This window comes from uncultured Porphyromonas sp. (assembly GCF_938039215.1).
Classification (GTDB): Bacteria; Bacteroidota; Bacteroidia; order Bacteroidales; family Porphyromonadaceae; genus Porphyromonas.
This window is the reverse complement of record NZ_CALHVI010000041.1, coordinates 1-48077: the sequence shown is the minus strand read 5'-3', so window position 1 is coordinate 48077 and position 48077 is coordinate 1. Positions and strand designations below refer to the sequence as shown.

The following is a 48077-nucleotide window of genomic DNA, read 5'->3' as shown; positions in this document are numbered from 1 at the left end:
TAGGTCGCCGAAAAAACCTACTGTGGGTCGGTCGACCGACCTACCGTGGGTCGCAAGGACGACCCACAGTGGGTTTTATTTTGGGTGCTCCCATGCACTCTCTTAGATGCTCTCGCTGGAATAATATATCTTTGTGTGTAAGAAACCGTTTTGCCCACAAGCGACATGTCTAAGCAATATACTATCCCGGAGATCCTCGCCGCAGAGGTCGATGCTCTCCGTTCTATCCCCGCTACCAACGACTATGAAGCAGCTATCTCCTTGATTCTGGATCGCGTCCATCAGAAGGGGGGACGACTCATCACTTCTGGGATGGGCAAGGCTGGACAGATCGCCCACAACATCGCTACGACCTTCAGCTCCACAGGTACACCCGCCTACTTCCTGCATCCCAGCGAAGCGCAGCATGGTGATCTGGGGATGGTCTGTGCCGATGACCTGATGCTCTTGATCAGCAATTCGGGCAAGACTCGTGAGGTGCTGGAGCTCGTCGCTCTCACGCGCCGCATGTACCCTACGCTCCCCTTCATCCTCATCACGGGGAACACAGGGAGCCCGCTCTCAGAGCTTGTCGAGGTCACCCTCTCCACGGGCAATCCTCCCGAAGTCTGCCCGCTAGGGCTTACCCCGACGACCAGCACGACCGTGATGACGGTGCTGGGTGACCTCCTCGTGGTGAGTGTGATGCAGCGCATCGGCTTCACCTATCAGGACTATTCGCTCCGTCACCACGGAGGCTACCTCGGAGACAAGAGCCGTGAGCTCGTTAGCCCCGAGGGCAAGTAGTCCGTCCTGATAAGACTCTTATCAAGTACCCTCGGTGCGTCTCGGGAGAGGCTTCCGGCGAGGGACTCATCCTTTTCATTATTCATGGTATGCCCCCAGGAGGTCGGTCTGATGGACTTCAGCGGAGTATACATCCCTCGCTAGCTACCCTCATCAAGGGAGAAGCGAGGAGAGCAAAGTACATTAGATGACATTCGAAGAACTAGGGGTAAGTGCCCCTATCTGCCGTGCCGTATTAGAGCTCGGCTACCAGCAGCCCATGCCCGTGCAGGAGGCTGTGATCCCCTACCTCCTAGGAGAACCCATTGACCTCATTGCCCTAGCGCAGACGGGGACGGGGAAGACCGCTGCCTTTGGTCTGCCCCTCCTGCAGAACGTCGAGCGAAGCCTCGCCTCCTCCGACGGAGCTACTGGTGTGCCCCGTGCCCTCGTGCTCTGTCCTACTCGTGAGCTGTGTCTGCAGATCGCTGACGATCTCACGGCCTACAGCAAGTACCAGCCCACGGTACGTATCCTCCCCGTCTACGGGGGCTCCTCTATCGAAGCACAGATCCGCACCCTGCGCCGTGGGGTAGAGGTCATCGTGGCCACACCAGGCCGACTCATTGATCTGATGGAGCGAGGTGCTGCTAGCCTAGATGCCATCGAGACCGTAGTCCTCGACGAAGCGGATGAGATGCTCACCATGGGCTTCTCTGAGAGCCTGCAGACGATCCTAGCGCAAGTGCCTCAGGAGCGCCACCTCCTGCTCTTCTCCGCTACCATGCCCCGAGAGATCAGCTCCATCGCTGCCTCCTACATGCACGAGCCCAAGGAGATCATCGTCGGGACGAAGAACGAAGGCAACAAGAATATCCGCCACTATTACTACGTCGTCTCCGCTCGGCACAAGTATCTTGCCCTGAAGCGCATCGCCGACTACTACCCCGATATCTATGGGATCATCTTCTGCCGTACCCGTAAGGAGACACAGGAGATCGCCGACCAGCTCATCCGTGATGGCTACAATGCTGATGCCCTCCATGGCGAACTCTCTCAGGCACAGCGTGACTATGTGATGCAGAAGTTTCGCATCCGCAATCTACAGCTCCTCGTCGCTACCGACGTGGCTGCTCGTGGGCTGGATGTCGATGACCTGACGCACGTCATCCACTATGGTCTGCCCGACGATATCGAGAGCTACACCCACCGCAGTGGCCGTACCGCCCGTGCGGGTAAGATGGGGATCTCCATCGCCATCTGTCATAGCCGTGAGCGTGGTCGCCTTCGAGACATCGAGCGCATCTCTCATGCTACCATCGAGCGCAAGCATCTGCCCTCGGGGAGTGAGATCTGCCAGAAGCAGCTCTTCCATCTGGCTGACCGCATCGAGCGTGTCGAGCTGACGGATGACACGACACTCGATGCTGTCCTGCCCGATCTCGTGCGCAAGCTCGACTGGATCGACCGTGAGGAGCTGGTCCGTCGTCTGATGCTCCTCGAGCATCGCCGTCTGCTAGACTATTATGAGAGCGAGGAGGTGATCGAAGAAGCGGATGACAAGGGTCGTCTGGCTAGCGATGGCAAGGAAGGTAAGAAGCGTGACAAGCGTAATGCTGTCGCCGAAGAAGGGATGAAGCGTCTCTTCATCAACTTCGGTAAGCTCGACCGCATGTTCCCCAACAAGCTCATCGAACTCATCAATAAGTGTGTCCCAGGCCGAGTGAAGATCGGTAAGATCGACCTGCTACCTCGCTTCTCCTTCTTCGAGGTCGAGGAAGCCGATGCTCAGGAGGTCATTCGCTCGATGAGTAGCTACGAAGTCGATGGTCGTCGCATCGCAGTAGACTACGCTGATGCACTCGGCGCTGAAGGCTCGGGGCGCAAGGAGCATCGTCCGAAGCGCTCGGCAGGAGGCTTCTCATCCGAACGTAAGCCCCACCGCAAGGGTGGTGCTCGCTCTGGAGATGGCGCCTTCGATAAGTATAAAGACAAAGACCGCGCAAAGCGTAGCCGCTCCCGCCGCTAAAGGCTAGAGCTTCCCTCCCACTCCCGCTGACGAGGTGATACTAGCTGGGTCACCTCGCAGCGTTATCTCTTTAGGACGAAGGTCACCTGCTCTAACGTAAGTCCGTATCCCATATTAGTAATTCAAACACTACGCAATCATGAAGAAGTTCGTTTACGCCTTGTTTGCTTTCCTCTCTGTAGGGCTCGTCACACAAGTTCAGGCACAAGGTATTCATCCCCGTGTCGAAGTTGCTGGCAACTTCTCGACACACATCGTCAATAACTCCAAGGGTCTCTCCGTCAAGGACTACAAGATGCGCTCGGGCTTCCGTGTCGCAGGTGCTGTGGAGTTCAGCCTCTTGGGTCCTCTTTACTTCGCCCCAGGTCTGGCCTTCCAGCAGAATGGGAGCAAGGTGAATGGGCACACTGCGACGCTCAACTATCTGAGTGTCCCCGTCAATCTCGGTCTGCGTGCTGGGCTGGGGAATATCGTCGCCCTCTCCTTCGAAGCTGGTCCCTCCTTCTCCTATGGGGTCTCCTGCGAATCTTCATTCAAGGATGTGCTTCAGAATCTGGAGAACGAAGGCTTCCGCCGCTTTGAAGCTGGGGTGAATGCCTCGGTAGCACTCTCGCTGAGCAGCCTCTATGTTCGCCTCGGTTCGGATATCGGTCTGACCAATATCTATAAGAAGAAGGCCGATGCCGAGAGCCTGAAGAATGCCTCCTTCTACATCGGGGTAGGGCTCCGCTTCTAGAGATAAGCCGCCCACTACTTTTCACGGGTAGCAACAGCCCCTCATGAGTCGCTTGACAGACTCATGAGGGGCTTCTCTTTGTACCCCCCGTCGAAGAGACCTACGGTAGGTCGCCTCGACGACCTACCGTGGGTCGGTGGTGCGACCCACAGTAGGTTTTATTTGCGATCCACGGTAGGTCCCTTTTAGGGCTCTTCTATGTCCGTGGATGTACAGCCTAACGAGGGTGTGTTTGACTTCGGAGATATCCCCACGAGATCGGCTATATATTAGTGGAGTCTCAGCGCTGCTGGAGCTCATGCTATCGCTCTGTGGGGATGGGGCGCTTGTCTGGGTGTTGCGCCCTCACGCACCAGCCCTAGTGAGGGTGAAGGGTTTCTGCTCGTAGTTCCTTGGAAAATCGTATCTTTGCCCCACTGATTGAACAGACTAACCAACAAAAAACAAGATAAATCCGTATGGCACATCAAGAGCATCGTGAGCACGATACCCTAGACACGATCGACGAACAGGTACTCAAGGGTGAACTCTTCTTCGAGCGTCATGGCAAGAAGATCATCATCGCAGTGGCAGCCCTCCTTGTCATCGCACTAGGAGTCTTCGCCTACCATCGCTTTGTGCAAATCCCTAAGGGCGAGAAGGCCACGGCACAGATGTTTGTCGCCGAAGATAGCTTCATGCTCGGTCAGGATAGCCTAGCCCTCAAGGGGCAGGGTGCTGGCGCTCTGGGCTTCGAAGCCATCGCCAAGAACTTCTCTGGCACGGACGCTGCTAATCTGGCTCATGCTTATAGCGGTATCTGCCTCTATGATCAGGGTAAGTATCAGGAAGCGCTCGCTGAGCTGAAGAAGTTCTCCACTGATGAGACTGTCGTCGCTCCTTCGGTACAGCGTATGATCGGCGACTGCCTCGTCCAGCTCGGTAAGCTCGAGGAAGCTGTCAAGACCTACGAAGCTGCAGCTAAGACCGCTGCTAGCGAAGCGATCTCCCCCAGCTGCCTCATCAAGGCGGGTCACGTCTATGAGAAGCTCGGTAAGTACGACAAGGCGATCGCCCTGTACAATGAAGTCAAGACGAAGTACTACACGACTCCCGAAGCGGAGACGGTAGAGGCTGACCTCCTTCGTGCTCAGGCTGCTCAGGGTAAGTAGTCTTCCCCCTAAGCCTATGTCTACAATAGACCATATACAATCCCTGCATCACAGCCCCGTCCCCTCTGGGGAGGGCTTGCACATCGGCATCGCCGTAGCAGAGTGGAATAACAACATCACCGAGCCCCTCCTAGAGGGTGCTCTGGAGGTGCTTCGCACTCAGAAGGTGAGGGAGATCGCGGTCTTCCGTGTGCCTGGGGCTTTCGAGCTCGTGAATGCTTCGGCTCGCTTGCTGAATGATGGTGTGGATGCCGTCATCGCTATCGGCTGTGTCGTCCGTGGAGATACCCCCCACTTCGACTACATCTGCCAAGGGGTGACCTTCGGTATCTCACAGCTGAATATGGGTACCACGCTGGGATCTCAGATGAAGCCAGCCCCCGTCATCTTCGGGGTGCTTACTACCGAGACGATGGCGCAGGCTGAGGAGCGTGCAGGGGGGCGACTGGGCAATAAGGGCGCAGAGGCAGCAGAGACTGCACTCAAAATGTGCCGCCCTATTTGCACAGTTCACAAATAGTTTGTACCTTTGCACTGCAAACAAACGGAATGGGCAGTTACCAGAGTGGCCAAATGGGGCTGACTGTAACTCAGCTGGCTTACGCCTTCGGTGGTTCGAATCCATCACTGCCCACCACAATTGCTTCCAATATAAGGAATGCGGAAGTAGCTCAGTTGATAGAGCATTAGCCTTCCAAGCTAAGGGTCGCGGGTTTGAGCCCCGTCTTCCGCTCTGACAGCTGATGATGCTGACCACCATCGAGGAGTAGATCACGACAGATGATCTGCTCCTCGCTCTTTTGTATGGGTTCTCCTTGCTCCTCCCTCCCTGCTTCCATTGCCCCGCTTGCTCATGACTGAGGGGATAGATGTCTCTTTTTCTTGAGTCCCTGCTGAATGAGGGTAGCTACTTGGTGAGGACTACTTGGTGATATGATGCAGGGGTTCCCTTGGGGAGACCCTGTGTGCGTGTCTCCTTCTTGGGGGCGGATGGTGTTCGGTATTTTTTGTTCCTTTGTGCTCGAGAAGGTGGGAGGTTTAGAGGCTATCTTTGGGCGTGATTTTTCCCTTAGATCTAGAGGATGTTTAGTTGCGTACACGTTCGCTCTTGCTATCTCACTTCGCTGTGCAGGCCACTAACACGTAAATTAATAGCATGCTTATGAAGAATTTCTTGCTCCTTTTTTCTAGTGCCGTCTTGGCGCTGACCTCCTGCTCCAAGCAGGTGGATGAGCCATCGGTAAACATCCCAGAGCAGAACTCTACGATCCATCTCAATATCGAGGGCGAGCGTGAAGATATACCTATGGTCGACGCTTCGGGCCGTGCGATCAATCTCACGGGCAATGTGGCGAACAAGAAGATCACTTCTATTACGCTTGAGTTCTCTCAGCAGGTCGATGGGATCGTCTGCATCTACAACAAGGAGGGTAAGGGCTTCACTCGTCGAGTTAAGTTCGATGTCAATGGCCGGAAGTTCGTCTTCAAGGGAAGTATAAACCTCAATGGGGCATCGAAGGAGCTCCTTCGTGATGCCAAGATGGATATCTACGTCGGGGGTGACTATATTTATGAGGGTGATGACAAGCCCGTCATCTACAAGCCCTCGATTAATCCTATTCCTACCCGGGATAAGATGAACCTCACCCAGTTCAATCCTATCTTCTTCAGCCGTGGTGTGCCCGTTAGCCCTGGTGGCTCAAGCTCCGATGTGGACTTCGATAGTAAGGGGCATCGCTTCCGTCTCTTCGGGCACTTTGTCTCGCTGCGCTTCCGTAATCCACGCCCAGGCTTCAACCTTAAATTCAATGGGATCATCGTCGATGCTTTTGCTAACCAAGGCTTCCAGCTCAAGACTCCTAATCAGACATCTTCTAGCACAGCACCAACTTTGGGCTTCAAGGAAGAGGGCAACACCAGGGGATTGGCACGTCCAGGTATTGGTATCTTCTATCCCTTCTCTGATGGACGAACGATTACTCTCAATGGTCCTGCAAGCGAAGGGCAGACGAGTGTCCCCACGGGTGACCCTGCCTACACGGTCTACATCCATACGCCAGCGCAGTGGGCGGGAGGTTTCCGTTTCGGTAAGGATGCTGTGACGGGTGTCTCGCCCTTTACTTCTGAGCATGGATCCTCCTACAACTATACGAACCTTCAGAAGTCCTTCGATGAGAATGAGCGCACGGGGAAGTTCTACAACCTCTTCCTTACGCTCCAGAAGCGTCCCCAGCCTTAGATCTTAGGAGGGCCTTTGCTGTAGGCTTTCTCTCTTACAATAAATGTGGAGCGAGAGCTCTGAGATCATGCGATCTCAGAGCTCTCGCTCTCCTTTTATGATCCATTCTCTGAATATGGTAGCTCGGTAGTGTAGCTCTATTAGTTGGCGGAATGATAGGGTAGAGGTCGTTTGCTCTCAAGGCAAGGTGGTGTGGTTTGCTTTCCTGCATTTCTCTTCTCTTTCTTCTTCTCGTCTCAAGGCGGGTCTCTTGCCTCTGGAGTTGGTGCTTATTGGTGGAGGACTTTAGGATAGAGTTGTTGTAGAGGTAGTCTGTGTTTGTTGTTTAGGGATTTTTTTGTTCCTTTGTACCTCTAAATCGAAGAATAGGGAGTGAAAACTTGATCTTTTACCTCGGTTTATTGTTATTAATCCGAGGTGCTTCCATGAGCTTATGCTCCCTGCCTCGTATGTATATATGCCCTGGAGAGGTCGCTACTCATGAAGCACCCTCCTCGTCTATCTCTCCTCGAAAGGGTCGGTTGTTATTCGGCCTCTTTCTTTCACAGAGCCCAAGCCTCATCCATGCTCGGCTCATGTGACCTCTCTCAAAATAGTATCAAATAAGAAGAATAAGAAGTAAAGTATGAAGAAATTTCTACTCCTATGCTCGGTGGCTCTACTCACCTTCTCTGCCTGCTCTAAGGTTGTAGACGAACCTGTAGTCAAGGGCAATGACCAAGAGCAAACCTCAATCAACCTCCATATCGAAGGTGAGCGTGAAGATGTGCCTGTTGTTGATGTTGAAGGTCGAGGTCTCAGTCTTACAGCTGATGTGCGCGGGAATAAGATCACATCTGTCAAGATAGCCAAGACGGAGTCAGTCAAGGCTATCCTCTGTCTCTATACTTCTACTAAGGGGATATCTAGAGAAGTAACTCTCCCGATCGTGGATGGTAAGATCTCATGGAGAGGGTCTGTCGATGTGGGGAGTTTTACCAAAGAAGAGCTCCGTGATGCCAAGGTCAGTATCTTCATTGGTGGAGATTACACCTATCCTGGCGATGATAAGCCCATTACTTATGAGTCTTTCAATAAGGCTGTCCGCACGACTAATGGGATGAATCTCTCGCAGTTCAACCCGATCTTTGTTAGCGAAGGGGTTAGATTGACTCCTGGCGGCTCAGGGTCTGATGTTGACTTTGATAGCAAGGGGCATCGCTTCCGTCTCTTTGGCCAGTTTGTCTCTGTTAGGTTTCGTAATCCCCTTCATGGATACAATCTCCTCTTCAATGGTATGATCGTTGGTCCCTATGCAAGTATTGGTATGATTCTGCATACGACTCCTTCGAATGGGTTTGCGAAGCCGACTTTCAGAGTTAAGCCAAAGACCTCTGTGGCGAAGTTCTATCCCTTTACGGACGGGCAGCCGATTACACTCAACGGTCCTGCGACGGAAGGTGGTGCTGAGACTGCACCTAAGGATGATCCAGCCTACACGATCTATATCTTCACTGGAGTAGAAGGTATGGGTGGTATTCGATTTGGTAAGGATGCGGCTTCGGGATCTAGTCCGCTTACTACTCACCCGTCGCGTCATAATAGGACTAACCTTGAAAATAAGTCGCAGCAGGAGGCTACCAAGCAGGGTAAATTCTATAATGTCGTTATGCGTCTGAAGAAGATATAGGGTCTCTCCCTTAAGGCTACTAAGACGAACAGAAAAATAGCGTAAAGCTCTAGAGTCGGATGTGCTAACTCTGGAGTATGACTAGGATCTCCTCTTGACCCTCTCTGTTAGGGAGGCAATGGGATCATCCAAGAGGGAGGAGCCTCCTAAGCTCTCTTCCATCGACCATTCACCTGCTATCTCCCTGCCTAGTGTGGGGATACCTATGGAAGAAGGAGCACGAGGCTGCCCCCGTGCTCCCTTCCTCTCTTCTTTCCTTCTCTTATCTTCCCTCTCTTGGGGGCGATGTAGACTTCAAGGGAAGGCTTTCTTTAGGGAAGGTTGGGGAGAGGTGATGAGGTTCATGTTTTTGGTTTGTTAGCTTTTTTTTTGTTCCTTTGTGCCTTGAAATGGTTGTAATTGGAGTCGAGGGCTTGTTCCCCATCTCAGCTTATGGCTATTAGCTAGAGGAGTCTTCTCTCAGTTTGCACCCTTTTTCATAGTGTATGTTGTCTTGGTATTGCCAAATTGTTATCAAGTAAAATCCAACGAAATAAATAAAATGATGAAGCATCTAGAAAAGGAGCTCTACGAAGCTCCACAGATCAGCAAGCTCGTGCTGAATAACGATCTTAGCCTCCTGCTCACCTTCTCTGTAGAAGGTAACGTCGACGATATCGAAGACGGGGGCGAATGGTAGGTCGTTCGTAGACCATATCTGCGAAGGTCCTACGTGGAATTTAGAGAGGAGCATTAGGCTGTATGCCTGATGCTCCTCTTCTTTTTTATGCAGTTTCCTTGTCCATTGTTTGGCTAGTAAAGAAAAAAAGTATACCTTTGCATCCGAAATCGTCCAAGAGACCCTTTCAATAACTAGAATTAGGCTCCGTAGCTCAACTGAATAGAGCATCTGACTACGGATCAGAAGGTTACAGGTTTGAATCCTGTCGGAGTCACGAACCATAAGGCAAGAGCGCCGAGAAGTAATTGAAACTTCTCGGCGCTCTTGCTTTGTGGTTTGTCGTCGGGGCTTGTTTGTGCGTCTTGTCGCTGTGTTGGCGGATGTGTCTTGTCGTTGCGCCTTGCCGCTGGTAGGGGAGGAGGAGTATTTACGGGGAGATAGGATAGGAGTAATTTAGAAGAGGGAAAGGTCTCTCTAGCGAGGGGAGGTAGGTGTTTGAGGGCTGAGAATAGGGTCTCTAGCAGTGGAGGTAGGAGTATTTAGGGTTAAGGATAGAGGCGTGTATGGGTGGGAATATGGGCGCTTAGGGCTAGGTGTAGGGGAGTTTAGGAGAGGGAAAAGAGGAGGGCCCTGGAGAGCGGGAAGGGTGAATTTATTTGAGCTGTAGGTCTCGGGCGATCTCCTCGGCGAGGAGGCGCTCCTTGGCTACGGTATCTACTTCGTCGATGTCGTAGATCGAATGTGCCCGATCATAGATGGGACCCCGTACTTCTAAGCTCTTGGTGACGAACTCGAGGAGCTCCTCACCGCTCTTGTCTCGGATGGTGGGGCGGGTGCGCTTACAGAGCTCCAATCGAGCTGCTAACATAGGTACTGATCCCCGAAGGTAGACCGTGCGTCCCGCCTCAAGAAGGAGGTCCATCGTGTCGCCTTGGCAAGGGAGTCCCCCGCCGGTAGCGAATACCGTCTCGGGCATGCTCATCAGTTCCTCGATCGCCATGCGCTCCCTGCGTCTAAAGGTTTCCTCCCCATACTTAGCAAAGATATCGGTGATGCGCTCTCGGAAGCGTGTCTCGATGAAGACATCGGTATCAATGAATCGGAAGCCAAGGATATCGGCGAGATGCCGTCCCACGGTGCTCTTGCCCGAGCCCATGAAGCCGATGAGGAAAATGGGGGAGTGCATGTGGGTGGGCTTACTTCTTCTTGTCGGGGTAAGCGATGCGTGCGTGATACATCGTCTTAAGCTTGAGGTAGAAGACTTCCTTGGTCTCCTTGATGTCGTGGAAGGTCAGCGGGGTATCGTTGAGTAGCCCTTCGGCGACGATGCTATCGACGATCTTGTCGATGAGGTTACGGATGCCTTCTTCGGTGTATTCGCTGAGGCTACGACTAGCTGCCTCTACGCTGTCTGCCAGCATGAGGATCCCCTGCTCTCGGGTATAAGGATTGGGCCCTGGGTAGGTGAAGGGTTCGGGATCAACCTCTTCGTCGGGATGCTCATTCGCATACGAATTGTAGAAGTAGCGGGTGGTGCTTCGTCCGTGATGGGTGCGGATGAATTCGATGACGGGATCGGGTAGTCCGTGCTTCTGTGCCAGCGTGATGCCATCGGTGACGTGGCGGATGATCATGCGTGCACTCTCTTGGTAGGTGAGGAACTGATGGGGATTGCTCACGGGAGAATTCTCAGTGAAGAACTCGGGGTGCAGCATCTTGCCGATGTCGTGGTAGAGCGCTCCTGTACGGACGAGCTGGGCATCAGCTTCGATCTTCATCGCTGCAGCAGTGGCCAGGATAGATACCTGATAGGAGTGCTGGAAGGTGCCTGGGGCGATCTCGGAGAGCTCCTGAAGTAGGGGCATATTGGTATCGCTGAGCTCGACGAGGCGGATATTGGATACGTAGTCGAAGATGCGCTCGATGACGAAGGCCAAGATGTAGGAGAACATCAGGAAGATCAGGTTGATCCCGTAGTAGAGCAGTTGGATCCAATAGTCTGAGGTGATAGCATCTTCGTGGATCAGCTGGATGATCATCGAGGAGCCGATATACACGAGGTACACGGCGAAGGCAGCTCGGATGATCTGACCTCGTGAGGTGAGGCTCTGCAGGGAGAAGAGCGCTGTGAAGCCCGCTGTGATCTGGATGAAGATGAAGGCTAGGGGCTCTGAAGGAACGAAGTAAGCTGCGGTAAGGATCGTGATGAGGTAGGCATTGAGCGCAAGGTGGCTACCGAAGAAGATGCGCAGAAGCAAGAGGAACATCACGTAGGGGATGACCTGAGTGGGGAAGAGTCCCGTACTAGCTTGGAGCTCCGTCATCACGATGAAGCTCAGCATGAGTACCAGCAGGAGCAGGAGGTTCTTCGGCTGGGTCAAGAAGCTCTTGCAGAAGAGGAGGAGGTAGCTGGCAAGCACACCGAAGAGCAGTCCGCAGTAGAGTAGCAGCCCGAGATTGAAGATCGACTGCGTCTCGCCGCCCATTCGCTCGACCTGCTCGATGCGTAGCGATCGGAGTACATTATATATATAGGGGGTGACGATCTCTCCTCGGTCGATGATTCGTTCGCCCTGCTGGACGAGTCCCGACGAAGAGGATAAGCGTCCCAGAGCATCATCAAGGAGCTTGGCCGAATACTCCTTGTCGTAGCGAATGTTGTCTTCGAGGTAGGAGGCGACGCTCATCTTCTGCAGTTCGTCCCGCTGCAGTCCAGCCTTCGACGCATGGTCGAAGATCAGATCATAAACTTCCTTTAAGCTATAGAATTGGGTGATGGGTTTGCGGGCTAAGACGTTGTCCGCACCAAGGAGGTTGACCTCTAGAAGCCCAGCTTCCTTCAGTGTGCTGAGGTTAGAGGCTTGGATAATCCCGTTGGTGTAGAACTGTCGTAGCTCTTCCTTGAGGAAGTCATAGTAAGCTCGGGGGATCGTCGTGGTGAATCGCTTCTCGTAGGTATCGTGGAGCTGGTTGAGCTTGCGGGGAAGGAGGTCGGCATCGTAGGTATAGACGGGTAGTGTCTCCTGACGGATGCTGTCCTGCTCCATGCGTAGCTGTTCGCTAGACTTGTAGATGGGGAAGTCGTACGGAGCTGTGACGAGGTCATAAGCCCAAGGCTTGCCGCTGCTGAAGGTATATTGGAAGCTTCTGTCTCTTGGGGCTAGTAGCATGACGACAAGTGCCGCTACAACGAAGGTCAGTAGTACTCGTGCGCCTCGGCTCAGAAGGAGCTTCTTGATGGAGGGTAGATTCATGTCTTCTAAACTATTGCTTTACACAAAGATAGCGAAAAGGGGAAACGCACTGACTTGGTGCGCCTTGATCGGCTCTCCTTTAGCTCTCAAGAGAACGAGCGTTCTGCTCCAAATTGGGCCCTCTACAAACCCGCTTAGAAAGGGCTCTCTGGAGACCCCGAAAAGGAACCTACGGTAGGTCGTCGGGAAAACCTACTGTGGGTCGCCTCGACGACCTACCGTGGGTCGCTGAGGCGACCTACCGTAGGTTTTATTTTGCCCCGCTGGGAGGGGCGCTTGGAGAGGCTTGTGCTGGATCGTGTCTAGACTGCTATTTTATTACCTTTACCTGTCAGAAGGCTTGAACTGAAGGAGGAGGTAAACCTGCTCACTTCTGCCTGGGAAGAGGCCTCATTGATCTAAGTAAGAATCATAAGTAGGATAGGCGTATGCAAACAAAACTATTTGCTGCTGGAGCGCTCCTCGCTTTGTCGCTCCATGTCGCTAAGGCTCAGGAGGTGGTCAGCCCCGCCTTCGGCCTCCAACTGGGTACATTTAATGGTGTCTACTACGAGCACCCACTTGGGCAGCACTTCAGTGTGGGCGCTCGTGCGGGGCTTGTGCCTGCTCTGTCAATAGAAGATAAGAAGCTCTCCTTTCTAGGGCTTATTCCTGCGGCGGAGTTTGGTCCTCGTTATTACTTCTCTGGAGAATCGTCGAGGGCTGGCTTCTGTACGGGTGGTTATGTCGGACTCTTAGGTTTGGTCGTACTCCCTCGATGGACCTTGCTCGAGCCTGAACGTGTCCGCCGTAAAGACACTTCTTATTGGTATGAGTCTTCCAGAGAGAGCTACGCAGTCGCGCCTACCATTGGCTGGGTCTTCGGTGTCGGGGAGTCAAGCTATCTTGGCCTCTCTGTCGGGGTTAGTGCCTGGTGGTCACGGTATGAGTCGGGGACGAAAAGTCGTTGGGAGAGCACGCTGAAGGACAAGGAGTATCCGATCGTGTGGAGTGTTAGCTACGGCTTCCGCCTGTAGTGTAGCCCCAGCAGCATCACAGCGCCCCTCTGCCTACCTTGTGGCGGAGGGGCGCTGTCACTTTTTGCCTCTTGTCTTCCTTGAGTATCGCTTGTGATTAAGAGGAAAGTATTTGTTCAAACTTGAGGTCTATGCAGCGGGTTTTGTTGGGCTTCCTTCGGGGGATATGCTCTGTCTCAGCTGGACTTGTCTGCATAGGTGTGGGGAAAGTGCTATCTTTGTATAGCTCATACAATCAAGGATTAGCTATGTGTGCACTGCGTATTTTCCTAGAGGGGTTCACCTCCATATTCAATCCGCCTATGCGTAGACGGGATCCCGAGATCGAGAGGCTAGAGAAGCTTGTCGAAAGCTACCGTACTATGAGTGATCGGGAGCGCCTAGCTAGTGACTGGCAGGCTGTTCAGGGTGATATGGGTAGAGCTTGGCAGAAGATACGGATGAGCTATGGGCAAGAATAGTGTCAAGCGCACGAACGCTACCCTCCAGCGTCCAGATGCCGTAGGGACGCTCAGTGAAGAGCATATTGTCATTGATAATAATCCCATGCCCTCTGCTGATGAGCTGGCTAAGTATCAAGAGGTTGATTCGGGACTCGTCTCTTATTTTCAACGGATCACAGACGAAGAGCGAAGCTTCAGACATGAGGTGGCACGTCAGAGTGTAGATCTTCTGGCTCGGGATAATAAGCGAGGGCATACTGAGCGTCTGCTCGGACAGGTCTTTGCATTCCTTTCGCTCCTCGTATTCTTAGCGATCACCGCATGGGCTCTTTACTTGGACAAGCCTTGGCTAGCGGGGCTCTTTAGTACGCTCTCTATAGCTGGTATTGTCTCTGCCTTTATAAACGGAAAGAAGGAATAATAGCCCTTTTATAGATAAGATACCCGCCTCGGCTACCCTAGAGTAGCTGAGGCGAGTGTTTTTTGTGGCGGGTGATTTGCTCGGGTGCTTGAGGGGAGTGTGCCTCAAGAACGAAGTGCTTGTGTTTCGCTCCACGGGTTACGGGTTTTTCTATTTCTCATGGTTGGTATAGAGGTGCTGATTTTGGGGTGCGTTGAGTTGATACGATATGCCTATGCTTGTGGAAGTTGCAGGAGTCGTAAATAGTTCGTAAATTTGCATGCTTTTTGTGCCTCTATACCCTCTCGTGAGGGAGGTAAGTAGATGGCAGAGAGCACCAAGCAGTATGTTTAAATATTGTCCGGGAAGTCCGGATCAATTTAATTCTCAGTTTTAATGACAGATCCTATTGCAGATTATCTGACGCGCCTGCGTAATGCAGTGAAGGCGGGCCACCGTGTGGTCGAGATCCCCGCGTCTAATCTAAAGAAAGAGATCACGAAGATCCTCTTCGACAAGGGGTACATCCTCAACTTCAAGTTCGTCGAAGATGGCCCTCAGGGGAGCATCAAGGTGGCTCTGAAGTACGACCGTTCGGGCCGCGTCAATGCGCTCAAGGCCCTCAAGCGCGTCTCTCGCCCAGGTCTTCGTAAGTATGTAGGGTATCGTGAGATGCCTCGTGTACTCAATGGTCTCGGTATCGCTATCCTCTCTACTTCGAAGGGTGTCATGACCGATAAGGAAGCTTCGCAGCTCAAGGTGGGTGGCGAAGTGCTATGTTACATCTACTAAAGCAAGGAGGTACAACAACTATGTCAAGAATAGGTAAGCACCCAGTAAGCATCCCCGCAGGGGTCACGGTGTCCGTGAAGGATGGCGTCGTCTCAGTCAAGGGCGCTAAGGGTGAACTCTCTCAGAGTATCGATGCTCGTATCGAGGTAGCCGTAGAGGGTGCCGAGGTCATCGTACGTCGTAGCAGTGATGAGCGCGAAGATCGCTCACTACACGGTCTCTACCGAGCCCTAATCCATAATATGGTCGTTGGGGTTTCTGAAGGTTTCTCTAAGACCCTCGAACTCGTAGGGGTCGGTTATCGTGCTTCTAACCAGGGTCAGATCCTCGAGCTCTCCCTTGGCTTCACGCACAATGTCTTCCTTCAGCTGCCTAAGGAAATCAGTGTTGAGACGAAGACGGAGCGTAACAAGAACCCTCTGATCATCCTCTCCTCGGCTGACAAGCAGCTCCTCGGTCAGGTCTGCGCTAAGATCCGCTCCTTCCGTATGCCCGAGCCTTACAAGGGTAAGGGGATTCGCTTCGAAGGTGAAGAGGTTCGTCGCAAGTCTGGTAAGAGCGCAGGTAAGTAAACCGCTATAAACACGTATAAAGCAATCATGCCACAGAAAGAAACAAGAAGACAGAAGATCAAGACGCGTGTACGTGCCAAGATCAGCGGTACGGCAGAGCGTCCTCGCCTGACGGTATTCCGAAGCAATAAGCAGATCTATGCTCAGGTGATCAACGATGTCGATGGCGTCACCCTGGCTAGTGCCTCTTCTCTGAAGCTCACCGCTGAAGGGACGAAGAAGGAGATCGCTGCGCTCGTCGGAGCAGAAGTAGCTAAGGCTGCTCAGGCTGCAGGAGTGTCCACCGTAGTATTTGACCGTAATGGCTACCTCTACCACGGCCGTGTGAAGGAGCTCGCAGATGCTGCACGTGCGGCAGGTCTTAACTTTTAATACCGTCTATCGCAATGTCAGATAATCGCTCAAAGATGAATAGAGACTCCGAGCAGAAGGATAAGCTCGTCGAACGCCTCGTGGCTATCAACCGTGTCACCAAGGTGACCAAGGGGGGCCGCACCTTCACCTTCGCTGCTATCGTCGTCGTTGGTGACGAAGAAGGTCGCATCGGCTTCGGTCTCGGTAAGGCTGGCGAAGTATCCGCTGCTATCCAGAAGGGTGGTGCAGCTGCTCGCCGCAACCTCAAGCAGATCCCTCTCCACAAGGGTACGATCCCTCATGAGCAGTCCGCTTCATTCGGCGGTGCTCGCGTCTTCCTCAAGCCTGCTTCTGCCGGTACTGGGGTGAAGGCTGGGGGTGCTATGCGCGCCGTCCTAGAGAGTGTCGGTGTCACGGATGTCCTCGCTAAGAGCAAGGGCTCTTCTAACCCACACAACCTCGTCAAGGCTACTATCGAAGCACTTACTCAGATGCGTTCGCCTCTGATGGTCGCTCGTCAGCGTGGTGTCTCCGTCGAAAAGGTATTCAAGGGCTAATCATCACAACTAGACTGTAAGTACAATGTCAACGATAAAGATCCAACAAGTACGTAGCAAGATCAAGAGCCCTAAGCCTCAGAAGCTCACGCTCCAGGCGCTTGGGTTCAAGAAGCTCAATCAGATCGTCGAGCACAATGACACGCCACAGATCCGTGGTATGGTCGAGAAGGTCAAGCACCTGGTGCGCATCGTAGAGTAATCACCCTATAAAGAAAGACAGAAAAAGAAATGGATTTATCTAGTTTGAAGCCCGCAGAGGGCTCAGTCAAGACGCGCAAGCGCATCGGCCGTGGTCCAGGCTCTGGTCTCGGGGGTACTTCTACTCGTGGTCACAAGGGGGCTAAGAGCCGCTCGGGCTATTCTAAGAAGATTGGCTTCGAAGGGGGGCAGATGCCTATCCAGCGCCGCCTGCCTAAGTTCGGCTTCAAGAATATCAATCGTGTCGAATATGCACCTGTCAACCTCGCTACGCTCCAGAGCCTAGCTGAGGCTAAGGGCCTCACCCGTGTCGCTAAGGCTGACCTCATCGAAGCCGGTCTCATCGGTAAGAATGATCTGGTCAAGATCCTTGGTAACGGTACGCTCAGCCTGAAGCTTGAAGTGGAAGCTAACGCTTTCTCCAAGTCTGCTGAAGCGGCTATCATCGCTCAGGGAGGCAGTGCAGTAAAACTCTAGTAGCTCATGCGCTTTATAGAGACACTGAAGAACATATGGAAGGTCGAGGAACTGCGTCAGCGGATCCTCACCACCTTGTTTTTCGTCCTGATCTATCGCCTGGGGTCGTACATCGTCATCCCAGGGATCGATCCTAACCAGCTCAGCGCCCTGCAGAAGCAGACGAGCGAAGGTCTGATGGCACTCCTGGATATGTTCTCCGGGGGGGCATTCTCTAATGCCTCGATCTTCGCTATGGGGATCATGCCTTATATCTCCGCATCTATCGTCATGCAGCTCGCCGCTATCGCTGTGCCTTCTATCCAGAAGCTACAGCAGGAAGGTGAGAGCGGGCGCCGCAAGATCGACCAGTGGACACGCTATCTGACCGTACTCCTCCTGCTCGTCCAGGGTTCGGCTTACCTAGTCAACCTGAACATGCAGCTGCGTAATGCTGGGGGCTCTCTCCCCGAAGGACTATGGTTCGATATCTATGCGATCGTCGTCATGGCTGCAGGGAGCATGTTTGTCCTGTGGCTCGGCGAACGTATCACCGACAAGGGCTTGGGTAATGGGGTATCTCTGATCATCATGATCGGGATCATCGCTCGTCTCCCAAGTGCAGTCCTCGCTGAGTGGGGGACACGTGCCTCGGGCGGTGCCGGGGGGCTCGTGTGGTTCCTCTTCGAGATCGTCTTCTTGCTCTTCGTCATGGCAGGCGCTATCCTGCTGGTACAGGGGACACGTCGTGTGCCCGTACAGTACGCTAAGCGTGTCGTGGGGAACAAGCAGTACGGCGGTGCTCGCCAGTACATCCCTCTGAAGGTCAATGCCGCTAACGTCATGCCGATCATCTTCGCGCAGACGATCATGATGCTCCCTATCACGCTCCTTAGCTGGGCTCAGGGGGACAGCACCAGCGGCTTCATTCAGGCCTTCATGGACAATACCGGAGTCTGGTACAACCTTGTCTTCGCTATCCTCATCCTCCTCTTCACCTACTTCTACACGGCGATCACGATCAACCCCACGCAGATGGCTAACGACCTGAAGCGCAACAACGGGTTCATCCCAGGTGTGAAGCCAGGTAAGGCTACTAAGGAATACCTTGATGCGATCATGGACCGCATCACCCTCCCAGGAGCCTTCTTCCTCGCTATCGTGGCTATTATGCCCGCCTTCGCTCGTGTCCTCGGTATCTCAGGGGGATTTGCTCAGTTCTTCGGGGGAACGTCTCTCCTGATCCTCGTAGGTGTCGTACTCGATACCCTGCAGCAGATCGAAAGCCATCTCTTGATGCGCCACTACGATGGCCTGCTCAAGAGTGGTCGTATCAAGGGACGTACAGGCTCAGTAGCTGCTTACTAAGATGATTTACTTGAAGACAGACGAAGAGATCGAGCTCATGCGTGCGGCCAATCTTTTGGTGGGACGTACGCTTGCAGAGGTCGCTAAGATCATAGCACCAGGAGTCTCGACTCTGGATCTGGATAGACGTGCTGAGGAGTTCATCCGTGACAACGGTGCTACTCCAGCCTTCCTCGGATATAATGGTTTCCCTGGGAGCCTCTGCACCTCGGTCAATGACCATGTGGTGCATGGCATCCCTTCCTCCAAGGTCGTACTCAAGGAGGGAGACATCGTCTCCGTCGACTGCGGTACGAAGCTGGCAGGATTCACGGGTGACTCAGCTTATACCTTCGCCGTTGGTGAAGTAGCTCCTGAGACACTCGCCCTGCTCCGCACCACCAAGGAGTCTCTCTATGTCGGTATCGAACATGCCGTCGCTGGTAAGCGTGTCGGTGATATAGGCGCAGCTGTGCAGCAATACTGCGAAGCTAGAGGCTATCACATCGTCCGCGAGCTGGAGGGACATGGTATCGGGAAGAATATGCACGAGGAGCCAGGTGTGCCGAACTTCGGTCGCCGAGGCACTGGTCCCGAGCTCCGCTCAGGGATGTGCATCTGCATCGAGCCTATGGTCAACATGGGATCGAAGAACGTCGTCTTCGAGCGTGATGGCTGGACCGTCCGTACGAAGACCGGTAAGCCATCCGCTCATTTCGAGCACTGTGTCGCTATTCGTGATGGCAAGGCCGATATCCTATCTTCGTTTGACTTCATCAAGGAAGTCTTAGTAGACAGAGAGTTTTAAGTCGTAAATCGCACTTATGCCGAAGCAAGCAGCTATAGAACTAGACGGAGTCATCCTCGAAGCCCTCTCGAACGCTATGTTCAAGGTGGAGCTAGAGAATGGTCACGTCATCACCGCCCATATCTCTGGGAAGATGCGTATGCACTACATCAAGATCCTCCCAGGTGACAAGGTCAAGGTAGAGATGTCTCCCTACGACTTGACCAAGGGGCGTATATCATTCAGATATAAATAACCCTATATAGATATGAAAGTAAGAGCATCACTCAAGAAGCGCACCGCCGACTGCAAGATCGTTCGTCGCAAGGGGCGTCTGTACGTAATCAACAAGAAGAACCCCAAGTTCAAGCAACGTCAGGGGTAGTCTTAACCATCGGACTATATTAAACGAACTAAGATAAGTATGGCTATCAGAATTGTTGGCGTCGACTTGCCACAAAACAAACGAGGAGAAATTGCCTTGACTTACATCTTCGGGATCGGTCGCAGCAGCGCTGTGAAGATCCTCGATAAGGCTGGGGTCGATCGCAATATCAAGGTCAAGGACTGGACCGACGACCAGGCTGCTGCTATCCGTGAGGTGATCGGCGCTGAATACAAGGTCGAAGGGGATCTTCGCTCCGAAGTCCAGCTCAACATCAAGCGACTGATGGACATCGGTTGCTACCGTGGTGTCCGTCACCGTATCGGTCTGCCTCTACGCGGTCAGAGTACGAAGAACAACGCTCGTACTCGTAAGGGTAAGAAGAAGACTGTCGCAAATAAGAAGAAGGCTAGTAAGTAATAGACGTTGATATGGCAAAGAAAGTAGTAGCAAAGAAGAAGGTCGTCAAGATCGACGCTGTGGGTCAGGCTCACATCCATTCTTCTTTTAATAACATCATCATCTCTCTGACCAACAATGATGGTCAGGTCATCAGCTGGTCTTCCGCTGGTAAGATGGGATTCCGTAGCTCTAAGAAGAACACTCCTTACGCTGCACAGATGGCAGCTCAGGACTGCGCTAAGGTCGCTTACGACCTCGGCCTCCGTAAGGTGAAGGTCTTCGTTAAGGGCCCAGGTAACGGCCGTGAGTCTGCTATCCGTACCATCCACGGTGCTGGCATCGAAGTCACCGAGATCGTCGACGTGACCCCAATGCCTCACAATGGTTGCCGTCCTCCTAAGCGCCGTCGTGTCTAATCCCTGATGTCGCTTTAGATCACAGAGAAGTTTCATAAGATCGCAGTACATGATAGAGAAGCTCTCGTCTGGATACCTCACTAGAGGGTGTCTGTCTCGAGAGCGTAGGTGATCCACCGAAGGCCTAGCGAAGAAGATCAGGTCGACGACGAGTGAATAGATTGGCTATACTTTCATATATCTATCCTCTCCTCATAACCGGTCGCGGCTGCACTCCGTCCACCTTCGTCTCGCTCTAGCTCACGTAGGATGCCACACCTCCTCGCACGAGGTGTCTCGTACTGCCAAACAATAGAAGACAATGGCAAGATATACAGGTCCAAAATCAAAAATCGCCCGTAAGCTCGGCGCTCCTATCTTCGGTGCTGACAAGGTTCTCTCCAAGAAGAACTACCCTCCTGGACAGCACGGGAATAACCGCCGTCGTAAGACCAGCGAATACGGCATCCAGCTTAAGGAAAAGCAGAAGGCTAAGTACACCTATGGCGTACTTGAGCGTCAGTTCCGCAACCTCTTCGAGAAGGCTCAGCGTTCTAAGGGGGTTACCGGTGAAGTGCTCCTTCAGCTCCTCGAGAGCCGTCTAGACAACGTCGTCTACCGCCTCGGTATCGCTAAGACGCGTGCTGCTGCTCGTCAGCTCGTCTCGCACCGTCACATCACTGTCGATGGTCAGGTCGTCAATATCCCTTCTTACACCCTCAAGCCCGGTCAGGTCGTCGGTGTTCGTGAGAAGGCTAAGAGCTTAGAGGTCATCACCGACTCTCTGGCTGGTCGTAGCCACAGCAGCTACAGCTGGCTTGAGTGGAATCAGGCTTCGCTCTCTGGGAAGTTCCTCAGCGTTCCTCAGCGTGAAGATATCCCCGAGGAGATCAAGGAGCAGCTGATCGTCGAACTATACTCTAAGTAATAATCCCTAGTATCTCACTCACATGGCAATATTAGCATTTCAGAAGCCCGAAAACGTCCTCATGATGGATGCGACGGACTCGTACGCTAAGTTTGAGTTCCGTCCTCTGGAGCCGGGCTACGCTACCACTGTTGGTAATGCCCTGCGCCGCATACTCCTTTCTTCACTCGAAGGCTACGCCATCTCGACCATCAAGATCGAAGGTGTCAATCATGAATTTGCTACTATTCCGGGTGTCTTGGAGGATGTAACTAACATCATTCTCAACCTGAAGCAGGTCCGCTTCCGTGCCCTTGTGCCTGATGCGACTGAGGAGACTGTCAGCCTGACGATCTCTTCTCAGAAGCAGTTCCTCGCCGGGGAGCTCAATGGTAAGCTGGCCTCCTTCGAAGTCCTCAACCCTGAGCTTGTCATCTGTCACATTGACGAAGCCTATTCGCTGACCATCGAACTCTCCATCAACAAGGGACGTGGATACATCCCTGCTGACGAGAAGCTGGTCGATACAGCGAAGGAGAACGAGCTACAGACGATCGCTATCGATTCGATCTATACTCCTATCCGCAACGTCAAGTACTTCACTGAGAATTACCGTGTCGAGCAGAAGACGGACTACGAAAAGCTCATCCTCGAGATCACGACCGATGGAAGTATCCATCCGCTACAGGCTCTCAAGGACGCTGCAGCTATCCTCATCGACCACTTCCGCCTCTTCACGGATGATCCCGTAGAGGTCGAAGAGTCCATCGAAGAGGAAGATGAAGTAGTCGAAGCAGAAGATCAGCAGGAGATTGATCATATCTCTCAGCTGCTGAAGACGGAACTGAAGGATCTCGATCTCTCAGTCCGTGCTCAGAACTGCCTCCGCTCTGGTAATGTCCTCAAGCTCGCTGACCTGGTGGTCCTCGATCGTGAGACGCTGAACAAGTTCCGCAACTTCGGTAAGAAGTCTATGGACGAACTCAACGATCTCATGGAGCGCCTAGGGCTGGACTTCGGGATGGATGTTAGCAAGTACAAATTAGATAATGACTAAGTAGAAAGATGAGACATAATAAGAAATTCAATCATCTAGGGCGTAAGAAGGCGCACCGTGAGTCTATGCTCTCCAACATGGCGGCATCGCTCATCCTGCACAAGCGCATCTTCACCACGGTCGCTAAGGCTAAGGCACTGCGTGTCTATGTCGAGCCCCTGCTGACCCGTGCTAAGGAAGACAGCACGCACGCTCGCCGTATCGTCTTCGCTGAGCTGCAGAATAAGTACGCTGTCAAGGAGCTCTTCGGCCCTGTCGCTGAGAAGATCGCTGACCGTCCAGGTGGCTACACCCGTATCCTCAAGACGGGTCATCGCCTCGGTGACAACGCTGCTGTCTGCTTCATCGAACTCGTAGACTACAACGAGAACATGCTTAAGGAAAAGGCTGAGAAGAAGGCTGCTCCTAAGACTCGTCGTTCACGTCGCTCTACGAAGGCTGAAGCTCCAGCTGCTGAAAGCGCTGAGTAATCCCTCTCTTGATGAACCCTCGCTTCGTAAGAAGCGGGGGTTCGTCTTTTTGTATCTATACTAAGGCGAGTCTCAGGATAGATCTATCCGCTCCCCTCAGATCTCTATCACACAGCTACCATGAATCTCTGCTAGGTCTTGGTAGCTTTGTTATTTTGGGAGTCGATATACTCTCCTTCGAATCGGTTCACTCTTCCCCAAAGGCGAGCCCCTCACCAGAGATGGCCCTCTCGCCTCTATGATCCGCCACACAGCCCTGTGGGATCTCTATGAGCTCCTCGAAGCTGTGTAGCTTTTACCCCAATTATTTATCCTCAATTCAATGAAGAAGATTTTTTCTCTACTTCTAGCCGGTGCCCTTGGCTTCGGCTTTGTGTCTTGCCAAAAAGACAGCCCTAAGACTCAGACCGAAGAGCAGACCCCTAAGGGTCCCGCTGTTGTTGGTACCTGGTTGCTCTCTCATCAGTCCAGTGGTGGTAAGCTTACGGAGACTTATCGCTTGACCTTCAAGGCTGATGGCTCCTATGAGTTCCGCTACTATCGTGTTACTCAAGGAGAGTACAAGGATCATCTAAGTTCTGAGTTCAATACCGAGGAGACCACTGCTGGACGCTACTCCTATGCCGATGGCGTGCTGACCCTTCTGTCCTCCGAGTTCGTCGGCTACGGTGAGCGCTTTGTGGAGGCTCGTAAGAATAACCCTAACGAACATAATCCTATGGAGCAGAAGGATCAGATCAAGGGTCTAGCCTTCTTCTACGATGAGAAGTCAGATCTGCTGAGGATCTCACGCAAGCACTCTGCGGAGAACGTAGATATCGACGAGGATGTAGAGTCGATGCCTTTCACCCGTCAGAAGTAAACTTTCGGTCATAGACCTCACGGAGGATGCTCACGCTCGGTGAGCACTTCTCCTAGGGGAAGGCGTCCCCGCTAGTAGCATGGCCTACTGGCGGGGGCGCTTCGTTCGTTGCCGGAGGCTATCCCGTGTATAGCATGCCTTCTATAGCGGTCTGGGGGAGGAGGGTAGAGCCGTGAGTCCGTAGCCTTACCCCTTCACTCAAGCGGGGAGGAGCGCTCGGGAGAAGGATCCCACTAGCTTCGGAGGAGGTTAGTCCTGTCTATTTTGCTTGCAGATGGCTTTGTTTTCGGATAAATGTCTATATTTGTTACCGAAAAGTTGACTTTTGGGTGTGGATACCTAGGGGTTGAGATGCTGGGGGTGAGGTTGCCAAAGCTCCTATCTCCAGCCTATTTTTCATAAAGATGTAGATGTGTATTGCTTCCCCTCATCCTCCTTGCCTTAGGCTTGGAGCATGGGGGGAAGCTCTTTTATAAGAGCTAGCCCCTCGCTAGGCCTGATCTGGAGAGGGATTGCAAGGCCTCTAAGTCAATGCCTTCAGATGGCCCAAAAAGGACTCTACGGTAGGTCGCCGAGAAAACCTACGGTAGGTCGTCTCACCGACCCACGGTAGGTCGTATGGACGACCTACCATAGGTTTTTCTAGCGGGTATTTGAAGGAGGCTTCTAGTCCCCGTCGGAGAGCGCCTTCTTCACCAGCCTCCGCCTCCCTTCTTCCCCTTCCCCTCAATCGCCACCCGATGCCCCGCCTCTTCACACCCTGACGCTCAAGCTTAGAAGCTCAGAGACTGCTCTCGGGAATTCCCCGACGGCTAGGGGAGGAGTCAAGGCTGTGTAAAGTGGTCGTGCAGATATAGCTCTAGGCAGAACCAAATGGAGCCCAAAGCTCTTACCTTTATATATATACATTCATCACGATACCTCATGGAACAGATCCAAGTAAACAACCTCATCATAGGCTTCGGTAAGGCAGGTAAGACCCTTGCCGCAGATCTCGCTCGTGCGGGCGAGTCCGTACTCCTTGTCGAGCGTGATGCCACTATGTACGGCGGCACCTGTATCAATGTCGGCTGTATCCCCTCTAAGACACTCCTCGTCGAGGGCGAACTCAGTGGCCGCCTTCAGGATAAGGACGCTGCCTACCATGCGGCGATGGCACGTAAGACGAAGCTCGTCACCGCACTGCGTGCAGCCAACTATGACAAGCTCGCCAGCATCCCTGGCCTCCGTGTGCTCACGGCTGAGGCCTCCTTCGTCGGTCCGCACCGCCTGCGCCTCGAGGGGGCCGAAGGGAGCTACGAAGTCACCGCTACACGCATCTTCATCAATACGGGTACACGTAGCCGTCTCCTCGAGTTGCCTGGTGCTTCGGACGCACGTATCTACGATAGCCGTGCCCTGCTGAGCCTTGCAGAGCGCCCCGAGCGCCTCGTCATCGTGGGCGCAGGCTATATTGCCCTTGAGTTCGCTTGCATGTATCAAGCCTTCGGCACTGCAGTGACCTTGCTGGAGCAGGGGGATCGCTTCCTCGCACGTGAGGATAGAGACATCGCCGAGGAGATGCAGCGCCTGCTCGAGGCTAAGGGCATCCAGATCGTGCTGGGGGCTGCCGTCGAGGGCTTCGAGTCCAGCCTTGAGGCAGTGACGACGGTGACGACGGTAGGACGCTTCGACAGCGAAGCCGTACTGCTGGCCGTGGGACGCGTGCCCAATACCGAGGCGCTCGGCCTTGAGCATGCGGGCATACACACCGATGACCGTGGCTTCATCGTGACGGACGAACTGCTACGTGCTGGCGAGGGAGTCTGGGCGATGGGCGATGTTGCGGGGAGCCCGCAGTTCACCTACGTCTCGCTGGATGATTACCGTATCGTTCGGGATCAGCTCCTCGGATCGGGGCAGCGCACGATACACAATCGTGGTGTCCTGCCTACCTGCGTCTTCACTACGCCACCGCTGGCGCAGATCGGCCTGACGGAGCAGGAAGCCGAGCGCCGTGGGATCAAGTACCGCCTGCATAAGATCCCCGCTAGCTCCATCCCCAAGGCAAAGGTCCTCACCCAGACCGATGGACTGCTGAAGGCGCTGGTCGATCCCGAGACCGATCTCATCCTCGGAGCTACGCTCCTCTGTGCTGAGGCGCACGAGCTGGCGAACCTCATCAAGATGGCTATCGACAACGGTATCCCTGCCAGCTACCTCCGTTCCCAGATCTTCACGCACCCAACGATCGCCGAGGGGCTCAACGATCTCTTCGCTTAGTTCTCCGAGCCGTGCTACCCCCTTGCCTCAAGGGGAAGCCCCTAAGCCCTAGTATAGCTCGCCCCGTCATGTACGCATGGCGGGGCGAGCTGTTCTTGGGGGGGAGGAAGAGGGTGAGTGCTGAGCCGAGGGTGGGGGAGGCTCTAAGGTTGGGATAGGATCACCACCTTGCGCTCCTTCAGTGGGAATGGCTGGAGCAAGTACGCAGGCGAAGCAGGTAAGGATATGGAGTTGCTAGCTCGGATAGACTTCTGTGTCTAGCAGTACCTTAAGGTAAAACTAGGCAAGTCAATCCCGCAGATACAGGCGTTGCTGGCCAAGCTCAACCCGATACGCTTCCTTGACCTAGAGCTCTAGCTGAGGCTGTAGATGATTATGCCTTAGCCCTAGGGGAGGCGGTGTGCTTGTATGATATTCAATATATTATCTGTATATTTGCAGTCCATTAGCGCTCCTACGGTTACCAACCCAGCAGCTTCGGCTGCAGCGAAAAAGTAGATAAATTATAACGTTATAACAATAATGAAGAAAGGAATTCATCCTGAGAACTACCGTCCTGTAGTATTCAAGGACATGTCTAACGAAGACATTTTCATCACGCGTTCGACGATGGCAGCTAAGGAAACGATCGTCGTCGACGGAGTAGAGTACCCTCTGATCAAGGTGGAAATCTCCAGCACGTCGCACCCCTTCTTTACCGGTAAGGCAAAGCTCGTCGATACGGCTGGTCGTGTGGACAAGTTCATGAGCCGCTACGGCAACCGCAAGAAGTAGTCTACTTCTATATTATCACCCTCTGTGTGGCGTGAAGTACAAACGCCCTAAGAGAGCAAAGCTAAGAGGCCACCTCCCCAAATCGGGGAGGTGGCCTTGCTTCTTTTTGCCACTTCACTGTGGGTCGAGCGAGCAAATAGATATCTTAAAAAATATAATTAAGTCATTGTGAATGATTAAACTCTGTGTATAGTGTAAAAGCGTTATCTTCGCACCCGCAACTAGATATCAAAGCAGAGTATATGAAGACAAGACTCTCAGCGTTGGCCCTAGCTCTCCTCCTAGGAGGAAGCGTGGCCTCAGCGCAGAAAATCTTGGTCACAGGGCGCGTCACAAATGCTTCGAAGGCGGTGCTCCCCAAGATCCAAGTCGTCGTAAAGGAGACGGGTCGTAGTATGGCGACTACTGAGCAAGGACTCTACGTCATCGAGCTCGAATCAGGCCAAACCCTCCAGTTCATCCTCGATGGTAAGATCCTCAAGACTTTGGTGGCCACCCAGCCCCAGCTTGACGTAGAGCTCTCTGTGCCCACTCAGGAGAGAGACAAGACCAAGACTGACAGTACAGCCGTGCACCAAGGAGATGGGAAGGATGATGTCATCCTCTCGACCTCAAGCCGTGGGGCAACCTCGATCACGGGGAAGGCTAAGCCACTATGGGTGCTCAATGGAGTCGTCCTCGGAAGTGACTACGGCAGCCTAGAGTCCTTCTCTGGGGCAGACCCCAAGCAGGTAGCTGCTGGTATCGTGCCTGGTCTGAGTATCGACAATATCGCTTCGGTGCGCATCCTCACGACTTCTTCGGAGACTTCGAGCTACGGTCCTCGTGGTATCGCTGGGGTCGTAGAGATCACGACGAAGTCTGGCTCTGCAGGTGTCTCCTCCTTGAGCTATCGAGGCGAATTCATCTACCGCCCTATCCCTACCTACAACGATGTCAATGTGATGAACTCCCAGCAGCATGTGGCGCTCATCCAAGACCTACTCGACGGGGGGATGTATCCGATCCACACGCTGGAGACGAACAAGGACCAAGGTCTTATCGGACGTATGTACCAGCTCTTCAACGAGCTCGACGCTTCGGGTAAGCCTCGCCTAACGAATGATGAAGCCTCTCGCTTGGCCTACTTCCGTGCTGCTGAGCGGGCTAATACCAACTGGTTCAAGGAGCTCTATCGCAACACGATCGTCCACAACCATACGCTGAGCTTCAACGGCGGGACAAACAAGACTAACCTTTTCGCCTCACTCACGGCACGTGTCGACCCAGGATGGACGATCGGTAGCCGAGCTAATACCTACTCGGGGAATATGAGTGCGGACTACAAGCTCCTGCCCACGCTCAAGATCGGCCTCAACCTCATCGGTGAATATACCACCTCGGAGGATCCCTCTACTTCGGCAGTCAAGTATGCTAATACGACCAGCCGAGCCCTTCTGCCTACGGAGAACTATACCCAGGACTACGTCCCCTACAATATCTTCGATGAGCTCCGTGAGAGCCGCCGCACAAAGACCCTCGGTTACCTCGGCATCCAAGGGACAGCCACTTGGGATATCCTCAAGCAGCTACGTGCGACCTTCGTCACCGATATCAAGTACACCAATACTGTTACCTTCCTCGACAATACCGAGCACTCTGTCCTAGCTCGCAGCATGCGTGCCATGCAGACGACCAACGTGCGCAACAACAATAAGAACCTGCGTACAGACCCCAATGATCCTTATGCTCTGCCTTACTCCGTGCTCCCCGAGGGTGGGATACGTGAGAGTCGTGTCGTACAGAACTATGTCAATAGCTTCAAGTTCGATCTTGACTACCACCAGACCTTCGGTAAGCACAATGTCCTAGCTGCTGCAGGTGTGGAGCTGAACCAAGGAAATGTAGAGAGCAACTGGAATATCAATTATGGTGTCCTCTATGATCTCGGCTTCCACTCCTATTACCTCCCCGATGCCATCCAGCGCCTCTATGAGCAGGGGAAGGACTACTACACGATCCGCAACCGAGTCAATAATAACCTCGGGATCCTCACGCGTGCGAGCTACTCCTTCGATAATCGCTACTCCATCGATGCGCTGCTGCGCTTCGACGCAAGTAACCGCTTTGGTCCCTCTCGCTATGTACGTTGGCTCCCTACGTGGAACGTCGAACTGACTTGGGGTGTAGACAAGGAGCGTTTCTTCCGTCACCTTCGTCCCCTCTCTTCTCTTCGCTTGAAGACCTATGTCGGGATGGTCGCAGACAACCCCTCGGTCACCAACTCCCTTGAAGAGATCTACCCTGCTATTCCCTGGCGACCCAACTCCAAGGAGATCGGTCTAGCGTACAAGAATCTGGCGAACCACGACCTGACATATGAGAAGACCTTGACCTATGGAGCTCGTCTGGGCTTCGGACTCTTCAAGGGGCGTATCTCTGCAGAGGTCGATGCCTATCGCCGTCGTAGCTATGACCTCGTCGGTCCTATCTACACCCAGTCGCTTGGCGGGGTAGCGCAGAAGAATGGGAATGTCGCTGAGCTCCAGTCTTCGGGCTTGCAGTTCACCCTTTCGACGGTCAACTTCAAGGTGCGTAACTTCAGCTGGACGACGGGCTTCTCCTACCTGCATAAGACGAATAAGATCACTTCGCTCCTGAGCAACCCCACCGTGCGCACGATGATCTCGGGCTCGGGCTTCTCTTACGAAGGCTACCCCCTTTCCTCTGTCTTCTCTATTCCCTTCCTTGGGCTGACGAACGAAGGGATGCCTCGCTTCTACAATGAGCGTGGGGTAGAGACACTCGGGGACTTCAACTTCTCGAGCAGTAATATCAACTTCCTCAAGTACAGTGGGACGCTTGACCCAACGGACGTGGGGACGCTGACCAATACCTTCCGCTACAAGAACTTCTCTCTCTCGGCAAATATCAATTATGAGTTCGGGGCAGTCACTCGCCTGCGTAGCATCTCCAACACCGATGACTACTCGGCCTTTCCACGTGAGCTGACGCAGCGCTGGAAGAAGCCTGGCGACGAGAAGCATACCGACATTCCTCGTCTACCGACCAGCTATGCCTTCGACCAGTACGGCGCCGACAATCTGATCAATGCTTACTACGCCTACGGAGCGTCTACAGCCCGTATCGTCAGCACGGACTTCATCCGCCTCAAGGAGATATCGATGGAGTACACTGTCTCTAAGACCCTGCTTCGTCGCACCCCGCTGAAGAACCTCGCGGTGAAGCTGCAGGCTCAGAACCTCATGCTCCTCTATTCGGATGCCCGTCTGCGTGGTGACGACCCCGAATATATGTACAGCTCTTCGGTCACGGCTCCTAAGAAGCTGATCCTAACCCTGCGTGTCGGACTCTAACCCCCGCGAGATACCATTATGATGAATAGAATCTTTGTGCCCCTCGTGGCTCTCGTGGCTCCCCTTGTCCTCGGCTCATGCAATAAGCTTCTCGATGAGCAGCCCGATGAGCGTGTACTCATCACGAGTGCCGACAAGGTACGCCGTATCCTAGCCTTCGCCTATCCAGTCTCCTCCTATGCTTATGCTTGTGAGATGTCCTCGGATAACGTCGACGACTATGGGACGGACAATCCTAACTTCACGAAGTTCACCTACGACCTCGTCTACTGGAACGACGGCCCCGAATACAACGCTTCCGATGGGATGAGAGCTCTCTGGCGCTCGTACTATCTGGCTATCCAGCATGCCAACACCGCTCTTCGTGCTATCGAAAATCTGGGTGGAGGTGGCGAGCTTAGTGCCGCCAAGGGTGAGGCTCTCGTGGCTCGTGCCTACGCACACTTCGTCCTAGTGAACCTCTTCGGTAAGCACTACAATAGCACTACTAGCTCGAAGGACCTCGGAGTACCCTATATGACGGCTCCTGAGGAGACACTCGATCCGAAGTACACGCGCAACAGCGTAGCCGAAGTATATGCGGCGATTGATAAGGACCTCACTGAAGGGCTCCCACTCATCTCGGATAGCTTCTACAGCGAGAAGGCCTACCACTTCAATAAGGCTGCAGCTGAAGCCTTCGCCGCTCGCTTCTACCTCTTCTATGAGCAGTGGGACAAGGCGATCGAGCATGCTACGAAGGCACTTGAAGGGAAGGCCCCACGTCGCTGGGCAGACTTCCAAGAGGCGAATATCGTCGGAGCAAAGACCGAAGATGCCTACGCTAAGCTCTACACCCGTGAGACGATCTCGGCGAACTTCCTTCTCCTGCCTGTGACTTCGAGTGCGGTCTCCTACTTCTCCTATGCTCAGCTGAAGCGTTTCTCCATGACGCACCGAGTAGCAGAAGAGGTCTTCCTCGGAGAGAATATCTGGCATACCTCGACGACTCCTCAGGCAGACTACTGGCAGGTGCCCTTCGTCTCCCCCTCCTACAACTACCGTGATGTCATCAACCAGTCGAAGTATCCCTACTACGCAAGTAATAAGGATAAGACGCTCTCAGTAGCCTTCACAGCTGAAGAGACGCTCCTCGTTCGTGCCGAGGCAGAGATCATCCAGAAGCAGTACGACGCTGCCGTCGCTGACCTCAACACGTGGACGACCGCCTACCTCAATACGACAAAGAATACCTTCACCAAGGATGCGATCATTGCCTTCTACAAGGCGATGGAGTACAACACCGAGAAGGTCCCGACGATGAAGAAGAAGCTCAACCCTGCCTTCACCCTCGATGGGGGCGAAGATCAGGAGATGCTCCTGCATCACCTCCTGCAGTGTCGTCGTGTGGCTACGGCTCACGAAGGTCTGCGCTGGTTCGATATCCGTCGCTATGGCATCGAGGTCTTCCGCTTCGTCCATGACACGAAGGATCGTGAAAAGTTCACCACAGCCAAGACGCTCACTTCGTGGGACGAGCATACGACCTTCCAGATCCCCCAGAATGTTCGCAACGCTGGGATGGAGCCAACTCCTCGCACTCACTAACTCTACTACGCTCGACTAATCGCGTCACACTATGAATATGACTCTAAGGAAAGCCTCCCTGTGGGCCCTAGCATCGCTGATGATGGCCCTCGGCAGCTGCCGCAAAGTGGATGCAGATATTACCTCGACCTCTGTACTCAATCCTTCGGCCAATCGCACGGCTATGGATGAGTATATTGAGCGCGAGATCACTTCGCCCTACAACATCCAGATCTACTACCGCTACACGGAGAGTGAGATCGGGCGCAACTGGGTCACCTCCCCAGCTAACGAGTATAATAGCCTCCAGTTCGTCAACGTCCTCAAGTACCTCTTCCTCGAGCCCTACACCGAGGTAATGGGGGTGAGCTTCGTGCGTCGCTTCACGCCTCAGGCTTTCGTTCTGACGGGGCTTCTGGCCTACAACCCTCCGCCAAGCAACTCCAATACGCGTGCTTCGACGGTCAACGGGATTAAGATCATCTTCATGAACATCAATAGCTTCGACTTCCCTTCACTGAGCGGCTACTACCATACGATGGATAGTCTCGGGAAGGTGCTGGAGACGGACCCTTCGGTGCAGGCGGACTATGATGCCTGGAAGACTTGGCTTGATGGTCAGAATAAGACCTACCTAGATCGTCTGAAGGATGTCTACCTGCGTACGATGTATCATGAAGCAGCGCATACCTTCCACCAGCGTGTAGAGCCGACGACGGACTTTGATAAGATCACTTCGCTGGACTACCGTCAAGCCGACTGGATCTCAGGCTGGACACGTGAGAAGAAGAACTCCCTTCATTATGGCTTCATCACTAACTACGCCAGCCAAGAGGCTCATGAGGACTTCGCCGAGCTCTTCGGGAACTATGTCATCATGAGCGCTGAAGAGTGGGAGGCGAAGCTGGCCTCTGCCGATGTCGTCCCTGAGGGTCGCACCCGCTCGGGACGCTCGATCATCGAAGAGAAGATCCGTATCATCAAGGAGTACATGCTCAATATCTGGGGGCTCGACATGGACAAGCTCCGTGAGCAGCTGCAGAAGCGTTACCCCGACTTCGCTAGACAGGACTTCACCACCATGACCTCATCCTCGACAAAGCAATGAACAACAAGAAGATCCTAGCCCTCGCTACGGGTGCCCTCCTCTGGATGAGCTCGTGTACCGGAGCGAGCGACCTTGATAAGCTCCCAGAAGCAGCCGTTCGCACCCAGCAGGCGATCACTGAGACGGTCTCTAGTCTCGAAGGGCATGATGGCTACTGGCGACTGACCTACTACCCCGATTCGAAGCGTGCTTACGGGGGATACTCGATGTATGTACAGTTCAAGGAGGGGCGTGTCACTGCTCTCTCGGAGCTCTCTACGACATCGACGAATTCGACCTATGCGGTGAGGAACATCGATATGCCTACGCTGGCCTTCGATACCCGCAGCAATGTCCTGCACCACTTCAGTACCTCCACGGAGTACTTCCGTAATGCTCGTGGGGGCGACTTCGAGCTCCTCCTGATGGGGAAGCGTGGGGACAGCATCATCCTGCAGGGGCGCAAGTACCGCAATATGATGAGCCTCGTGCCCATGACCACCGATCCTATGGCCGAGATCACGGCACTGCAGGAGATGGCGAAGAAGTTCCAAGGCAAGGGGCTTGCTCCCGTCACCATTGGTTCGGCGGGTAAGGTAGAGCTTCGTCTGCATCCGACCTATCGCCAGCTGGAGTTCATCCTCGCAGGGGAAGGCACGGAGACTAAGAAGGAGCAGATGGCTTTCGCCTACACGACCGAAGGCTTCCGCCTCTATGAGCCCATCACCATTGGCGGGGTCAAGATCTCGGGCTTCCGTCTGAGTGCCGATGGAGCGAGCATCACTTCCCTCGAGGGGGATGTGACGACGACACTAGTCTCGCTGCCTATCGACCTCGTCGGGAAGAGCTATGTAGCCCACCTTGTGACAGACCATGCCTCCTCGGGGCTGATCACTTACTTCACCAGAGTCAATAAGTCGCTCTATAGCCAGCGCAAGGCTCGCATGAGCACCCGTACCTACTTCGGTGTGAATACCGAGGCAGACCAGAAGACGGGTCTTGTCGGCAATGATACGCAGGTGACGGGCTTCATCACGATGCCTATCTATGAGCAGGCGGATGGTAGCTACACGCGCCTCTCCTACGAAGCGGACTTTGTCCCCGTAGGTAGTGACCCGACGCAGATAGATGTCCTACTGCGTGACGGTAATGAGACCACTTGGTGGTACTGGTATGCGGGTTCGGCTGACTACTGGGTCTCTCGTCTGGGCTCTCGAGCTCCGTACAAGGTCGAGACACTGACGGATGCTGATGGTGCCGCTTACTACAAGCTCACCAGCGTCAAGGACGATAAGACTTGGTTCTACCTCTACGAGGTCAAGTAGCCAGCCTCTCCGCCTAAGGATATAAAGCGAGATCGCCCGAAGCACACAGCGTGCTTCGGGCGATCTTCTTTTATGTAGCGGGTTGGTCTACGGACTAAAGGTCTTCGTAGATACGTACCCAGCCATGCGTGTCGGGATAATCCCCATACTGGATCGCACGCAGACGCTCGTAGAGGGCGGTAGAGATCGGGCCAGGGTTGCCGTCCTTGCTGATGACGTAGCTCTTGTCTTCGTCGAGGTCATCGACTCGGAGGATTGGGCTGATGACGGCAGCCGTACCACAAGCGCCAGCTTCGTCGAAGGTAGCCAGCTCCTCTACATGGACGGGGCGGCATTCGACCGTCAGACCCATATCTTCGGCCAGCTGCATGAGGCTCTTGTTGGTGATGGAGGGCAGGATCGAGGAGCTCTTGGGAGTGATGTAGCTCTTGCCACGGATCCCGAAGAAGTTCGCAGGCCCGCACTCGTCGATGTAGAGCTTCTCCTTAGCGTCGAGGTAGATGACGGCGGAGTAGCCCTTCTCATGAGCGAGGACTCCAGAGCTAAGGCTAGCGGCATAGTTCCCGCCGACCTTGTACCGACCTGTCCCGAGGGGAGCCGCACGGTCATAGCCACGCATGATAGCCATAGGGCTGGGGCGGAAGCCCGACTTGAAGTAAGCACCTACGGGTGTGACGAAGATGAGGAACATATATTCGTCCGAGGGCTTGACTCCGACCTGCTGGCCGAGTCCGATCATCAGAGGACGGATGTAGAGGGAAGCACCGCTTTCGTAGGGAGGGATGAAGCGCTTGTTGAGGCGAAGCACCATGTCGACAGCTTCGAGGAAGCGTTCGGTGGGGAGCTCGGGCATGAGGATGCCTCGGCTGGTGCTCTGCATGCGTGCCGCATTCTCTTCGGGACGGAAGACACGTACCTTGCCGTCCTTCCCTCTAAAGGCCTTCAGTCCTTCGAAGGATTCTTGACCATAGTGGAGGCAGGTAGCGGCCATAGGGATGGTGATCATGTCGGACGAAGATACTTCCCATTCGCCCCACTGGCCATTGCGGTAGTAGCACTTTACGTTGTAGTCGGTGGGATGATAGCCGAACCCGAGGCTTTTCCAGTCCAGCTCTTGTTTGCTTTCCATTGTCAGTCTAATGTATTTATAGGTTGATGAATAGTCAGAGTCTCTCCCGTGGGAGTCTAAGCAAAGATAGCGAAAAGGCAGAGAGTTGGTACTTGTCCCAGAGAAGGGGAGAAGCGAGCTCTGAGAAGAGCCTCTAGAAGCGGTATGCTTCGGGTAGCGTAGTGAGGCTGGGGAGGCACCAATAGCGCCTCTCGGGAGGCGCAAGTAGTACCTCCAGAGGGGGAGCAGTAGTGCCTCCTTGGTCGAAGAAGAGGGGTGGGGAGGGGGTAGGCACGGGAGACCTCACCCTTGCGCCAAGAGGCTTGCTCTGGAGATTGTGTGTGTGGGCTCTTTTGTGTATCTTTGCGCAAGTTTTTAAGTGTAAGTTTAGAGTTACCCTCATGCATACGGATCAGTATAAGGTCAATCTCAGGAGTTTACCTGAGGGCGATCATGAGTATAGCTGGCATCTGGATGACGCTTTCTTTGAGCGACTTTCGGAGGGAAGTATGCAGGGCGGAGAGGTCGAAGTCGATCTACAGCTCCGTCGTACTGGGGATGTCTTTAGCTTATCCTTCGACTACGAAGGCTACGTCACAGTGCCCTGCGACCGCTGTCTTGATCCCGTCGATATAGACGTGGAGTCGGACAGAGAGTTTGTGGTCAAGTTCGGAGTCGAAGCCCTAGAAGAGAGCGATGAGATCCTAGTCGTCTCCGAGTTGGACGGCGTACTGGACCTCGAATGGATCCTCTATGAGGACATCGTGCTGAGTCTGCCTATCCAGCGGACGCATGAGGCAGGGGAATGCAACCCCGAAATGATGTCCGCCTACGACCGAGTAGCTACCGATCAGGTGCGTGAGCCCTCCGAGGGCGGAGCACCTACCCTCGATGAGGATGGGATCGATGAACGCTGGGCCGCTCTCAAGGGTCTCAAAAGAGATTAGTAATTAAAACAAAATAGATTTATGGCACATCCTAAAAGAAGACAGTCCAAGACCCGTACAGCTAAGCGCCGTACCCATGACAAGGCAGCTATGCCTACGCTAGCTAAGTGCGCTAACTGCGGAGCATGGCACATCTACCACACCGTCTGTGGTGAGTGTGGCTACTACCGTGGCAAGCTAGCTATCGAGCAGCAGGCTTAATCTTGGCCTCCAGCCTATAGTACAAAAGCCCCAAAGGAGACTTTGGGGCTTTTTTTGTACTTTCGTGCCTAAACTCGAGCATTCGAAATTAACTCCATAAGTATATCATCTAGCCAAACTATGAGTCTCATCAACGCAGCCATCACGGCTGTAGGCGGGTACCTCCCCGAAGATAAGCTGACTAACGCCGACCTCGAGAAGCTGGTCGATACCAACGACGAATGGATCATGACCCGTGTCGGGATCCGTGAGCGTCGTATCCTCAAGGACCCTACTAAGGGTGCTTCGTATCTAGGTATCCAGGCGGTCAAGGACCTCCTCTCTCGCAATGATATCGACCCCGCCACCATCGACGGGATCATCCTCGCGACGAATACCGCCGACTACCACTTCCCCACGACAGCATCCATCGTCGCCTACGAGACGGGTTGCGTGAATGCCTTCACCTTCGACATGCAGGCCGCCTGCCCTAGCTTCATCTATGCGCTTGAGGCAGGTGCTAACTATATCCGCTCTGGGCGCTACAAGCGCATCCTCGTCGTGGCTACGGAGAAGATGTCCGCCGTCACCGACTATACCGACCGTGCTACATGCCCGCTCTTCGGTGACGCTGCCGCCTGTGTCCTCCTCGAGCCAACAGAGGAGAACGAAGGCGTGCTCGATGCCTACTTCCGCACCGATGGTACGGGTCGTGACCACCTGATCATGAAGTCAGGGGGCTCAGCTAACCCACCTTCGCACGAGACGGTAGACCGTCGTGAGCACTTCGTCTATCAGGAGGGAGCGGCTGTCTTCAAGCAGGCTGTCAAGGGCATGTCCTCGAGCTGTCGTACGATCATGGAGCGCAATGGCCTCTCCTACGAAGACGTTGCTTGGGTCGTCCCTCATCAGGCGAACCTCCGTATCATCGACGCTGTCGCTCGTGAGATGCAGGTGCCTCTGGATCGTGTGATGATCAACATCGAGTACCGAGGCAATACCAGCTCGGCTACGATCCCCGTCTGCCTGTGGGAGTTCGAGAAGCAGCTTCGCAAGGGGGACAACCTCATCCTGACCTCCTTCGGTGCAGGCTTCACTTGGGGTGCCGTCTACGTCAAGTGGGCGTACGATCCTAAGAACTAATAGGACCAAGCCGAAGACCTTGCCTTCCTCTCTCCCGACGGAGAGAGCGGGCAGGGTCTTCGTCTCTCATAAGAATAGTCTACACGGATGATCGAAGAAAAGAAAGAGCCGACACACCGCTCCGGCTTCGTCAATATCGTAGGCAACCCCAACGTGGGCAAGTCTACCCTGATGAACCTCCTCGTCGGAGAGCGTGTATCCATCATTACCTCCAAGGCGCAGACGACACGCCACCGTATCATGGGGATAGTCAATACCCCCGAGCTACAGATCGTCTATAGCGATACCCCTGGGGTACTGCGCCCGAACTATAAGCTGCAGGAGAGCATGCTCGAGTTCTCCGAGTCAGCCCTCGGGGATGCCGATGTCCTGCTCTATGTCACCGACACCGTGGAGACAGCGGACAAGAACGAGTTCTTCCTCGAGCGTGTCCGTGGGGTGAAGTGCCCCGTCTTGCTCCTGATCAACAAGGTAGACTTGACCACACAGCCCGAGCTGGAGGCACTGGTCGACCGCTGGCATCGAGAGCTTCCCGAGGCGGAGATCATACCGCTCTCAGCGCTGAACAACTTCAATGTCCAGCCCCTGAAGAAGCGTATCGAGAGCTTGATCCCTCCCTCACCACCCTACTTCGAGAAGGATGCGCTGACCGACAAGCCCGCCCGCTTCTTCGTCACCGAGATCATCCGTGAGAAGATCCTCCTCTACTATCAGAAGGAGATCCCTTACTCCGTCGAGGTCGTCGTCGAGTCCTTCAAGGAGGAAGAGGCTCGCATCCATATCCAAGCCCTCATCATCGTCGAGCGTGATAGCCAGAAGGGGATCATCATCGGTCACAAGGGGGTAGCACTCAAGAAGGTCGGCTCGATGGCTCGTAGAGACATGGAGCGTTTCTTCGAGAAGAAGATCTTCCTAGAGCTCTTCGTCAAGGTGGAGAAAGACTGGCGCAATAGAGATAACCTCCTGCGTGCCTACGGCTACCGCCTAGACTAACCTCCCGTACAGAATAAGTAGAAAAGCAATATGAGTCATTTAGTAGCAATCGTAGGACGACCCAATGTGGGGAAGTCCACCCTCTTCAATCGCCTGACCCAGAGCCGTGGGGCCATCGTCAGCGAAGAGGCAGGCACGACCCGTGACCGTCAGTATGGTCGGGTCTCGTGGCTCGACCGAGAGTTCTCCATCGTAGATACAGGGGGCTGGGTCGTCGGGAGCGAAGATATCTTCGAGGGCGAGATCAATAAGCAGGTCGAGATCGCTATGGAGGAGGCTGATGTCATCCTCTTCGTCGTCGATGTGGAGAACGGTGCCACTGACCTCGACGACGAAGTGGCAGCTAAGCTTCGCCGTACGAAGAAGCCCGTCCTACTGGTCGCTAATAAGGCCGACAACTACAACCTACACTATGCTGCGGCGGAGTTCTACTCCTTCGGCCTCGGCGATCCCCTGCCCATCTCTGCCGTCAGTGGCAGTGGCACAGGGGATCTGCTCGATGCGATCGTCAAGGAGCTCCCCGAGGGTGAGGTCGAGGACGAAGTCCTAGATGCTCCTCGTATCGCAATAGTAGGTCGTCCGAATGCGGGTAAGTCCTCCCTCGTCAATGCCTTCATCGGCGAGGAGCGCAACATCGTGACGAACGTGGCAGGCACGACCCGAGACTCCATCTATACGCACTACACGAAGTTCGGGATGAACTTCTACTTGGTCGATACGGCGGGGATCCGTAAGCGTGGCAAGGTCAACGAAGATCTAGAGTACTACTCGGTCATTCGCTCCATCCGTGCCATCGAGAACTCCGATGTCTGCGTCCTCATGCTCGATGCTACCCGTGGGATTGAAAGCCAAGATCTTAATATCTTCTCCCTCATCCAGAAGAATAGTAAGGGGCTCATCGTCTGCGTCAATAAGTGGGACCTAGTCGAGGACAAGAGTAATGCCGTCATCAAGACCTTTGAGGCAGCGATCCGCCAGCGCCTAGCGCCCTTCACCGACTTCCCCATCATCTTCATCTCGGCCTTGACCAAGCAGCGTATCTTCAAGGTGCTCGAGGAAGTGCAGCGTGTCTACGAGCGACGCAGCACCCGTATCCCTACCTCCAAGCTCAACGAGGTCATGCTTCCCATCATCGAGGCGACACCGCCTCCTGCTACCAAGGGTAAGTACATCAAGATCAAGTACGTCATGCAGCTCCCCACAGCAGTACCGAGCTTCGCCTTCTTTGCGAACCTCCCGCAGTGGGTCAAGGAGCCCTATCGTCGCTTCCTCGAGAATCAAATACGAGCGCACTGGGACTTCTCCGGCACACCGATCAATATCTTCATCCGAGAGAAGTAGCCCCCGCTACGTCTCCCTCCACAGAGTCTACCCACACTCCTCCCGCTTTGCTCGGGTGGGGTGTGGGTAGACCTTTTAGTACCCATCATACAACGATGTGGTTAGCTATATCTAGGTAGGTAAATTGGGGCTCGGGGGATGATGGGCTTCTTTCCCTACCTATATTAAGGTAGGTGGGCGGGAATAATTATGCCTTTTTTTCGCTAATGATGGCACTTTATATACCTAATTCAGTTATCTTTGTGAGGAGTTTGATAGGATACATGGTACTCTAGACACGTAATAGGTCTTCCAGGAGTCTGATACCCATGCCTATGGACTCCAGTCACGGATATAAAATAGATAACAACTAAATAGCAACTTTATGTCGTGGTTAATCAAATCTTCGATCGGGCGTAAACTGGTCATGAGTATCTCAGGGCTAGCGCTCATCCTGTTCTTGACCTTCCACATGTCGATGAACCTTGTGGCACTCTTCTCTGAGGAGGCCTACAACGCCGTGTGTGAGTTCCTCGGTGCTAACTGGTACGCACTAGTAGCTTCCATGGGTCTGGCAGTCCTCTTCCTCGTCCACATCATCTATGCCTTCATCCTGACCCTGCAGAACCGTAAGGCTCGAGGCAATGACCGCTATGCTGTCATCGACAAGCCTAAGGGCGTCGAGTGGGCTTCGCAGAACATGATGGTCCTCGGGGTCATCGTACTCCTCGGGGTCTTCCTCCATCTCTTCAACTTCTGGGCAAAGATGCAGCTGGCAGAGATCATCGGTCAGCACGATCTCGGTATCGCTGGTGTCGCTGGTCCTACCGATGGAGCAGGCCTGATCCGCTATACCTTCGCTAACCCCATCTTCGTCGTCCTCTACCTCGTCTGGCTAGGAGCTCTGTGGTTCCACCTCTCGCACGGTTTCTGGAGCTCACTACACACCGTCGGCTTCAATAACCGTATCTGGTTTGAGCGTCTGCGTCGCCTCTCCAATGTCTACACGACAATCATCATCCTTGGCTTTGCGGTGGTCGTCATCTATTACTTCCTGCAGTCCCTCTGTGGCGGTGCTTGTCCCTTCGCTTAAGGCTGAGCTAAGCTTAATCCATCAATCCCATAGATATTATGTCTAAGATCGATTCTAAGGTTCCTGCCGGCCCATTAGCCGAGAAGTGGACAAACTATAAAGACCACCAGAAGCTCGTCAACCCTGCTAATAAGCGTCGCCTCGATATCATCGTCGTAGGTACGGGGCTAGCAGGTGCTTCTGCTGCTGCATCGCTCGCAGAAATGGGCTTCAACGTGCTCAACTTCTGTATCCAGGACTCTCCCCGTCGTGCTCACTCTATCGCCGCTCAGGGGGGGATCAACGCTGCTAAGAACTATCAGAACGACGGCGACTCTGTCTACCGTCTCTTCTACGATACCATCAAGGGGGGGGACTACCGTGCTCGTGAAGCTAATGTCTACCGCCTCGCTGAAGTAGCTAATAGCATCATCGACCAGTGCGTAGCTCAGGGCGTACCTTTCGCTCGTGAGTACGGCGGTCTCCTCGACAACCGCTCCTTCGGGGGTGCTCAGGTGTCACGTACCTTCTATGCTCGTGGTCAGACGGGGCAGCAGCTCCTCCTCGGTGCTTACTCCGCCCTGAGCCGTCAGGTAGGTAAGGGTGCTGTGAAGCTCTATACCCGCTACGAGATGCTCGATGTCGTCATCATCGACGGTCGTGCTCGTGGTATCATCGCTCGTAACCTCGTCACGGGGAAGATCGAGCGCTTCGCTGCTCACGCAGTAGTCGTAGGGACGGGGGGCTATGGTAATGCCTTCTTCCTCTCCACGAACGCTATGGCCTCCAACGGCTCAGCAGCTTGGCAGTGCTACAAGAAGGGTGCATACTTCGCTAACCCCTGTATGGCACAGATCCACCCCACGTGTATCCCCGTCCATGGCGAGTTCCAGTCTAAGCTCACGCTGATGTCTGAGTCGCTCCGTAACGACGGACGCATCTGGGTGCCTAAGAATATCGAGGATGCGAAGAAGCTTCAGGCTGGTACCCTTCGTCCTACGGAGATCAAGGAAGAGGATCGTGACTACTACCTCGAGCGTCGCTACCCTGCCTTCGGTAACCTCGTCCCCCGTGACGTAGCTAGCCGTGCGGCTAAGGAACGCTGCGATGCTGGCTTCGGTGTCAATAACACGGGTCTGGCAGTCTTCCTCGACTTCTCTAGCGCTATCCAGCGCCTCGGCAAGGACGTAGTAGAGGCTCGCTACGGTAACCTCTTCCAGATGTACGAGAAGATCACCAACGACAATCCTTACGAGACTCCGATGATGATCTATCCCGCTATCCACTACACCATGGGTGGTATCTGGGTCGACTACGAACTGATGACCTCTGTCCCTGGCCTCTTCGCCATCGGGGAAGCTAACTTCTCTGACCACGGTGCTAACCGCCTCGGTGCTTCGGCTCTGATGCAGGGTCTGGCTGACGGATACTTCGTCCTACCTTATACCATTCAGAACTACCTAGCAGACCAGATTCAGGTGCCTCGCTTCAGCACCGATCGTCCCGAATTCGACGAAGCTGAGAAGGGTATTCAGGACCGCATCGCTCGCCTGATGAGTATCAAGGGGAAGCAGTCGGTAGACAGCATCCACAAGAAGCTCGGTCACATCATGTGGGACTTTGTCGGTATGGGCCGTGAGAAGGAAGGCCTCGAGAAGGCTATCGTCGAGCTCAAGGCACTGAAGAAGGAGTTCTGGAGCGACGTGCGCATCCCTGGTAAGGCTGATGACCTCAACGTTGAACTTGAGAAGGCACTCCGTCTCGCTGACTTCATCGAGATCGGCGAACTCATGGCTCGCGACGCGCATGACCGTGAAGAGAGCTGCGGTGGTCACTTCCGTCTGGAGCACCAGACACCCGAAGGTGAAGCCCTTCGCCACGATGACCAGTTCGCCTACGTCTCTTGCTGGGAGTATCAGGGAGAAGATCAGGATCCCGTCCTCCTCAAGGAGCCGCTCGACTACGAGTTCGTCGTCCGTCAGCAGCGTAACTATAAGAACTAACCCCAAGCCAACATCGGTACAATGGACAAGAATATCAACATAAAGGTTAAGGTCTGGCGTCAGCGTGGTCCCGAGGTTAAGGGGGCATTCGAAACGTACGACCTACAGAATATATCTCAGGGTAGCTCCTTCCTGGAGATGCTCGACATCCTGAACGAACAGCTCGTCCGTGAGGGCAAGGAACCCGTCGTCTTCGACCACGACTGTCGTGAAGGGATCTGCGGTATGTGCTCGCTCTACATCAATGGGCATCCTCATGGACCCGATGATAGCATCACGACTTGCCAGCTCCACATGCGTCGCTTCGACGAAGGGGACACGATCACCATCGAGCCTTGGCGCTCGGCGGGCTTCCCCATCATCCGTGACCTGATGGTCGACCGCTCGGCCTACGACAAGATCATCCAGGCTGGTGGCTTCGTATCGGTCAATACCGGTGGCGTGCCCGACGCTAATGCGATCGCTATCCCCAAGGCTAATGCTGACATGGCGATGGACGCAGCAGCTTGTATCGGCTGTGGTGCCTGCGCTGCGGCTTGTAAGAACGGCTCTGCGATGCTCTTCGTTTCGGCGAAGGTCAGCCAGCTGGCGCTCCTTCCTCAGGGGCGTGTCGAAGCTGCCCGCCGTGCTAAGGCGATGGTCGCTAAGATGGACGAACTCGGCTTCGGGAACTGTACCAACACCCGTGCCTGCGAGGTAGAATGTCCTAAGAACATTTCGATCTCCAACATCGCCCGTCTGAACCGCGAGTTCCTCTCCGCCAAGTTCAAGGACTAAGCCATCCGCCCCGCTCGTGGGAGCACGGTCAGCGGACCAGCTCCAGAGGGGGAATGATTCTTATATCTTTGGGGCTCTTTCCCCAATTGATAGGTTAGATTGGTGTAGTATCGCCCACCTTCATGAGTCGCCGACTCAAGGAGGTGGGCGATCTCTTTTCTCCCGCCACCTCATCCAGCGGGAAGGGCTAAGCCCTCGTCTTCTGCCCCCTTACCCTTGCCTCTCTTCCCTCCTTTCCCTCCCAAGACGCAACGGCCTCCCTCCCCAAGCCCAACTAAATTCGCCCTCGACATCTTGCCCCACAGCCTATAAGAAGCAGAATATCCCCCTCCGTCAGAGCAGAGGGGGATATCAGTTGGGTTAGAGCTAAAGAGAATATACCTTTGCTATCAAGCTCCCTAATACCTATCCAGAGCTTATCTCTAGAGGCGGTACGTAAGCATCATTACTAGTCATGCAATAGCTCAGCAGCTAAGGCTTGGAGTGACTACTTGAACCCATACAGCGGAGGGAAGTATGCCTATGCCGAGGAGCTTGGTCTTGTAGAGGTACCTGAGGATGAGATGAGGAAAATGCTGTCTCCGAAGCCTCGAAGTGCAGCACATAACCACCTTAGTTCAGCTTATGCAGGACTCTCTCTGCAATGAGAATAAACTTATTTCCCTCCTGCTCCTATGAGGCAAGAAGAGTAGAGGTGGTAGCCTAGTATCGCACCTATTATCAGCAGTATTATGAGGTAAGGCATCGCCATGCTCTTGGAAAAGAGACACCTCCAATAGCTACAAGAGATGGGCCTCACATCCATATTGTATATCTCCGTTAGAGAATGTTTTTCTTCCAGTTGAGTTACGCTTCTTTTGTATAGCTCTCGATACTTACGCTCAAGCTGCAAGTAGTAAGCGTCTACCCAAGCGCACATTATCGTAACGGGGATCAAGAGCCACAAGAAGATCAAATTCTTAGTCTCGCCCCAAAGCCCTGCTAAGAGGGTAGCCATCACCATAGTAAATCCCTTGATCTGAAAGGAATTGCTCGCCATGCGGGTGATTGCATTCTGGACGAACTCTAGATGCTGTCTCTTAAATTCATCGTGTTCCATAAGACTACGGGTTTATGTGTAATACTTTCTCTTTAAACTCTTCCATGAACTTTTTCCAAACACCAAACTGTATGCTCTCGCTCACATAGGCACCACTTCTGTCATCGCGACAGACCTCTTCAGAAGCTCCCTTTTCTCCCTTGAGAGCAACATACACATTCCTGATTATCTCGTTGTCCTCCCACATGCAAGGCTTCAGGATAAAGGGATAAATCCTCTTGCCGAGGTCCTTGGCTAGTTGTAGCTCCAAGCGGGTGATATAATCGGTACTAAGGAGAGATGGACTCACCAAGACCACAAGCACATCTGCCTCAGAGATCTCTTTGTGGATAGTAGGATGAATCTCGGCCCCAGCTTCGGTACGCTCGTCGTAATAGATCGTAACCAAGCCCTTATCCTCCAAAGGCTTGAAGAATTGTAGGCAAATCTTTAGATCGGCCTTATCTTCTTTGGAGTAAGAGATGAAGACCTTCTTCATCTTGCCTATATGCTTGTTATCAGTCAGGTGTTGGAATGAACGCAAAGAGATTGGTTGAGCCTGCCCCTTATCGAGCGTCCCATCCTCGTTTAGCGGATAGCCTACAGCTATTCCTCTACTTCCTCCAGCTCCCACAACCCCCTTCTTGGGATCATAATTATCTATGGAAGCAAGGTTGACAAACAATCTTCTCTCCTGACATAGGGAAAGCTTGGAGGTCGATATATAGAGGTCTTTTATAGTGACCTTCTCTCTCAGTCTCCAATGCTCTTGTCTACGACGACTTAAATACCTTTCATCATTGCTGGGCGGGAGGTTACTCCAGTACATATCCAGAATATCTTGCAGTAGCATACGCTCCACCTGGCTCACTCGATGCTCTACGCCTTGGTCAATAGGCTTTATATATACCTCTATGGTGAGCTGCTCGTGGTTGAGACTAACCCATACCATATACCGTCCTTCGGGGTAGGTCTCGGCTCCTCGGTCTTCTTCATATAGTAAGGAACCGTTGCTTCCTTGTTTGATAGGCTCCTTCTCGGAGGGCGTGTTGACTAAGGTGAAGAAGAGTTGGTCACGCCAAAACCTCTTAAGCTCATTTTCACCTTGTCCGTAGTAACAGATGAGCTGGTTGATCAGCCCAAATGGGATGAAGTGCTCGAACTTTAGGGTGATATTGGGCTGCAGGTAGCTAAGCTTAAGCCACTCATACATCTCATCGCCATCAGCTAGTGGTAGGTAGCCTGGTATGATATACTCCTGTCCGTTGTCATAGATGACCTTCTCTAACTCCAGCAGGCGAACTAAGTGTTCGTCTTTCTTTTCTATGACCTTCTTTTCTACAACACCTTTTCTCCCAATAATTCGCTTGTCTAGAATTTTAGTGTGAATATAATTTACCGTAGCCTCTGGATCTAACCATACGAGATCGGATAATTCTTCATCATCCTTGTAATAAAGCACCTCGCCGTGTAAGTAGAGCTGATGTAGCTCTCCCTTTAAAGAAGAGGTAGTGTCTGTATAATCTGGCATTGCCTTGCGTAGATCCTCTATACGGATAGGGCTGTGGGATTTCTCTCTCTCCTCTTCGTTGAGAATATAATTGTAGAGGATCCCTTCACTCTCAGTGACATCGATGCTCATCTTTTCCTTGAGCTGGGCAATCTCCTCCTCTAACCTGAGGTGTAAATATTGCTGAGCAGCCTTGTCTCGCTTTGGGAGTAAGCTGTCTCGAGCCTTCATCCCCAGCTTTCCCCTCTCTAAGGCTATATAGAACTCTTCTCGGACAGAGAATGTTGTCCTCTTCAAGTTTTGTTGGTCATCTTTGTCTGCATAGGTCTGAACAACCAAAATATTCTCTCCGTCAGAGCCGTCTTGCTTTACGAGCCTTCTTTGTCTGTCAGCGTAGCGAATCTGTCCCAGCCAATAGTTTCGATTAAAGTTTAATATCTTCTCTCTGTGGGGATCTTCGCCTTCTACGAACTCTTTACCTCGTCTATTCTCATCTAGCTCCTTTCTCCAAAAAAGCATGTAGAGAGCTCCTGTACTGTAAAAGGCTTGGTAGATACCATGGTAGAAGTCCTGCCCACCAAAGTCATAAAAGTTAGCACCTAAATCCTTCCTTTTTACCACACGAAGCACATGTGTGCTTCCAGTTTTCTTTTCCCTCTTGCATAAAGAATTCAAGAATGTACTCTTCCCCGAGGAGTGATTCCCTAATAGCATCACTTTAATAGGCAGATCTAGTGTTTCTGAAGGTCTGCGTTGCTCCCATCTCTTGATATCTTCTAAGTGATTTTCATAAGGAGTGAAAATCAAGCGACAAGGAAGCTGCTCCGAGTCCTTATCCGAGAGGTCTCTCCTTATATACTTAATGTCATTCCCCTCTACCTTTAATTCTTTTAAGCTGGTTTGAGGGAGATTTTCAATTACCGAAAATTGATTATTAGAAAGATCTAAACTTTCCAATAAAGATAGTGGTTCCAACCCTTCAATCTTTGATAGTTGGTTCCTTGATAGATTCAATCTACTAAGCTTTGAGAGTGAATCTAAGCCTTTGGTGTGACTAAGTTGATTGTCGCTAGAATCTAACTCATCCAGCTCTTCTAATGCTTCTAAGCTCTCAATACTCTTTAGTCGGTTCCCGCTAAGATTCAAAGAATGTAGCTTGGATAGATGCTCTAAGCCCTCAATGCTCTTTAGTTGGTTCCCGCTAAGATCCAACGAACGTAGCTTGGGTAGATGCTCTAAGCCCTTAATACTTTTTAGTTGGTTCTTGCTAAGATCCAATGAACGCAGCTCGGTCAGTTTATCTAGGCCCTCAATACTCATTAGTTGGTTATTTCCAAGACTCAATAAGTACAGATCGGATAGCTTTCCCAACGCTTCAATGCTGGTTAGTTGGTTGTTGTTAAGATCCAATAAAAAAAGTTTGGGAAGCTGTTCTAAGCCAACAATACTCGTTAGTTGGTTCCCCCTAAGATTCAATGATCCCAGATTGAGTAGTTGCTCTAAGCCCTCAATATTCGTTAGTTGATTATTTCCCAGATTCAATGATCGCAGATTGAGTAGTTGCTCTAAGCCCTCAATATTCGTTAGTTGATTATTTCCCAGATTCAATGATCGCAGATTGAGTAGTTGCTCTAAGCCCTCAATATTCGTTAGTTGATTATTTCCCAGA

Annotated in this window: 46 protein-coding genes, 3 tRNA genes and 1 pseudogene; 44 read left to right on the top strand and 6 right to left on the bottom strand. The window is 53.2% G+C overall.

What is annotated here, in order from left to right; genetic code table 11:
* Nucleotides 1–165: 165 nt before the first annotated feature.
* The 11 genes from Q0336_RS05985 to Q0336_RS05935 all read left to right on the top strand — a co-directional run bounded on the left by Q0336_RS05985 (nt 166) and on the right by Q0336_RS05935 (nt 9524).
* Nucleotides 166–786 carry an SIS domain-containing protein gene (locus Q0336_RS05985; protein WP_298526624.1) on the top strand — a complete coding sequence of 207 codons (621 nt, stop codon included), beginning with the start codon at nt 166–168 and terminating at the stop codon, nt 784–786.
* Between the two features lie 187 nt (nt 787–973).
* Nucleotides 974–2794 carry a DEAD/DEAH box helicase gene (locus Q0336_RS05980; protein ID WP_298526622.1) on the top strand — a complete coding sequence of 607 codons (1821 nt, stop codon included), beginning with the start codon at nt 974–976 and terminating at the stop codon, nt 2792–2794.
* 139 nt (nt 2795–2933) lie between these two features.
* Nucleotides 2934–3530, top strand: a complete 597-nt coding sequence (locus Q0336_RS05975; protein ID WP_298526620.1) for a porin family protein — start codon at nt 2934–2936, stop codon at nt 3528–3530.
* Nucleotides 3531–3988: 458 nt separating this feature from the next.
* Entirely contained in the window at nt 3989–4681 is a 693-nt protein-coding gene (locus tag Q0336_RS05970; protein WP_298526618.1) for a tetratricopeptide repeat protein, read from the top strand.
* Nucleotides 4682–4697: 16 nt separating this feature from the next.
* On the top strand, nt 4698–5201 hold the full coding sequence (ribH, locus tag Q0336_RS05965; protein ID WP_298526616.1) for a 6,7-dimethyl-8-ribityllumazine synthase: 504 nt from the start codon (nt 4698–4700) through the stop codon (nt 5199–5201).
* Between the two features lie 31 nt (nt 5202–5232).
* Nucleotides 5233–5318 (top strand) — tRNA-Tyr (locus Q0336_RS05960).
* Between the two features lie 23 nt (nt 5319–5341).
* Nucleotides 5342–5414, top strand: a tRNA-Gly gene (locus tag Q0336_RS05955).
* A 429-nt stretch (nt 5415–5843) separates the two neighbouring features.
* Nucleotides 5844–6920: a hypothetical protein gene (locus Q0336_RS05950; protein ID WP_298526614.1), complete on the top strand. Its 1077-nt coding sequence runs from the start codon at nt 5844–5846 to the stop codon at nt 6918–6920.
* 625 nt (nt 6921–7545) lie between these two features.
* Nucleotides 7546–8589, top strand: a complete 1044-nt coding sequence (locus Q0336_RS05945; protein ID WP_298526612.1) for a hypothetical protein — start codon at nt 7546–7548, stop codon at nt 8587–8589.
* Nucleotides 8590–9130: 541 nt separating this feature from the next.
* Nucleotides 9131–9268, top strand: coding sequence for a hypothetical protein (locus tag Q0336_RS05940; RefSeq protein ID WP_298526610.1), 138 nt, complete (start codon nt 9131–9133; stop codon nt 9266–9268).
* Between the two features lie 182 nt (nt 9269–9450).
* Nucleotides 9451–9524: transfer RNA gene (locus Q0336_RS05935), tRNA-Arg, on the top strand.
* 378 nt (nt 9525–9902) lie between these two features.
* Here the strand turns inward: Q0336_RS05935 and Q0336_RS05930 are convergent.
* Both Q0336_RS05930 and Q0336_RS05925 read right to left on the bottom strand, forming a co-directional pair.
* The gene (locus tag Q0336_RS05930) at nt 9903–10436 is read right to left on the bottom strand and encodes a shikimate kinase (RefSeq protein WP_298526608.1); all 534 of its coding nucleotides are present in this window, start codon (nt 10434–10436) and stop codon (nt 9903–9905) included.
* A 10-nt stretch (nt 10437–10446) separates the two neighbouring features.
* Nucleotides 10447–12504: an HDIG domain-containing metalloprotein gene (locus tag Q0336_RS05925; RefSeq protein WP_298526607.1), complete on the bottom strand. Its 2058-nt coding sequence runs from the start codon at nt 12502–12504 to the stop codon at nt 10447–10449.
* Between the two features lie 428 nt (nt 12505–12932).
* Between Q0336_RS05925 and Q0336_RS05920 the strand changes: the two genes are divergently transcribed.
* From Q0336_RS05920 to Q0336_RS05800, 25 genes are all read left to right on the top strand, one after another.
* Nucleotides 12933–13520 (top strand): hypothetical protein, encoded by a 588-nt coding sequence (locus tag Q0336_RS05920; RefSeq protein WP_298526605.1) that lies wholly within the window; start codon nt 12933–12935, stop codon nt 13518–13520.
* A 302-nt stretch (nt 13521–13822) separates the two neighbouring features.
* Nucleotides 13823–13981, top strand: coding sequence for a hypothetical protein (locus Q0336_RS05915; RefSeq protein WP_298526603.1), 159 nt, complete (start codon nt 13823–13825; stop codon nt 13979–13981).
* Nucleotides 13968–14384 (top strand): hypothetical protein, encoded by a 417-nt coding sequence (locus tag Q0336_RS05910; protein WP_298526601.1) that lies wholly within the window; start codon nt 13968–13970, stop codon nt 14382–14384. Before Q0336_RS05915 ends, Q0336_RS05910 begins: the two co-directional genes overlap by 14 nt.
* A gap of 375 nt (nt 14385–14759) precedes the next feature.
* Nucleotides 14760–15155: a 30S ribosomal protein S8 gene (rpsH, locus tag Q0336_RS05905; RefSeq protein ID WP_009433286.1), complete on the top strand. Its 396-nt coding sequence runs from the start codon at nt 14760–14762 to the stop codon at nt 15153–15155.
* A 20-nt stretch (nt 15156–15175) separates the two neighbouring features.
* Entirely contained in the window at nt 15176–15727 is a 552-nt protein-coding gene (gene rplF, locus Q0336_RS05900) for a 50S ribosomal protein L6 (protein WP_298526599.1), read from the top strand.
* Nucleotides 15728–15754: 27 nt separating this feature from the next.
* Entirely contained in the window at nt 15755–16099 is a 345-nt protein-coding gene (gene rplR / locus Q0336_RS05895; RefSeq protein WP_298526597.1) for a 50S ribosomal protein L18, read from the top strand.
* Between the two features lie 14 nt (nt 16100–16113).
* Nucleotides 16114–16638, top strand: a complete 525-nt coding sequence (gene rpsE / locus Q0336_RS05890) for a 30S ribosomal protein S5 (protein ID WP_298526595.1) — start codon at nt 16114–16116, stop codon at nt 16636–16638.
* 25 nt (nt 16639–16663) lie between these two features.
* The gene (gene rpmD / locus Q0336_RS05885; protein ID WP_298526593.1) at nt 16664–16840 is read left to right on the top strand and encodes a 50S ribosomal protein L30; all 177 of its coding nucleotides are present in this window, start codon (nt 16664–16666) and stop codon (nt 16838–16840) included.
* Nucleotides 16841–16869: 29 nt separating this feature from the next.
* Nucleotides 16870–17316 (top strand): 50S ribosomal protein L15, encoded by a 447-nt coding sequence (rplO, locus tag Q0336_RS05880; RefSeq protein WP_021667857.1) that lies wholly within the window; start codon nt 16870–16872, stop codon nt 17314–17316.
* A gap of 6 nt (nt 17317–17322) precedes the next feature.
* Nucleotides 17323–18663 carry a preprotein translocase subunit SecY gene (gene secY, locus Q0336_RS05875; protein ID WP_298526591.1) on the top strand — a complete coding sequence of 447 codons (1341 nt, stop codon included), beginning with the start codon at nt 17323–17325 and terminating at the stop codon, nt 18661–18663.
* A gap of 1 nt (nt 18664) precedes the next feature.
* Entirely contained in the window at nt 18665–19450 is a 786-nt protein-coding gene (map, locus tag Q0336_RS05870; RefSeq protein WP_298526589.1) for a type I methionyl aminopeptidase, read from the top strand.
* A 16-nt stretch (nt 19451–19466) separates the two neighbouring features.
* On the top strand, nt 19467–19685 hold the full coding sequence (gene infA, locus Q0336_RS05865) for a translation initiation factor IF-1 (protein ID WP_005468188.1): 219 nt from the start codon (nt 19467–19469) through the stop codon (nt 19683–19685).
* Nucleotides 19686–19697: 12 nt separating this feature from the next.
* On the top strand, nt 19698–19814 hold the full coding sequence (gene ykgO, locus Q0336_RS05860) for a type B 50S ribosomal protein L36 (RefSeq protein WP_009433293.1): 117 nt from the start codon (nt 19698–19700) through the stop codon (nt 19812–19814).
* 39 nt (nt 19815–19853) lie between these two features.
* Nucleotides 19854–20234 (top strand): 30S ribosomal protein S13, encoded by a 381-nt coding sequence (gene rpsM / locus Q0336_RS05855; RefSeq protein ID WP_298526587.1) that lies wholly within the window; start codon nt 19854–19856, stop codon nt 20232–20234.
* Between the two features lie 11 nt (nt 20235–20245).
* Nucleotides 20246–20632, top strand: coding sequence for a 30S ribosomal protein S11 (gene rpsK / locus Q0336_RS05850; protein ID WP_005468193.1), 387 nt, complete (start codon nt 20246–20248; stop codon nt 20630–20632).
* Between the two features lie 301 nt (nt 20633–20933).
* Entirely contained in the window at nt 20934–21539 is a 606-nt protein-coding gene (rpsD, locus tag Q0336_RS05845; protein ID WP_298526584.1) for a 30S ribosomal protein S4, read from the top strand.
* 22 nt (nt 21540–21561) lie between these two features.
* Nucleotides 21562–22575, top strand: coding sequence for a DNA-directed RNA polymerase subunit alpha (locus Q0336_RS05840; RefSeq protein ID WP_298526582.1), 1014 nt, complete (start codon nt 21562–21564; stop codon nt 22573–22575).
* Between the two features lie 8 nt (nt 22576–22583).
* Nucleotides 22584–23045, top strand: a complete 462-nt coding sequence (gene rplQ, locus Q0336_RS05835) for a 50S ribosomal protein L17 (protein WP_021667863.1) — start codon at nt 22584–22586, stop codon at nt 23043–23045.
* A 322-nt stretch (nt 23046–23367) separates the two neighbouring features.
* Nucleotides 23368–23907 (top strand): lipocalin family protein, encoded by a 540-nt coding sequence (locus Q0336_RS05830; protein WP_298526580.1) that lies wholly within the window; start codon nt 23368–23370, stop codon nt 23905–23907.
* A gap of 924 nt (nt 23908–24831) precedes the next feature.
* Nucleotides 24832–26169, top strand: a complete 1338-nt coding sequence (locus tag Q0336_RS05825; protein WP_298526578.1) for an FAD-dependent oxidoreductase — start codon at nt 24832–24834, stop codon at nt 26167–26169.
* Between the two features lie 522 nt (nt 26170–26691).
* Nucleotides 26692–26943: a type B 50S ribosomal protein L31 gene (locus tag Q0336_RS05820; protein ID WP_211788853.1), complete on the top strand. Its 252-nt coding sequence runs from the start codon at nt 26692–26694 to the stop codon at nt 26941–26943.
* Between the two features lie 242 nt (nt 26944–27185).
* Nucleotides 27186–30299, top strand: coding sequence for a SusC/RagA family protein (locus tag Q0336_RS05815; RefSeq protein ID WP_298526574.1), 3114 nt, complete (start codon nt 27186–27188; stop codon nt 30297–30299).
* 18 nt (nt 30300–30317) lie between these two features.
* Nucleotides 30318–31886, top strand: a complete 1569-nt coding sequence (locus Q0336_RS05810) for a RagB/SusD family nutrient uptake outer membrane protein (protein WP_298526572.1) — start codon at nt 30318–30320, stop codon at nt 31884–31886.
* 79 nt (nt 31887–31965) lie between these two features.
* Complete coding sequence (locus Q0336_RS05805) at nt 31966–32973, top strand: substrate import-associated zinc metallohydrolase lipoprotein (protein ID WP_298526570.1); 1008 nt, start codon at nt 31966–31968, stop codon at nt 32971–32973.
* Entirely contained in the window at nt 32970–34277 is a 1308-nt protein-coding gene (locus Q0336_RS05800) for a DUF4302 domain-containing protein (RefSeq protein ID WP_298526568.1), read from the top strand. The genes Q0336_RS05805 and Q0336_RS05800 overlap by 4 nt, the downstream gene beginning before the upstream one ends.
* A gap of 94 nt (nt 34278–34371) precedes the next feature.
* Here Q0336_RS05800 and Q0336_RS05795 read toward each other — a convergent pair whose 3' ends face one another.
* Nucleotides 34372–35406 (bottom strand): branched-chain amino acid aminotransferase, encoded by a 1035-nt coding sequence (locus tag Q0336_RS05795; RefSeq protein WP_298526566.1) that lies wholly within the window; start codon nt 35404–35406, stop codon nt 34372–34374.
* 380 nt (nt 35407–35786) lie between these two features.
* On the opposite strand from Q0336_RS05795, the gene Q0336_RS05790 reads away from it, so the two are divergent.
* The 8 genes from Q0336_RS05790 to Q0336_RS05755 all read left to right on the top strand — a co-directional run bounded on the left by Q0336_RS05790 (nt 35787) and on the right by Q0336_RS05755 (nt 43820).
* On the top strand, nt 35787–36332 hold the full coding sequence (locus tag Q0336_RS05790) for a DUF177 domain-containing protein (protein ID WP_298526564.1): 546 nt from the start codon (nt 35787–35789) through the stop codon (nt 36330–36332).
* Nucleotides 36333–36353: 21 nt separating this feature from the next.
* Nucleotides 36354–36533 carry a 50S ribosomal protein L32 gene (gene rpmF, locus Q0336_RS05785; protein WP_021667875.1) on the top strand — a complete coding sequence of 60 codons (180 nt, stop codon included), beginning with the start codon at nt 36354–36356 and terminating at the stop codon, nt 36531–36533.
* Nucleotides 36534–36653: 120 nt separating this feature from the next.
* The gene (locus Q0336_RS05780) at nt 36654–37655 is read left to right on the top strand and encodes a beta-ketoacyl-ACP synthase III (protein ID WP_298526562.1); all 1002 of its coding nucleotides are present in this window, start codon (nt 36654–36656) and stop codon (nt 37653–37655) included.
* A gap of 87 nt (nt 37656–37742) precedes the next feature.
* Nucleotides 37743–38648 (top strand): GTPase Era, encoded by a 906-nt coding sequence (gene era, locus Q0336_RS05775; protein ID WP_298526560.1) that lies wholly within the window; start codon nt 37743–37745, stop codon nt 38646–38648.
* Nucleotides 38649–38678: 30 nt separating this feature from the next.
* Complete coding sequence (gene der, locus Q0336_RS05770) at nt 38679–39989, top strand: ribosome biogenesis GTPase Der (RefSeq protein WP_298526558.1); 1311 nt, start codon at nt 38679–38681, stop codon at nt 39987–39989.
* 364 nt (nt 39990–40353) lie between these two features.
* Nucleotides 40354–41061, top strand: coding sequence for a succinate dehydrogenase/fumarate reductase cytochrome b subunit (locus tag Q0336_RS05765; RefSeq protein ID WP_298526556.1), 708 nt, complete (start codon nt 40354–40356; stop codon nt 41059–41061).
* A 38-nt stretch (nt 41062–41099) separates the two neighbouring features.
* Nucleotides 41100–43043 carry a fumarate reductase/succinate dehydrogenase flavoprotein subunit gene (locus Q0336_RS05760; RefSeq protein WP_298526555.1) on the top strand — a complete coding sequence of 648 codons (1944 nt, stop codon included), beginning with the start codon at nt 41100–41102 and terminating at the stop codon, nt 43041–43043.
* Nucleotides 43044–43064: 21 nt separating this feature from the next.
* Entirely contained in the window at nt 43065–43820 is a 756-nt protein-coding gene (locus Q0336_RS05755) for a succinate dehydrogenase/fumarate reductase iron-sulfur subunit (protein ID WP_021667881.1), read from the top strand.
* A gap of 655 nt (nt 43821–44475) precedes the next feature.
* Here Q0336_RS05755 and Q0336_RS05750 read toward each other — a convergent pair.
* The 3 genes and pseudogenes from Q0336_RS05750 to Q0336_RS08835 form a co-directional block, all read right to left on the bottom strand.
* Nucleotides 44476–44919 carry a hypothetical protein gene (locus Q0336_RS05750; protein WP_298526553.1) on the bottom strand — a complete coding sequence of 148 codons (444 nt, stop codon included), beginning with the start codon at nt 44917–44919 and terminating at the stop codon, nt 44476–44478.
* A gap of 4 nt (nt 44920–44923) precedes the next feature.
* Nucleotides 44924–47383 (bottom strand): TIR domain-containing protein, encoded by a 2460-nt coding sequence (locus Q0336_RS05745; RefSeq protein WP_298526551.1) that lies wholly within the window; start codon nt 47381–47383, stop codon nt 44924–44926.
* A gap of 201 nt (nt 47384–47584) precedes the next feature.
* Nucleotides 47585–48076 (bottom strand): annotated as a pseudogene (locus Q0336_RS08835) (leucine-rich repeat domain-containing protein); the annotation flags it as partial.
* Nucleotide 48077 lies beyond the last annotated feature (1 nt).

Excerpts from the sequence above, each read along its gene's own strand:
- era (WP_298526560.1), top strand. The coding sequence starts at position 37,743 with ATGATCGAAGAAAAGAAAGAGCCGACACACCGCTCCGGCTTCGTCAAT.
- map (WP_298526589.1), top strand. The coding sequence starts at position 18,665 with ATGATTTACTTGAAGACAGACGAAGAGATCGAGCTCATGCGTGCGGCC.
- rplO (WP_021667857.1), top strand. The coding sequence starts at position 16,870 with ATGGATTTATCTAGTTTGAAGCCCGCAGAGGGCTCAGTCAAGACGCGC.
- rplR (WP_298526597.1), top strand. The coding sequence starts at position 15,755 with ATGCCACAGAAAGAAACAAGAAGACAGAAGATCAAGACGCGTGTACGT.
- Q0336_RS05820 (WP_211788853.1), top strand. The coding sequence starts at position 26,692 with ATGAAGAAAGGAATTCATCCTGAGAACTACCGTCCTGTAGTATTCAAG.
- Q0336_RS05910 (WP_298526601.1), top strand. The coding sequence starts at position 13,968 with ATGGGCAAGAATAGTGTCAAGCGCACGAACGCTACCCTCCAGCGTCCA.
- Q0336_RS05815 (WP_298526574.1), top strand. The coding sequence starts at position 27,186 with ATGAAGACAAGACTCTCAGCGTTGGCCCTAGCTCTCCTCCTAGGAGGA.
- Q0336_RS05985 (WP_298526624.1), top strand. The coding sequence starts at position 166 with ATGTCTAAGCAATATACTATCCCGGAGATCCTCGCCGCAGAGGTCGAT.
- Q0336_RS05805 (WP_298526570.1), top strand. The coding sequence starts at position 31,966 with ATGATGGCCCTCGGCAGCTGCCGCAAAGTGGATGCAGATATTACCTCG.
- infA (WP_005468188.1), top strand. The coding sequence starts at position 19,467 with ATGCCGAAGCAAGCAGCTATAGAACTAGACGGAGTCATCCTCGAAGCC.
- Q0336_RS05825 (WP_298526578.1), top strand. The coding sequence starts at position 24,832 with ATGGAACAGATCCAAGTAAACAACCTCATCATAGGCTTCGGTAAGGCA.
- Q0336_RS05780 (WP_298526562.1), top strand. The coding sequence starts at position 36,654 with ATGAGTCTCATCAACGCAGCCATCACGGCTGTAGGCGGGTACCTCCCC.
- Q0336_RS05840 (WP_298526582.1), top strand. The coding sequence starts at position 21,562 with ATGGCAATATTAGCATTTCAGAAGCCCGAAAACGTCCTCATGATGGAT.
- Q0336_RS05940 (WP_298526610.1), top strand. The coding sequence starts at position 9,131 with ATGATGAAGCATCTAGAAAAGGAGCTCTACGAAGCTCCACAGATCAGC.
- Q0336_RS05830 (WP_298526580.1), top strand. The coding sequence starts at position 23,368 with ATGAAGAAGATTTTTTCTCTACTTCTAGCCGGTGCCCTTGGCTTCGGC.
- rplQ (WP_021667863.1), top strand. The coding sequence starts at position 22,584 with ATGAGACATAATAAGAAATTCAATCATCTAGGGCGTAAGAAGGCGCAC.
- Q0336_RS05810 (WP_298526572.1), top strand. The coding sequence starts at position 30,318 with ATGATGAATAGAATCTTTGTGCCCCTCGTGGCTCTCGTGGCTCCCCTT.
- Q0336_RS05945 (WP_298526612.1), top strand. The coding sequence starts at position 7,546 with ATGAAGAAATTTCTACTCCTATGCTCGGTGGCTCTACTCACCTTCTCT.
- der (WP_298526558.1), top strand. The coding sequence starts at position 38,679 with ATGAGTCATTTAGTAGCAATCGTAGGACGACCCAATGTGGGGAAGTCC.
- Q0336_RS05980 (WP_298526622.1), top strand. The coding sequence starts at position 974 with ATGACATTCGAAGAACTAGGGGTAAGTGCCCCTATCTGCCGTGCCGTA.
- rpsH (WP_009433286.1), top strand. The coding sequence starts at position 14,760 with ATGACAGATCCTATTGCAGATTATCTGACGCGCCTGCGTAATGCAGTG.
- Q0336_RS05790 (WP_298526564.1), top strand. The coding sequence starts at position 35,787 with ATGCATACGGATCAGTATAAGGTCAATCTCAGGAGTTTACCTGAGGGC.
- ykgO (WP_009433293.1), top strand. The coding sequence starts at position 19,698 with ATGAAAGTAAGAGCATCACTCAAGAAGCGCACCGCCGACTGCAAGATC.
- Q0336_RS05915 (WP_298526603.1), top strand. The coding sequence starts at position 13,823 with ATGCGTAGACGGGATCCCGAGATCGAGAGGCTAGAGAAGCTTGTCGAA.
- Q0336_RS05920 (WP_298526605.1), top strand. The coding sequence starts at position 12,933 with ATGCAAACAAAACTATTTGCTGCTGGAGCGCTCCTCGCTTTGTCGCTC.
- ribH (WP_298526616.1), top strand. The coding sequence starts at position 4,698 with ATGTCTACAATAGACCATATACAATCCCTGCATCACAGCCCCGTCCCC.
- rpsM (WP_298526587.1), top strand. The coding sequence starts at position 19,854 with ATGGCTATCAGAATTGTTGGCGTCGACTTGCCACAAAACAAACGAGGA.
- rpsD (WP_298526584.1), top strand. The coding sequence starts at position 20,934 with ATGGCAAGATATACAGGTCCAAAATCAAAAATCGCCCGTAAGCTCGGC.
- rpmF (WP_021667875.1), top strand. The coding sequence starts at position 36,354 with ATGGCACATCCTAAAAGAAGACAGTCCAAGACCCGTACAGCTAAGCGC.
- rplF (WP_298526599.1), top strand. The coding sequence starts at position 15,176 with ATGTCAAGAATAGGTAAGCACCCAGTAAGCATCCCCGCAGGGGTCACG.
- Q0336_RS05975 (WP_298526620.1), top strand. The coding sequence starts at position 2,934 with ATGAAGAAGTTCGTTTACGCCTTGTTTGCTTTCCTCTCTGTAGGGCTC.
- Q0336_RS05970 (WP_298526618.1), top strand. The coding sequence starts at position 3,989 with ATGGCACATCAAGAGCATCGTGAGCACGATACCCTAGACACGATCGAC.
- rpsE (WP_298526595.1), top strand. The coding sequence starts at position 16,114 with ATGTCAGATAATCGCTCAAAGATGAATAGAGACTCCGAGCAGAAGGAT.
- Q0336_RS05750 (WP_298526553.1), bottom strand. The coding sequence starts at position 44,919 with ATGGAACACGATGAATTTAAGAGACAGCATCTAGAGTTCGTCCAGAAT.
- rpsK (WP_005468193.1), top strand. The coding sequence starts at position 20,246 with ATGGCAAAGAAAGTAGTAGCAAAGAAGAAGGTCGTCAAGATCGACGCT.
- rpmD (WP_298526593.1), top strand. The coding sequence starts at position 16,664 with ATGTCAACGATAAAGATCCAACAAGTACGTAGCAAGATCAAGAGCCCT.
- secY (WP_298526591.1), top strand. The coding sequence starts at position 17,323 with ATGCGCTTTATAGAGACACTGAAGAACATATGGAAGGTCGAGGAACTG.
- Q0336_RS05950 (WP_298526614.1), top strand. The coding sequence starts at position 5,844 with ATGAAGAATTTCTTGCTCCTTTTTTCTAGTGCCGTCTTGGCGCTGACC.
- Q0336_RS05925 (WP_298526607.1), bottom strand. The coding sequence starts at position 12,504 with ATGAATCTACCCTCCATCAAGAAGCTCCTTCTGAGCCGAGGCGCACGA.
- Q0336_RS05930 (WP_298526608.1), bottom strand. The coding sequence starts at position 10,436 with ATGCACTCCCCCATTTTCCTCATCGGCTTCATGGGCTCGGGCAAGAGC.
- Q0336_RS05755 (WP_021667881.1), top strand. The coding sequence starts at position 43,065 with ATGGACAAGAATATCAACATAAAGGTTAAGGTCTGGCGTCAGCGTGGT.
- Q0336_RS05800 (WP_298526568.1), top strand. The coding sequence starts at position 32,970 with ATGAACAACAAGAAGATCCTAGCCCTCGCTACGGGTGCCCTCCTCTGG.
- Q0336_RS05760 (WP_298526555.1), top strand. The coding sequence starts at position 41,100 with ATGTCTAAGATCGATTCTAAGGTTCCTGCCGGCCCATTAGCCGAGAAG.
- Q0336_RS05765 (WP_298526556.1), top strand. The coding sequence starts at position 40,354 with ATGTCGTGGTTAATCAAATCTTCGATCGGGCGTAAACTGGTCATGAGT.
- Q0336_RS05795 (WP_298526566.1), bottom strand. The coding sequence starts at position 35,406 with ATGGAAAGCAAACAAGAGCTGGACTGGAAAAGCCTCGGGTTCGGCTAT.